Genomic DNA, 57,102 nt, shown 5'->3' on the forward strand with positions numbered 1-57,102 from the left:
CCCCCCGCACTGTTCCGCTCCTCGGGAGGCCCCCGCCCCCCGCGCCGCGCTGTTCCCCCTGAGGGGGCCTCCGCCCCCCGCGAATGACATGTCGCTGTTGCAGCGCTACGTGAACACCCCACCCCGGCGGCGGACTCGCATGTCCTGCCGGTCTTTCGAGGTACGCGGAAACCCGCCGAAACCTTGGGTGCTCCCCACACCCCAGGCCCCCTATCGGGCTCAAGGAATTGATCGCCACCACGTCCGGCGCCGGGGAAGCTACTGCTGGCTGTCCCTAGCGCCGGACCTATAGATCACTATTTTTCGCCTCGTGTCCGCTTGCGGAGCACGGTCAATCTAGAGCATCGGGGCCCGCCTGTAGAGGGGATGTGTGCAACTTGTGTGCAGGCTTTGGGACTTGCTCCATCGAACGGTGATCGGCTGCGGGTCCCTTGACGGCGAACACATACCTGGTGAACTGCGATAACGGCAGTTTTCCGGGCTGCCGGCACCGAGCTCCCGTACGGGGACGAGCACGGCAGCGGCGTCACAGTCGTGACAGGCCCGTGCGCTGTGGGTTGGCGGGCGGCAGGTCTTCCGGGGTGTCGGATGACCTTGTGCCTGATGACCTGTGGGAACGCATCGCTCCGTTACTTCCTCCTCGTCCGCCGCGGCGTCGGCGGTACACGGGCCGGTTGCCTGCGGATGACCGTGCTGGCGGCGGCTGCGGGACTGGACCGAGGCCGGTGTCTGGCCTCGGTCGACCTCCACCTCGGCCCACTCCAACTCGCCTGCACCATCAACTGCTTGAGACGCCTTCGAACCTCATTCTGAAATGATCAGTTAGGCGTTCGGTTCCCCCTGGGCAGGGAGGCCGGCGACCATCGTGGAGGCGGCAGGGGGCTTGATCGCTTCGGCGGGCGACACGACGGGTGGTGTCCTCGGCGTCTTCGAGTTGGCGGTCGACACCGGCTTCGAGGCCGCCGTGGGCATGGGCGGGGACCTCGAAGTCCTCCCAGACAGTGGTTGCTGCTGTGGGCACGGTGTCGGCTCCTGGTGCTCGGTGGCTCCCGGTACCGGGCACTTTCCGCCGAACTCAGGGGTTCGGTGGTGCCGTGGATCCGCTGTAGGATCCGCGGCCGCCTGTGTGGATATTTCAGCTCCCTGCCCGCGGGGAGCTTGCCCGCTCGGTAACGCTGTTCCCTGCGCTCGTCAGAATCGCGCTCGCGACGACGTCAAAGAGATGATCGGCGCGTGGCGCAAGCGAAGGTTGATCGCCGAGCCAAGCGAGCATGGCGATCAGCGCAAACAAATCGTCGCCATCGATATCGTTCCGCGCCATGCCTGCGACCTGGGCACGGGTGAGAAGCCGCGCACCGGCTGCGCGCAGCGTGACGCACGAAGCGTGGAGTGCAGAGTCGGCGTCCTCGATGGCGGCTGCCATCAGCACGGTCACGCCCCGATACTCGGTCGTCCACGCGACGCAATCGCGTACCCACGAAACGAGAGCTACTTCGGGTGAGCTCGTCGAGACGTCGAGCTCATCTGCCTTTGCCGTCAGTTCGTCGAAGCTTGTGCGAAGCAGGGCCTCCAGCAGCGCCTCGCGCGTCGGGAAGTGCCGCAACAGCGTCGCGAGCCCGACATCGGCCCTGCGCGCGATGTCGCGCAGTGACACATCGACGCCTTGCTCGGTGATGGCGGCGCCCGCTACTGCGAGCAGGTGATCGCGGTTCTTCCTGGCGTCGGCCCGCATCTGCCCCTCTTGACTATCCGGATCAGTGGTCCATATATTCGGATCAGTGGTCCACTTATATGGATCGCTGATCCGGATAAGCGTATCCCGCAGCGCGGGCAGGAGAAAAAGATGCCGACACACAAGATGAGGGCGATCCGGCTCCACGAGCACGGCGGCCCTGAGGTTCTGCGGTACGACGAGGTGCCGATTCCTGAGCCGGGACCGGGTGAGGTGCTCGTCCGCGTGCACGCGGTCGGCATCAATCCCCCCGACTGGTACCTGCGCGACGGCATGTCCAACCTGCCTCCGGAGACGAGGCCGACGTTCGACTTGCCCGTGATTCCGGGTACGGACCTGTCGGGCGTCGTCGAGGCCGTCGCCGCGGATGTGGACGGCTTCTCCGTTGGCGATGAAGTCTTCGGTCTGCTCCGCTTCCCCAGCTTCGACGGCAGCACATATGCCGAGTACGTGGCCGCGCCTGCGTCGGACCTCGCACTCAAGCCGGCCGGCATCGATCACGTGCACGCCGCCGGGGCCCCCATGGCCGGGCTCACCGCGTGGCAGTTCCTGATCGAGGTCGGACACGATCACCCGTCGCCCTTCCAGGCTGCGAAGCATCGTCCGGTGCCACTCGACGCCAACGTGACGGTGCTCATCAACGGGGCCGCGGGTGGGGTCGGCCACCTCGCGCTCCAGCTGGCGAAGTGGAAGGGTGCACGTGTCATCGCTGTGGCATCGGGCGCGCATGAATCGTTCCTGAGCAAGCTCGGTGCCGACGAGTTCATCGACTACACCAAGAGTCGCCCTGAGGAACTTGTACGCGACGTCGACCTCGTTCTCGACACCGTCGGCGGCCCCCACAGCAATCGCTTCCTCCGCACGCTCAAGCGCGGCGGCTCCCAGTTCCCCGTATTCTTCGGCGAGTTCGACGAAGAAGAGACCGCCGAACTGGGCGTCACGGTCACGGGCACTCAGGTCCGCTCGAATGGGGCTCAGCTCGCAGAACTTGGACGCCTGCTCGACGCGGGCACGGTGCGCGTCGCGATCGACAGCACGTTCGCGCTCGCGGACGCCCAAGCAGCGCACGAGCGCGCCGCCCGGGGGCACATCCAGGGCAAGATCGTTCTCACGGTCGCTTAGGAACATACCGTTTCACCAACGCGCCCGGCGTTTGTCCTCGGGGTGCCGACGGGCAGCGGGCGTCCCTGCGAGGCCGAGCGGGACAGATGGACGGGGCGCTTGGGGCTCCTGAAGACGTTGCCGCGACCACAACTCTCCCCCTCCTCCAGCCGACCCCACTCGCTGAACATGGCGTATTGGCCGGACTTGATGAAGGTGTTCCCGCTCACCGCATCGTTCCGGCGCGCGCGCCGTTCGTCGCGGAAGGGCGCCGCCACCGGAGCGCCCCAAGCGGTCCAAGTCGCAGACAGGTGGCATTTGTGGCACAACCTGGGCGAAGCCGCCGAGCGGAGCGTCGCCCAGCACCGCGGGTGCCTGCGAGTCCTGGTGCCTGAACCAGCTCCCCGGACTGCCCCCGAACCCACACCGCCCGAGGACGCTGCCGGCTCGCCGTGGCCAACCGGTCACCGGTTCGCCGACCGTATCCGGGCCAGACACGCCACGGTTCACGCACTGCTGGCACAACGCGTCTGCCACTGGCTCGGAAAACGGCGGCGAGGACAGTGCGTCATTGGCATGTGCCTGGGACGGTCAGACCACACGGAACCGGCCATACCGGATAGTACATCGCAGACCGGATTGAAGTGTTCATGTCCGACCCATAGCGTGTGCGAGGCATGCGCGGCCGGGTTGATGACCCCGCCCCACAGCGCACGGCCGCGGCGCCTACTCGCCTGCCCTTTGGACAGGCGGGCCACCACAACGGGAGGACCATCATGAGCCTGCGTACCACCCTCGCCACCCGCGTTGCGAGACCGGCGGCAGCCGCCTGTGTCACTGCCGCGCTGCTGCTGACCGGCACCACGGCCGCACACGCCGTCACACCCAGGCCCAAGGGCCCCGCCATCGCCAACGGCCAGATCTACTACTACGCCCTCAAGAACCAGAGCACCGGCCGCTGCGTGGACGACTCATGGGGAGCCGGCCTGCGCGCCTTCACCTGTAACGGGCTCAACTACCAGAACTTCAACTGGTATCCGCAGTCCGACGGCACCTGGGTCATCCAGAACCAGAACACCGGCCGCTGCATCGACGACAGCACCGACTACGGCCTACGCGCCTTCGGCTGCAACTACTCGGCGTACCAGCGGTGGTCGATCATCTACCAGTCCGACGGCACGAAGACGCTCAAAAACCAGAACACAGGCCGCGTGATGGACGACAGCCTGGACTTCGGCCTGCGCGCCTTCGGGTACAACGGACTGTCCTACCAGCGGTTCACCTTCGTCGGCTAACACATCAGCTGGCCACGGCCGTGCTCGCGGTTGCTGGCGCGCACGGCCGTGTCGCATCGATGCATCGATGAAGGGGGCGTGTCGTGTCGACGAACAACTCGTCTGGACGATGTGGGTGTGGAGATCGAGCAGAGCGAGCGAAGCTGAAACGGTGCGCACGGTGCGGTCATGGCCTCGGCCCACTGAGAAGCCCGACCTCAGCGGGTGCCGCACTTCCCACCGCAGGTGTCTTACATGAAGTGGTGCTGTGCCTCATTGCCAAGCCTCGAACTTGGGAACCCATGGCCGGATAGCGGCGGGGCATCACCGGGCTGTTTCATGCCGGGGGGAACGTCGATTTCGTGGATGCCTCCTCCGAGGGAACCACGTCCCGCCCATGACCAGAATCCTCATGGGCATGATCCTTCCGTGCAGCCAGCGGACTGCGGAAGCGTCCGCGGCTGTGCGGCGTGGGGAAGCCCGTGGGGGGCCACTGCCTGCAACGGTGGTGTTGGAAGAATTACTCAAGGCGCTGCTGGCCGCGTGGTGGGTACAACTGATGGTGCAGGTCGGGCAGGAGTCGAGCTGGCGCTCCATGTCGGCTTCGAGGCCGAAGCCGGGGGACCTGTCCTCCGCGGGGATGTCGAGGTCTTCCCGGGCGCGCTGGCGGCTGCTGTTTCCAGTGTCGGCTCCTGGCGATCGGCGGGTCCGATATCGGGCACTTCTGTTGAAGTCAGGGGCCGGTTGGTGCCGTGGATCCGCTGTACGGATCGTGGTCGCTCTCCTGGATGCTGATCCACATGCGCACTGACTTTGATCCCGCCGTCATGTCCCGCAACGACTTCTACCGGCTGCTGACCGCCACCGTGGTTCCTCGGCCGATCGCCTGGGTGTCCACCACCTCGGCGGACGGAACGCACAATCTCGCCCCTGCGAAGTTCCGAGGAAAGTGGTATCGGTCCGGAGGACGTTAGCGCAGGTCAGAGCGTTCCGGCAACGAACTGGCAGGGAGCCGTGCTCCTCCGTGCGCCACCCACAGGAGGTTCTCCGGCTGCTGTGGTGCAGCCGCCCGGCAGCAGTTAGCGATCAGGCCCTCCCGTAACCGCTCGTACTCCCAATCAGACAGTGACGCCGGACTCTCTACGCCGACCGCGGCTACGAGTCCGACGTCTGTCGCCGGCGCCTGCGGGAGGGGAGCATCGCACCGAAGATCGCTCGCCGGGGACAAGCCCAACGCTCGGGCGCGTGGGCGCGTCCGCCGGGTCGCTGAGTCGGCCCTCGCCCGTCTCCACGGACCACGCCGCCTTTACATCAGACGGCAAGTGCGCGACGGCATGGGCGGCGCTGACTACTCGTCGACGGGGGGCCAGGGCTTCGCCCGGAGTTCGTCGAGCCGCAGGAACGCCAGCGCGCGGCGCATCAGATCGATGAGTTCCTCGGGCTCGTCCTGCCAGGCCCAGTGCTCCATGGTGACGGTGAACGCATCCAGCACCGCGGTGGTCAGCAGACGCACTTCGAGACTGTCGAGAGGGGCGTCCATACGGGATGCCAACGCGGGAGCGAGCCGTTCCTGCATCTCCCGCCCCGCGGCGAGCCAGCGCATCTTCAGGACGGGGACGGTCCCCAGGACCCGGACCAGCCGACGGGCCCGGGCGGTGTCCTCCAAGCGCCGCCCGGCCGTCTCCGTCCCGAAGGATGCTTCGACGGCGGCACTGAGCGGTTCTTCGGTCGGATGTTCCGCGAGGACGTCCACGAGTTGGCCGACGCTGGAGGCGAAGAGGGGGGTGAGGGCGTCCTCCTTCGCCGGGCAGTAGCGGTAGAAGGTGCGCAGGGAGATGCCCGCGGCCGAGGCGATGTCCTCGACCGTCGTCGTGTCATAACCGCGGTCGGCGAACAGGGCCGCCGCGGCCTCCGCGATCTCCAGCCGAGTCTGAAGGCGCCGCTGTTCCGTCAGGGACGGGCGGCCCCGCGCTGCCGTCATTGTGTGCTCCTTGCCGTGCTTCACCTCGGCCCTTATTGTCACAGACGGAATTTGTGGCATGTCGTGCCATAAAAGCGTAGGTTGATCAGAGACTGATCGGGAGCGGGTCGACCAGTGGTCGATCCATCCGCTGTCCCGTGCTGTCGCGCTGCCCCTGCCTGCCTGTGCGCCGGTGGTGCCGCGCGGTGGTCGGCGGTCGGCGGCGTACCGCCAACGGCCGACGCGCGGTGATCAGTGACCGGTGAACGTACAGCGTCAGCGAAGGAGCCGACCATGTCCCGCACTTACCTCATCACCGGAGCCGCCTCCGGCATCGGCAAGGCCACGGCCACCCGGCTCAAGGAGCAGGGGAACACGGTCATCGGCGCCGACCTCATGGACGCCGATATCGTCGCGGACCTCGCTACCCCCGATGGCCGGGCGCAACTGGTCCGGCGCGCAGGCGAGTTGAGCGGTGGACGGCTCGACGCCGTGATCGCGGGTGCCGGCCTCGCAGGTTTTGACCCGCGCGCCGTCAGCGTCAACTACTTCGGCGCGGTCGCCACCTTGGAAGGGCTGCGCCCCCTGCTTGCCGCCGGTACGGACCCGCGCGCTGTCGTCATCGCCTCGGTCGCCTCCGTCCACCCTCACGACACGGCCATCGCCGACGCGGCGCTCGCCGGTGACGAGGAAGCGGCGCTGGCCGCCGCCCAGGCAGCCGTCGATCGGGGCGAGGGCTATGCGATCTACGGCTCGACCAAGGCCGCCATCGCCCGATGGATACGCCGCACCGCCGTGACCGCAGACTGGGCGGGCGCCGGCATCCCTCTCAACGCGATCGCCCCCGGAACGGTCATCACCCCCATGACTGAACCCATGCTGGCCAGCCCCGACGTACGCAAGATCGTCGACGAGACCGTCCCCATGCCGCTCCACGGACACGCCCAGCCGGCACAGATCGCTCCCCTCCTGACCTGGCTCACCTCTCCCGAGAACGAACTGGTCACCGGCCAGGTCGTCTTCATCGACGGCGGCGCCGACGCCGTACTGCGCGGCGACGGCACGTGGTGAACCGTCCAGGGAAGCGGCCGATCAGAGACAACCCGCAGTCATCGCAGTCCGCAGTCATCGGAGGGCCATCCATGCACACGCTCATCCGCACCACCGTCGTCACCGCTGCCCCCGATGACGTCTGGCAGGTCATCGGCAAGTTCGGCGGCCTCGCCGACTGGCACCCCCTGCTGCCGCCGTCGGTGATCGAGGACGGCGCCGATCCCGAGACGTCCGGAGCGATACAGGCGTTCTCCGTCAACGGCCAAGTGGTCATCAGGGAGCGGCTCCTGGAGAAGGACGACTCGCGCCGGATGCTCCGTTACACCATCCATGAATCTGCCGTCCCCGTCTCTGACTACGTCTCCACGCTGTCCGTGCACCCGCACGACGCAGGCGCCGAGATCCGCTGGGCCGCGACATACGAGGCCGCCGACGAACTGGTCTCCGAGATCGAGAAGCACTTCGGCGACAACATCTACGCCGCCGGCCTGGACACCCTCAAAGAACGCTTCGCCCTGCCCGGCTAGGCATTGCGTCGCAACTGGATTCGCAGCAGCACTGGGCGGCGGCGATGCCGCCCGGCGCGCGCTGGGCGAGTACGGCCCGACCACCGGCCGGTCCGACTCCCCCCCGTTAGCAAGGTGCTCGGTACGGCGGAACGTCGGTGGGCCTCAGTGGCGTTTGCGGGACAGGTAGGAGTTCCAGTCGGCGAGACCGCCGGCGCCCAGGACGCTGACGTCGGCTGCCAGCTCGGTGCGGGAACGGGTCCGCAGTTCACGCCGGGTGATCCGGGCGACGAGTGCGGGGAAGAGCGGCCGCAGAGGCTGGCACCAGCGCAGCCACGGCGGTGCGTAGATGTGGTGGGCGCGGTGGGCGATGCCGGTGGCGAGCCAGTCGGCCACCTGGGCGGGGGAGTGGACCCGGCGCGCGAAGCGGGGCTGGTTCCGCCGCAGGGCCTGCAGGACGGGATGGTCGTCGATGCCGGCGACCATGGCAGTACCGGTCCAGTGGAGATAGGCGATGCCGACGGTGATCCCGTCGGGCTCGACCTCGCCGCGTAGTGCCTGGGCGAAGGATTCCGCGCCGGCTTTGGAAGCGCAGTAGGCGCTCATCATGGGTGCGGAGCCGAAGGCGGCCGTGGAGGCGATCTGGAGGAAGTAGCCGCGGGTCTCGTTGAGCTGCGGGAGGAAGGCTCGGGCGGTGTTGGCGGATCCGACGAGGTTGACCTCGACGACCCGCTGCCATAGGTCGGCCGCGGTGCGGATGAACGGGCCGCCGACGGCGATGCCGGCGTTGGCCACGACCACGCTGGCCGGACCCAGTTCGCTGCCCACCTGTCGGGCAGCGTCCTCGAGTGCGGTGCGGTCGGTGACATCGGCCTCGACACAGGCGCTTCGGTTCGGCAAGGAGGCGGCGACCCGGGACAGGGTCTCCTCCTCGCGCCCGAGCAGCGCGACGAGCATTCCCGCGTCGGACAGGCGCCGCGCCAGGGCTTCACCGACGCCGCGGGCGGCGCCGGTCACGACCGCGACCCGCCCCCGCAGGGGTGTACCGGGAGAGGAGCCGGGCCCGCTGGCAGTGCCGATGTCACGCATGTTCGTCCTCGTTCCTCGTCGGCCACCGACGGCGGCACCCCTGTCGGCATACCCGGAAAAAGCCCTTTTGTCCGCCCTGCTGGAGAGTGATGGCGAGGCCATACCGCCTGATTTCCAGGGGTCGACGGCACAGCGCTCAGGGGGTGACGGAAGGCCAGGAACGGGCCACCGGGCTGGGCGGCCGCCGTCTCTGCACAGCAGCGCTGCAGAGTGGGACGGTCATCCGCGAACTCGCGCGGCCCGGAAGCAGTGCGAGACGCAAGCCGGTGGGGCTGCGCCGGGCTCACCGCGCGGGGGCCGAGATACGCAAGGGGCGGGCAGCGAGTGAAGGGCGCCGTGAGCCGGACGTGGCGGACCGGTTCGATGAGCTGGCCAACCCGAACAAACGGGAGGTCACCTCCCTACCCGGCAGCAGGGGCGGGCCCGGTCACCGATGGGCGGGCTGTCCGGGAAGGCCGGGGGACGCGCATGACCGGCGGCTACCCCGTCATCGCGTGGGTGCACGAGGCCGACCTCGACCAGGCCGCCCAACTCCGCCCCGGCCAGACCGTACGCTTCCGGACTTCGCCGAGCCGCCGCGCCACCGGAACCCGCGGGCGCGCCCGTCCGCGACGTCCTGGCCCCGGCCGCGCGCCATCGGTGTGGGGCGCGCGAAGCCGCACCCCCATGCCGTCACCGCGGGCCGGGCGGGGCGGGGGGTACGGCCACGGCGGGCGGCGTCGCGCCGGTCGCGCGCAGTATCTGGCCGGCGGCCAGGCGGCGGTAGACAGGGCTGGTGGTGAGCAGCTCCTCGTGGTACCCGGCGGCAGCGGTACGGCCGTCTTCGAGCACCACGATCCGGTCGGCATGCTGCACCGTGGAGAGCCGGTGCGCGATCACCAGCACCGCGCACTCCTGGGCGACGTCCTTCATCACCCGGGTCAGCGCGGCCTCGTTGAGGGCGTCCAGGTGCGCGGTCGGCTCGTCTAGCAGGAGCAGTGACGGCCGCGCGAGCAGGGCACGGGCCAGGGCGACCCGTTGCCGTTCACCGCCCGACAGGGTGTTGCCGCGTTCACCGAGCACGCCGGACAGCCCTCCGGGCAGCCGTGCCACCACTTCCTCCAACTGGGTGAGTTCGACGACCCGCCGCACCTCGTCGTCGTCGGCACCGGGGACGGCGTAGGTGAGGTTGTCCCGCAGGGTCCCGTGCACGACGTGGGTGTTCTGGTCGACGACGGCGATACGGGCCCGGCACTCGGCGCGGCCGAGGCCCGGGGCGGGCCGGCCGTCGAACAGCAGGGTCCCGGCGTCCGGTTCGTAGAACCTGGCCACCAGCGCGAAGAGCGTGCTCTTGCCTGCCCCCGACCGGCCGACCAGGGCGACCTGCCGGCGGTGCGGGACGTCGAAGGAGACCCCGCGCAGCACCGGGCGGTGCGGGTCGTAGCCGAAGTAGACGTCACGCAGGACGAGCGCGGGCGCCGCGTCGCTCCCGGATCGCTCCGACCGCCGGGAGGCACGCTCATCCACGGCCGTCTCCTCCCGCTCAACGGGTTCCACGGGCAGGGTCAGCACTTGCTCGATCCGCTGGTAGGCCCCCATGCCACGTTGGATCTGGCCGACCGCCCGGAACGCCGAGGACAGCGGCAGGACCAGATAGGACGCGTACAGGAGAAAGGCGACCAGGTCGCCGAGCGAGTTGGCCCGGTCGTTCACCCGCAGACCGCCGATGACCAGGACGAGCAGGAACGAACCCTGGACGGCGAGTTCGACCGCCGGGCTCATCATCGACGCCAGTTTCGCGGTCCGCACGCCCGCGCGGTACGCCGATTCGACCCGCTCCCCGATGCGCCGCGCCTCGCGGTCCTCGGCCCGGTGCACCCGCACCATCGGCAGGGCGCCGAGTGCCCGTTCCAGGTCGGCGCAGATCGCGCCGACGGAGTCCTGCATGCGCTCCGAGGCCGCCCGGATGCCCCTCAACAGCGAGGCCACCACGCCCGACGCGGCGGCGATGGTCACGGCGACCAGGAGCAGCAACAACGGGTCGAGCCACCCCATGAGCACGAGTGCGCCCGTCCCGACGAGGGCACCGGACACCAGGTCCGACAGAGCCTGGGCCACCACCTCCCGCAGCAGGGTGGTGTCGGCGGTGACCCGGGAGATCAGATCACCGCTGCGGTGCCGGTCGTACTCCCTCATCTCCAGCCGCAGCAGCCGTGCCACCAGGCCGTGGCGCAGTCCGCGCACCACGCCCTCCCCGGTGCGTTCCAGCAGGAAGCGTCCCACCGCGCCGGTCGCGGCTTCGGTCCCGAAGAGCGCGGTGAGCAGCAGCAACAGCGGCCAGGGGACGGCCCCTTGGCCGCTGCCGTCCACGATGTGCTTCGCGACGAGCGGCTGGGCCAGCCCGATTCCGGAGCCGACCATGGTGAGTGCGGTCGCGACGGCGATCGAGGACCGGTGGCCCGCGGTGAGCCGGAACAGGGTGACCACCGCGGCCCGCGTGGACCGGCCGCTGCCGGGCGGGGGCGGGGCCGGTACCTCTCCGCTGGTGACCGCCCCGCTGGTTCCGGTCATGCGTCCGTCCGGCTCACCGGCGGGACGGCCATGAGGCGGGTGAAGTAGCCGTCCGGTACCCCTTCGGCCACCGGGCGGCCCTCCGCCTCGATCCAGGCGTGCGCGGTGAACGGGGGCACCACCCGCACTCCGGTGCACCACGTGGGCCAGGTTCCGCGCAGTCGGCAGAGCAGGGCGGCACCCAGCGAGCGCGGCAGACAGCCGCGGGGGCCGGCGCACCGCAGGCTCGCCGCACACATCGCGTCCCGCGCCGCCGCGGCCTGGGCGGTGGAGGCCGGAGCTGCGCCGCGGCGGACGAGGGCGAGGACCGCCCGGAGCCGGCGCGGCGGCAGGAGGGCCAGGGCCAGGGCAGGCAGCAGGACGGTGCGGGCGGCCAGCCGTCGGGTGAAGGGGACGCCGACCGGCCGGTCCAGTGCGCTCGGGGTCGTCACGCGGCCAGCCCGGACGCCCGCAGTTCCTGCACCAGGGTCGCGACGTCCTGAGCCGCCTGTGCCCGGTCGATGTCGAACCGCGCGACGAGTGCGTCGACGGCGTCCCCTGCATCGCCGCCGTCCAGCAGGGTCTTGATCACCAGCGTGCCGGTGGGGTTGAGCTCCCAGTAGTCCCCGCTGCGCTCGTCGAGAAGTACTGTGCCGTAGTCGGTCTCCGCCGTGGAGACATCGGCGCCGAACCGCAGTGCCATGGTGAGATCCTTTCCGTCGTGGCGCGGTGAGAAGGTGTCCTAAGAGGCGGGCGAGACCGCGTCGTTGAGGGCGCGTGGTCCGGTGGTACGGGCGAGACCGCGCAGCCAGACTTCGCAGGCGATGGTCGAGTACAGGATCGCGTCACGCAGTCCGGGCGCGGAGGGGCGCCGGGCCAACTGCCGCAGCGCGTCGCCGTCCACCAGACCGAGCTGTTCCAGTCGGGAGTCCTCCCAGAGCGCCATCAGGTCGCCGCGGTGTTCCCGCAGCCCGTTCGAGGCGTCCATCGATGCCTCGGCCTTGTTGCCGCGGCGCAGGCACACCTCGGGCACGACGCCCTGCATGGCGGCGGCCAGCAGGGGTTTGTAGCGCCAGGGCGTCACGCGCTCGTCGGGGCGGACGGCGAGGCATGCCTCGATCACCCGGTCGTCGAAGAAGGGCGACGCCATGGGAACCCCGGACCGTGCGGCCATCCGGTCCCATTGCCGGATGATGCGGGTGCAGGAACGGATCTGTTCCAGGTCGGTGTGCAGCCCACGGTCCCGGTGCAGGGGCGTGGCCTGCCCGGCCGCCGCGCGCAACGCCTCCCCGGCCATCCGTTCCGCGTCCGGACTCACCCAGTCGAACAGCCGGGGTGCCATGCCCCACCCCAGACTGCTGGCCACGGACGGCGGTTGGGGGGCACGCAGCCGGCTGCCGGCGTCGGCCAGCCACCTGCCGTACGGCCGGGAATCGGCCAGTGCCCGTACCGTGCCGCCGAGCGGCCACTCCCACAGGGCCCGGAACCCGCGCAGCTGGCGCAGGGCGAAGAGCGGACGTGTCCGCAGCAACCGGTGGTAGTAAGCCTCGGAGCACCACGCCACGTGGTCGCCGCCGATACCGGTCAGATGCAGCCGGCTGCCCCGTTCGGCCAGCCCCGGCAGGTGGTGCAGTACCCGGGACCGGTCCATCACGCCGATGGTCGGTTCGTCCAGCAGATCGTCGATGTCGAGCAGGTCGGTGTAGACCAGCGGTGAGTCGTCGGCGTCCCAGACGACGTGTTCGAGGTCGGGGAGGAAGCCGGCGGCCCGTTCCGCCCAGTGCAGGTCGGTGTCTGCGGGGTCGCGTCCGGGCCAGGTACTGGCCACCACCCGGGCCGACGACCGTGCGGCCAGGAAACAGATGGAGGTGGAGTCCAGCCCGCCGGAAAGGTCGCAACTGACCACGCCACCCTGCTGGGTGCGGGCGTCCACGGCCGCGGCCAGCGCTTCCCGCACGACGGGTGCGCCGTCGGCGAGCGAGCGCGTGGGCTCGGGCGGCGTCCACCAGCGGGACCGCCGCACGGTCCGCCCGTCCGCCGCGACGATCAACGCGTCCTGTGGCGATACGGCCGTGACCCCCGGAAACATCGGCGCCTCGAACAACGGATGGGGAACCGGCCACAACAGCCGAACGGCCAGCTGTGCCGCGTCCGGACCGGCGCCGAGCGCGTCCGCGAGGACGTCCGCGCTGGTAGCGGTGACCTGGACGCCGTCGACGGCGGCGTGGAACACCAGCCGGAGACCCGACGCCGTGCCCTGCACCCTGAGCTGCCCGTCGAGCGCGCCGACGAGATGGAAGCTCCCGGGCAGTGTGCGCGCCAGTTGGTCCAGCTGGACAAGGTCCGTCAACTTGCTTGCGTGCCTTCGGAGTTCGGCGGAATCGATCGGACAGCATCCGACGACGGTGAGTGCCGCCCGGCCGGCTCGTGCGGTGACGATCTCGTCGTCATTCCAGTGACCGACCAGCCAGGGCCGGCCCGAGTCATGCGTCAGGATGCGCGTTCCTGGACGGGAGAAGGAGCAGGAGCGGGCCACGGCGGCCGCATCCGCGCGGTCGGGAAAGACCGCGAAATGCGCGTCGCCGGGGCCCGGTCCCTTGCTCTGGTGCGAATCAGCCATGGATTCGATGCAACGATCCGTCAGCCGACCGCGGTCAGTTCTTGCTCAGGATCAGACGGTCGTTTCCGGAGCTGTTGAGGAGTCCGGTCTTCTTCCGGAACGTCCCCAGCCGGACGAGGGTAGGTGCTTCGTAAGCCTTCTTCATGACGTCTCCTCCGCCGTTGGTTGCGACCGCCTCCCTGATGCGACGGTGAACCGGGCACGCCGGCCCACGGCCGTCCCGGTGTCCGGACCCGTCGGGAGCCCGGAACGAGGAGGTGGGGCGTTCGCAGACGAAGCTAGTTGCAGGCCCACGGCCCTCTGCAACCCCCGAAAGGAAAGTGCGATTTTCGGCTTAACTGCAAGATGGTCGATGCATCGAACCGCCCTGTCCATCGCTTCGTAAAAAGTGAATCAAAGCCGGCGAGTAAATTCCGCGGCAACGAAACGTTTTGAACTGTGCTTCCGGAACCCGACCCTCGATCCGGTCGGAGGGAGGGCGCGCGGTAGCCCAAAGTGCGCCGCCGACCGCGCCCTGCCTCGATCGGCACCGCGAAACAGTGGCCGACAGGCACGGGTGCCGTTCTCTCTGGGCCAAGGCGACTCGAGGGCCCAGACGGGGCAGAGATGACCTCAACGCCCGGAAGTTTCGGCCAAGGCCGGCCCCCGCAGCGTGAGTTGAGTCGTTTCCGGAAAGAGCTTGGCTACCTGAAACTCGCCCGCCGCGGCGCCGTACTCCTCTTCCAGGTCCTGACCGAGCGCGAGGAGAAGAACGGCGCCGCCATCGCCTCCAACGAGTCGTTCGGCAAGCGCACACGCTCCGGCGAACCTGTGCCAAGCGGCACCGAAGGTCAACGGGTTCGGCCTTGCCGGGCCCGGCAATCAGTCGTCGGAGAAGGAAAGGCAGACCGCAGACGGATCCAAGGTCACCTGGTTCTGGGTGTAACAGTCCGCTTGCCGGGTGGCGACCTCGGCTCCGTCGAAGGTTCAGGGCATAGGTGCCGCGGGGCATACGGGCCGGACGTGTCCGGACACCCGGGATCTCTGACATCGGGACGGGTAGCGGCACTTTTACCTTGGCGACCGGTCCGGTCAGGGGGGATCGACAGTGGTCACACAAGAAACGCGGCATTCTGCTGATTCTGCATATCGAATACTGTTGCGAACACCGATTTTTTTCGCGCTGGCTACGTATCGGGCAGGCATCCCGGGGCGGCCTGGTCAGCAAGGCAGATGAGGGTGGCCTGCGGGTCCATGCCGAAGGCGGCGGCGATGAGCTTGGGGGCCGTGGTGTTCACCAGGTCGGCGAGGCGGGTGCTGCGGATCATCCGGGGCGGGTATCCGCAGTCGTCAAGGACTTGGGAAAGATGGGCAGTTGAGGCCGGGCTTCGCCCGGCCTTGGTTCCTTTGGTGACCATCACATGCGGGTTGGCCGTCGGCCACTCCGCGCGGTGGTTCAGCAGCGTTCCAGCACGGTCCAGGAGGCGGGATCAAGCGGGACGGCTTGTTCAACGAGACGCCGCGAAAGGGGAGATGGCCCAACGATCCCTTTCTGTCAGCCCCTCTTAGACCAGCCACTTCCCGTCGCGCATCAGGGTCCGTCCGGGCATCTCGGGAACCGTGCCCCATGCCTGCAGCACCTGCGGAGTGACCTGGAAGAAGACGTACGAGGGGTGGTCCTTGCGAGGGTCCCAGCCATCCTTGGCGGCGAAGGCGTCACCCACCTCGGCCGGAAGCTCCTCGCGGGTCAGCATGCGCGCGGTGCCATGGACCAGGATCACGTCCCGGGTATGGCCGAAGCAGAGCCGGACCAGGCCCGACGCACACAGGTTGCGCCCGGTCGGGTTGGTGTCGCGGGTGGACAGCCACACCTCCTTGCCATCCCACCAGAAGGCCAGTGGAACGAGACACGGCTCGCCGGTGGCGTCGGCCGTGGCGACCCAGACGTCGTTGTCCCGCGACAGCCGTTCCAGCGCCTCGCGCTTGCGCTGCTCCGGGCTACGGGGGTTGCTGGGGTGAGCGTCATTTGCCGTCATATTGGGAGGCTACGGCGTGAGCCGCTCGGTCACCTCCGGCGGCGGAACTAGGTCGCAAGGCGGAGGGTTGTCCTCGTACTCGGCGTAGTCAAACAGTCCGACAACGCAGCAGCGGGCGTGCCGGGCGGGACCGTCGATACACGCCCTAACGCCTGCTCGCGGCTACCGCAGCACTTCCACTCAGGACGCCAAGTGCCACGCACCACAGTGAGTACAGGAGGGTTATCTCCTTCGAGCTGACGCGCCATGACGGAGCAGCTGACCGCAGTTGGGCCCTGTTCTCGAGCCAGTTCCTCCACAGTGGGGGTCTCACACACGGCCAGCCATCACATCTGTCCACGACCTGCGCTATTTTCACTAACCGTCAGGACATTGAAGGGTCAGTAGCCCAATCATGCATGAGCAATTCGACACCCTCGGTGGGACAACACCTTCCGACACCGAGCTGGCCCAGCGCATCCGTGCCGCAGCCCGGGCCGGAAGCCGGGCGACGGCTGATCCGTATGGCGCGCCGGCTCCGGACGGCGCAGCGGAGACCGGCGAGGAAGCCCTCGACGAGTTTCACCGCCGGCACTACGCCGCCGTACTGGCCTACGCCCGCTCCTGCTCCAGAACCTCCCAGGCCGCAGCGGATCTGGCGAAGGAAGCCATCGACCGCGTCCTGCACTCCCAAGAGCCGGGGGAGGGGGCTGATGCCGTATCACCAAATGCAGCACAGACTCCACGGATCCCGGGTGCCAGTCCTCCAAGCCCGCTGGGCTGTAGTCAGCTGGAGCGAGTCGCCCGTGCGAAGCGGGCACAGCCATCTGTCGCTGGCGAATGCCGCGGAGGCTCCTTGTCCATCCGTGCGACCAGTGCACTGAAGGCGAACTGAAGAGGCTGGTCGTGCCTACCGGGCACGTGGTCTGTGGCTCGGCGGGCTGATTGATCCCGGCTGCCTCGTATATCCGAGGCAGCCGGGATCGCTGTTTTGCGAGCGACTTTCCCCGAAACGCAGACAGTGCCCGCCGCCTGACCCTGACGACAACCGGCAATGGCCTCCGCCGACCGCACGCCTTGGGCGCCGCCCCTCTTTGTGGGCAGTTGCACCGTCGACCGGGTCGAGCCGCGCGTTCCGCACGAGCGCGGTGAGGCGAGTTACCCGGCTGCTTGGGCGGCTTGCGCCGAGATGCCGGCTGGCGGTCAGCTGCACTGCGGGAGCGCGTATCGGATGGATGACCGATGTGCGGGCGGTGGGGGCGTGGCCATAGTTCTCGGGAGATCGTTCGAGGGTGGCCGCGGTGCACCCGATTTTCGAAAGGAACTTCCGTGGACAGGTATGCGGACCTGGTGTTTCTCGGCGGGCGGGTGGTCACGGTCGATGCGCAGTTCTCCGTCGCCTCGGCCCTGGCGGTGACCGGCGGGGTCATCAGCGCCGTCGGCGGGCGGGACGACGTCACGCCGTTCGTCGGACCCGACACCCGCCTCGTCGACCTGCGGGGAGCGACGCTGCTTCCCGGCATCAACGATTCCCACCTGCACGGATGTGCCTTCGGCATGGCGACGCCGCCGCTCTCCCTCGACCTCGGACATCCCGCCGTGTCCTCCCTCGCGGACGTGGCCGAGGCGGTATGTGAGGCCATCGCTCGGGTACCGGGCGGGCAGTGGATCACGGGGCACGGCTGGGACCCCGGATTCCTCGACGAGTGCGTCACCGATCCTTCGTGGCAGCCCTCCCGGCGCGACCTCGACGCCGTGAACCCGGACCACCCCGTCGTCCTGTATTCCTTTTCCGGGCACGCCACCTGGGTCAACTCCAAGGCACTGGAACTCATCGGGATCGACCGGCACACCGTCGCGCCGCCCGGCGGGGCCATCGTCGTGGACGACGCCGGGGAGCCCACCGGGCTGCTCCACGAGGGGGCCCAGGCCCTCGTCCAGAATGCCCTGCCGCCGCTCAGCCGGCAGGAGCGGACCGACGCCATCCGGTCGACCCTCGCCACCCTCGCCCGGACTCCGGTGAGTCCGGCGACGCCGATCCGCGCCGCCTCGCGATCCACGGAGTCAAGATCTTCGCCGACGGCATCGTCCCCAACAAGACGGCCTGGATGCACGAGCCGTACCTCGGCGGCGGCTGCGGTTCCCTGTGCGTCGGCGGCGGGACCGACGCCGAGCGGATCGCCGAGATCGACGCCATGATCCGGCATGCCCACGCCGCCGGGCACCAGTTGGGCGTCCACGTCACCGGCGACCGGGCCTGCGACGCCGTCGCGGACTCCTTCGCCGCGGCCGTGGACGAGCGCCCGCGTCCCGACGCCCGCCACTACCTCATCCACGGCGACTTCCTCACCCCGCACAGCATGAAGGTGCTGGCCGCGCACGGCTTCGGCGTCAACATGAACCCCACCATCAAGTGGACCGTCGCCGACATGGAGGAGGAGTTCGTCGGCGTCGAACGTGCCGCGTACGCATGGCCCTACCGCGATGCCATCGACGCCGGCGTGCGGGTCGCGAGCGGGTCCGACGCCCCCGTCACGTACCCGGACTGGCGCCAGGGCGTCGCCACCATGGTGCTGCGCGAGTCCAAGGCCGCCGGCCGGGTCAGCGGCCCCGAGCAGCGCATCGGCCTGGCCGAGGCGATCCGTACGTACACGATCGACGCGGCCTGGCAGGACTTCGCCGACGACTGGAAGGGCTCCCTGGAGCCGGGCAAGGTCGCCGACCTCTGTGTGCTCGACGGGGATCTGCTCGCCGCCGACCCCCACGACATCCCGGACCTGCCCGTCGTCCTGACCGTCATGGACGGGCAGGTCGTGCACGACACCCTCCGCGATTGACGTATTCCGGGCGCGTGATCATCCTTGGGGATGGCAGCGCAGCGGAGCACACGGCGGACATCCTGGACGCGGCCGTCCAGGTCCGGGAGGCCGCCAGGAGCGCCACGAGCGGCGCGACCGGCGTCGGCACGGTCCTGGCGGCGCTGTCGGAGGTGATGGAGTACGACCACGCCTCCCTGACCCGGTGGGACCCGCTGCGCCGGCGCCACACCACCCTGGCCGGAAGCTACCCGGACGACGCCACGGCCTACATCGAGACCCACCTCGACCACGACCCGGTCTTCCCCGTGCTCCGCAGCCCGGCCCGAGGTGGTCTCTGGCTCAGTGACGTCCCCCGGCAGCTCCTGGCCAAATCCCCGGGCTTCCAGGAAGTGCTGCGTCCCCTCCGCATCGAGGGCGGCGTGGCGCAGTGCCTGTTCACCACCGACGGCCGGTACGTCGGCATGCTGAACGTAAGCACCCGCCGGCCGCGGCGCACGCCCGATGCGGTGCGCGCCGTGGTCACCCTGCTCACCGAGGCCCTCGCCGCGGCCGTCGATCCCCGCTCGGGCCCCGCCGTCCGAGGAGATCGCCACGGCCGACCCCGCCGTGGACGCGCGGCGGCCCGGCGGGCTCTCGCCGCGGGAGCTCCAGGTGCTGGCTGAACTGACCACCGGACGCACCAACCGGGAGGTCGCCGAGCGGCTGTACATGACGCCGCGCACCGTAGGGACCCACATCGAGCACATCCTCGCCAAGCTCGACCTCCCCAACCGCGCGGCCGCCGCCGCCCGAGCCGCCGCCTGGGGAATCGAACTCGCCCGCTGATGCGAGCCCAACGACGTACAGCGCTCGGACCGCGGGCGTGCCCTGGCGGGACACTCCGTCACACCTGCTGGGGCGACAACAGAGGAATGAGGCAGGGCCAGTGTGTTGCCACGCCTGCGGGCTGGACGCTCTGATGCTGCCGAACGCGCTCCCCGCCGTGCTCAACTCGCGCATTCACATGCTCAGTCACCAATTCCCGACCGTTGACCGCGCCGAGAGCCCGCTGCTCGACGCCGTCCGCATCGCCGACGCGCTGCTGGGCAGCGCGCACATCCTCAGCGTTGCCGCCGCCGAACCGGCGACGACATCTCTCGGTTCACCACCGCAGACGCATCGACAAGCGCCCCGCACTTTCGTCGCCCCGGCCCCACTTCACGAGGAGTGACTCCCATCAGGAGGTTGGCGGGGCGGTCGGTAGACGTCATGACTCCCGGTACCTGCGCCGTTGGGAGCGGCTCCAGACGTCACCGGCGCGCCAGGGCCGCGGCCACCGTGCTCATTTCCGCGCGCGAGCGATTCACCGATACACCTGTGCCTTCCGGCGCCGAGGGAAGGAACGCGCCGCGGCCAGGGAATCCGCTCTGCTCGGAATGTGGTGCTCAGGTAGAGGCGCCCGGTAGGGGTCCTGCGTCCGAATCGCCCGCTTCCGTGGCCCTGTGGCGTGTCTCGGACGGGTGAATTCGGGAACCTGGCCGCTCCCGGTTTCCGACAGGACCGTTGGGCTGGGCGGATAGCCGGATGATCACTCTTCGGGCGTCCCTTGCTCATTCGTGTACACGTGCTTGAGGAGAGGTCCCCTTGGCTACGGCTGATCTTCCCGGTCCTGATTCGCTGCTGCGCCGCACGCTGGGGGAGTGGCGGATCGGGTTGGTGGCGTGGCGGCTGCTGGTTCTGCAGACCGCGGATCCGGCGGTCGCCGCCGGCATGGCCAACTTCTCCACCTACCGCGCGCACCCGTGGCGGCGTATCGAGCACACCATGGACAGCGGGAAGCGGCTGTTCTTCTCCGACCGTGAAGGGCTACGCCGCGAGGTGGCCCGTCTGGAGCGCACGCACCGCCGTCTGGCCGGGACCGACGAGCAGGGCAGGCCGTTCACGGCGTTGGACCCGGCGGTGCGGGTGTGGGTACTGGTCACCTTGTACGAGTGCATGACGGCGATGCGGGAACTGTCCGGACGCCCGCTGGCGCCGCCTGAACTGGATCAGATGTACGGGGAATTCCGTGCGGTGTGTGCCGAGTTCGGCTTCTCCGATGCCCTGCTACCGGCCACGGCCGCGGACGTGCCCGCGTATGTGGACCGCACGATTCGCGAGCGCCTCGAATACAGCGAATCCGTGCGCTACCTGCTCTTCGACATGCTCCGTGAAGCACCCGCACCCCGCCGCTTGGGCCACCTGAAGCCGGTCTGGCCGCTTGTGCGCACGGTGGCCGCCCATGTGATCGGTGCGCTGACCATCGCGGACCTGCCGGAAGCCTTCCGCGAGCGCTTCAACCTGCCCCGCACCCGCCGCGCGGCCCTGCTGTCCTTCATCCTGCACCGTGGCATGCGCGTGCTGATGAATGCGCTGCCCGAGCACCGTCGCTACCGCACCCCACTGGTGGGCAACTCCTCGACCTCACAGCCTTCCACGGCCCCCACCGACCGTTCTGCTCCGCCGGAGGCAAGAGGTGTCCGGCTTCCCGCACCACGCCGTCGTAAGGGTGCCGATTCCCGCCCGGCGCGTCTGCGGACCTTCTTCCGTCAGGTTCTCGACCAGACCGGCGACGGCCGCATCGGCTCGGCCGATCTGCAGGCCATGGCGCACAACGTGTGCTGGCCGCTCGAACTCACCCCTGAGCGCGAAGCCCGCGTCTATGCCGCCTTCGAGACCTGGTGGCAGCACCTGCGGGCCGGCATGGACGCTGACGATGACGGACAGGTGACCTGCGAGGAGTTCGTCACCGCCATGCTCACCGGGATCGACGCCGGGCCGGGCTATCTCGAGCAGGGGTTGCATGTCGCGGTGCGGGCGATCTTCCACGCTGCGGATACCGACGGCAGCGGACGCCTGTGCGCCGATGCGTACCGCACGATCTTCGGCGGCTCCCGGGTCCACCCCGCCGAACTCAACCACGGCTTCCGCCAGCTCGACCACGATGGAGACGGCAGCATCACCGAAGACGAATTCGTCCAGGCATTCACCGACTACTTCACCGCCCGTACCGACAACACGGCCGGCAGCCAACTCCTCGGACGCCCATAGCGGCCGAAGCGGGCGACGTCCCGGGGCAGCCACTGAGAGCCTTGGCAGCGCGGTGGCAATTCCCGCAGGGGCCTGAAGCGTGTGACGGCGGGAAGAGTGCGTCGTTATTTTGATCATTCGGCCGGGGGCGCGGCCGAGCTCGACGACGCCGTACCCGGAGCGAAGAAGGTGGACAGTGTCGCCGCAAGCGGCACACTGTCGCTCAGATCCCGGGCGGAGTACGAGCGGTAGAGACCGCCACCTTGGCCCCACACCACGATCCGCTGCGAGTCGGCTTACGTTCGGCGTGCAACTCGGACAGGACCTGAAGCTGGGGATTGTGAACGGCAGCGGGCAGGCGCATCTGACAGTTACCGCCGCCTGGAAGCCGGGGGCGTGAAGGCCGCTGAACACCCCGCATTCGACTGAATTCGGGGTGTTCAGCGGGATGTCACATCCGACTCCGGGGCCAGAAAGACCAGGGCGATAAGTCGGCACCCTGGAAGTAGCGACGATCTGTTCACGGGGTGGCCATCTTGCCGCTGGAGAACGACTGCAGGCTCTCCAAAGCTGATGACGGCCTGGTGCCGGCCGTGTGCGTGGCCGCTGCGGCGTGTTTGCGCCCCCGGGCTCATGGCGTCGTGTACAGCGGGGTCTCCGCCGGCGGCGAGAAGACGTTGCGAGCCTCCAGGTCTGATAACGACTCAGCCCGGACGGCAGGCGGCGGATGGACCCCCGCCTGTTGCGAACCCTCCCGGGCTGATGACGATGTGGTGCGCCGGCACGCCGAACTCGGCTTCAGCGGCGCGCCGGGTGGGTCCTCAATTGGCGCGCATCCCGTGCAGCTGCGGCGACGCTCAGCCGAGTCCGGGGATCTGGGCGATGAGCAGGTCGATGAGTTTGATGCCGAGGAACGGGGCGATGAGGCCGCCGAGTCCGTAGCGGGTGAGGTTGCGGCGCAGCAGGTCGTGGGCGGAGGCGGGGGTGTAGCGCACGCCGCGCAGGGCGAGCGGGATCAGGGCGATGATGATGAGCGCGTTGAAGATGATCGCGGAGGTGATGGCGGAGGTCGGGCTGTGCAGGCCCATGATGTTCAGGTCCGCCAGGCCCGGATAGACGCCGGCGAACATGGCCGGGATGATCGCGAAGTACTTGGCGACGTCGTTGGTGATCGAGAAGGTGGTCAACGCGCCGCGGGTGATGAGGAGTTGCTTGCCGATCTCGACGATCTCGATGAGTTTGGTGGGATTGGAGTCGAGGTCGACCATGTTGCCGGCCTCTTTGGCGGCCGACGTACCGGTGTTCATCGCCACGCCGACGCCCGCCTGGGCCAGTGCCGGGGCGTCGTTGGTGCCGTCGCCGGTCATCGCGACCAGCTTGCCGCCCTCCTGTTCCCGGGCGATCAGGGCGAGTTTGTCCTCGGGCGTGGCCTCGGCCAGGTAATCGTCGATGCCCGCTTCCTGGGCGATGGCCTTGGCCGTGAGGGGGTTGTCGCCGGTGATCATGACCGTACGGATGCCCATGCGGCGCAGTTCGGCGAAGCGTTCGCGGATGCCGTCCTTGACGATGTCTTTGAGGTGGATGACGCCCAGAACCCGCGGCCCGTAATGGTCGTGCACCGCCACCAGCAGCGGGGTGCCGCCGGACGCGGCGATGGCGTCGGTGAACATGAGGGCCTCGGCGGGTACTTGGCCGCCGTGCCTCACCACCCAATCGATGACCTGGGCAGCCGCGCCCTTGCGGAGCGCGCACCCCGAACCTCCCCCACCGCCTGAAGGGCGTGGGAGGTGCCCCCCTGTCCAGCGCAGGGTGACGCCGCTCATCCGGGTCTGTGCGCTGAAGGCGACGTACTCGGCGTGCTGGAGCTCGCCTTCGGCAGGTGCCCGCAGCCCGTACTTGTTCTTGGCGAGGACGACGATGGAGCGGCCCTCGGGCGTCTCGTCGGCGAGGGAGGAGAGCTGGGCGGCGTCCGCGAGCTGGAGTTCGTCGAGGCCCGGGAGCGGGATGAAGGCGGCCGCCTCGCGATTGCCGAGGGTGATGGTGCCGGTCTTGTCGAGCAGCAAGGTGTTGATGTCGCCGGCCGCCTCGACCGCACGTCCCGACATGGCCAGGACGTTGCGCTGGACGAGGCGGTCCATGCCGGCGATGCCGATCGCGGAGAGCAGCGCGCCGATCGTCGTGGGGATGAGGGTGACGAGAAGGGCGACGAGCACGGCCGTCTGTTGCGCCGCGCCGGCGTAGGCAGCCATCGGCTGCACGGTGACGACGACGAGGATGAAGACGATGGTGAGCGCGGCGAGCAGGATGTGCAGCGCGATCTCGTTGGGTGTCCGCTGCCGGGTCGCGCCCTCGACCAGGGCGATCATGCGGTCCAGGAAGGAGTTGCCGGGGCGGGAGGTGATGCGCACGACGATGCGGTCGGACAGCACGGTGGTGCCGCCGGTGACCCCGGAGCGGTCGCCGCCCGACTCGCGGATGACGGGCGCGGATTCGCCGGTGACCGCCGACTCGTCGACCGCGGCGGCGCCGTCGACGACATCACCGTCGGCCGGGATGGTCTCGCCCGCCTCGACCAGGACGAAGTCGAACGGCTGCAGATCGGCGGCGGCGACGGTCTCGGTCTCGGCTCCCCGGAGGTCGATGCCGACCCGCCAGTTGTTGCGCAGTCGCCGGGCGGTGATGTCCGTACGCGCCTTGCGCAGCGATGCGGCCTGCGCTCTGCCGCGGCCCTCGGCTACCGCCTCTGCGAGGTTGGTGAAGACGACGGTCAGCCAGAGCCAGCCGCTGATCACCCAGGTGAAGACGGACGGGTTGAGGAGTGCGGAGAGGGTGGTGAGGAGCGAACCGCAGGCCACGACGAACAGCACGGGGTTGGTGGCCAGGGCCCGCGGATGCAGCTTGCGCAGCGCTTCGGGAAGGGCTGTCAGCAGTGCCTTGGGGTCGAAGAGTCCGCTCGGCGTCCGTCGCCGCCGTCGGCCTCTTGGCGTGGGGGTGCCCTGGGGGGAGACGGTGATTGAGCCGCTCGGCGAAGTCGTCGGGGCGGGGGAGGGGGCGGGAGCCATACGGGGACCTTCTGGGAGTGCGGCCTCCTGCGTGCGCGGGCGGCCGGGTGGTCTGAGAGACGGTGGCCGAGGTCGGGCCGGCCGGTGGGCGGAGCGCCGTCGCCTCGGCATCCGCCGGCCGTGATCGAACCTATGGCGCCACCGGGCGGCGCACGTCATGGCACGTACGGAATTTGCGGCTCTCTTACGGTCTGACACGATCGGGCCCATCAGGCCATACGCAATCTTGACGGCGAACTGTTGTGCGCACCGGAACCGCTCGCCCCGCCCCGGCAATCTTGTCGACGTGACGTCAACTCTCCATCTGCGTATGCCATTCGGGCAGCGCTCGCAGCACATGGTGATCTGCGGAAACGACGGACTCGCGCACCGTCTGGCGGTGACGCTGGACGCTGTCTGCGGTGAGGCGGTCACCGTGGTGCTGCCCTCGGGGCGCGACGGCCACGCGCCGGAGATCGCCGCCCTGCACCGTGATCCGCAGTCACCGGTCGAACTGCTGGTGGCCACCCACCCGGACGAACAGACGCTGCGCGCCGCCGGGGTGGAGTGGGCCGCCGCGCTCGCCCTGACCTACCGTGACGACCAGGTCAACGTGACCGCCGCACTGCTCGCCCGCACTCTCAACCCGACCATCCGCCTGGTCATCCGCATGTACAACCGAGAGCGCGGCAGCCATCTCGAACGATTGCTGGACCGCGCTGTGTTGGCGCTCGGCCGGACCGACGGCACGTCGCTGGACATGTCCACCACGGTGCTGTCCGACACAGACACCGCGGTCCCGGAGCTGGTGTCCGCCGCGGCGGTCGGTCAGGGACACACCCTCCAGGTCGAGGGCCAGGTCTTCCGCGGCGTCGTACGCCCCGCACGCACCCCGCTCCGGTCGGCCGACCTGGCCACGCTGGCCGTACTGTCCGGCGCCCATCAGGACGACCCGGCCAGCGAGGACAGCCCCGAGACGCCGGGGGAGGAGGGCACCCAGCTGCTGCCCGACACCTTCACCGCCTACCACCGGCAGTTCACCCACGGCCGGCTGATGCTGGAGGAGGTCACCCACCACCACCCGCCCGAGGCCCCGCCACGGGGCCGGCGCAGTTACGGAGCTTGGCTGCGGGACCGGCTGGCGCATCTGCCGTGGAAGGTGTTCCTCTCCCGCGAGCTCATCGCCGTCTTCGGGGTGCTGGCCGCGATCGTGCTGGTGCTGGCCGGTGCCACTGCCCTGGCCGAGTCCGAGCCGCTGTGGAAGTCGCTGTATCTGCCGCTGCTGGACATCTTCACCATGGGCGACCCGGCGACCGACGAGTCCCCGGCCCGCCGGGTGCTCCAGCTCATCGCCGGTTTCGTCGGTCTGGCCGTCCTGCCGCTCGTGGTCGCCGCGACGATGAACGCCACCGACGCATTCCGCAAGGCATCTGTCGGACACCCGCCCGCCGAGGACCTGGCCGATCACATCGTGCTGGTCGGCCTCGGCAAGATCGGTACCCGGGTGCTGGCCCAACTGCGCACCACCGACCACCAAGTGGTCGTCGTAGAACGCGATCCGCACGCCCGCGGTGTCCCTCTCGCTCGCGAGCTGGGTGTGCCGCTGCTGCTGGAGGACGCCAGTGCGCCCGGTGTCCTCGACCGTGCCCGGATCAGACAGAGCAAGTCGCTGCTGGTCCTCACTCGCGACGACGGCGAGAACCTCGACATCGCGATGGCCGCCCGCGAGAGCAACTCCCAGGTGCGGGTGGTGATGCGGCTCTACGACGACGACTTCGCCGCCACCGTCTCCCGTACGATGCGCGCCTCCTACCCCGACGCCACCACCCGCAGCCGCAGCGTCTCGGCGCTCGCCGCACCGTCCTTCGCCGCCGCCATGATGGGCCGTCATGTCCTGGGCGTCATGCCCGTCGAACGCGGCTCCCTCCTCTTCACCACCGTGGACGTCGCCGGGCACCCTGAGCTGGAGGGCCGCTCCCTCCACCAGGCCTTCCGCGAGAACGAATGGCGGGTGCTGGCGATCGGGTCCGCGGCCGCGCCCCCTTCCCCTGCCTCGGGCGACACGCTGGGCGGCCTCCGTCTCGACCGGCCGGGCTTCGACTGGCGGCCCTCTCACGGCAGGGTCCTGCGCGCCGGTGACCGGGTCGTGGTGGCGTCCACCCGCCGCGGCCTGGACTTCCTGATGACCGGTGTGCAGCCGCATCGGGCGGACCCGCGTACGTGAGCGTGCCCGGGGATGCCCGGGGCGATTACGAAGTGACCGCGGCCGGAAGGTCGGGCTTGGCCAGCTGGTGTCCGGCGGCGGTGGGGACGGTGAGGACCATCGTCATACCGCCGCCGGGCGTGTCCTCGGCGGTGAGGGTCCCACCGATGGCCTCCGCGAAGCCGCGGGCGACCGCCAGGCCGAGGCCGACACCCGCGCCGCGCGGCGCGTCGCCGTAGCGCTGGAACGGTTCGAAGATGCGGTCCTTGGCGTCGTCGGGGACGCCGGGGCCGCGGTCGGCGACGCGCAGTTCGACGCGGTCGCCGAGTGCGCTGGCGGATACGAGTACGGGCTCGTCTACTGGTGGCGCAGTGGCTGCGTATCGTCGCGGCCGACTACGTCTCGGCGTTCGACGCGGTCGAGGAACGGTGGCCGGACGACCCCCGGGCGCAGATCAAGGGCGTGGCCGCATTCGTCGCCGACACCCTGTCGACGCTTTCGCACCGCGGCTGTCCCTTCGTCAACTCCCTTGCCGAGCTGCCCGATCGCACCCGTCCCGCGCGCCAGGTGATCGAAGCGCACAAGGCGCGGCAACTTCGCCGTCTCACCGCCATGTGCACCGCCGCCGAACTCATCGATCCCGAAGGGGCCGCAGCAGAGCTCACCTTCGCCCTGGAGGGAGCGCAGGTGAGCGCGCAGAACGGCAGCGTGGACCACATCGCCGAACGGCTCACCACCTTCGTCGAGTCACTGCTGGTCTGGCACGGCGCAAAGGGTTCCCCAGACCCCTCCGGATCGCCGTCGCACCACAGCTGAGCTGCACCCCTCGCCCGCCGCGGCGCGTTCGGTATCGGCGATGCCCGACCCGCCGACCGTGCATTCTTCCGCGCCGTACATGGAGCGAAGGTGCACTGCCGGCAGACGGCCGGGCCGTGCGCGCCGATCGTCGCGGATCGCGGAGCACACGTCCCATTTCTCCGGGCCGGAAGACCTCGGTACCGAACTGACCACGAGCAAAGCGCCGCATCTGTACCAGCTGTCGTGGTGAGCTACGACGGGTCGGGTCACCCGGTCGTCCACGAAGTCTCCACGGTGAGTCTCTGACCTGCGCAGACCCCGCCTCAAGACGCAGTCTGAGGCCACAATCCGAGGGCTCTTCCTTACCCGGGTGTCAGGATCGCGTCACGGAGTGGGTAGCGTGGCCGGGTGAGTGAGAAGACCCTGCAGCACCGGATTGATGGTCCAGACGACGCCCCTGTACTTGTCCTCGGTGCCGCGCTGGGTCCCACCTGGCACAGGTTGTAACCCGTGTCTTGGGGCGTCCAGTCGAAACAGGGAGTGGCCCTCAAGACCATGTCGGAGCCCCTGAGTCCGGGGGCGTCCACACAGTCTGTGAGACGCGTGTGAGAGCGTGAGACGAGAAGCCCCGCCGGAATGGGCGGATTCCAGGGGGCGTTGCAACACGTGGTCGGTTGATCAGGCCGTGAGCAGTTTATGCAGGCGCTCGGCTGGGGTTTCCCAGTCGAGCGTTTTGCGTGGGCGGCTGTTGAGTTCAGCGGCGACGGCGACCAGCTGTTCGGGGCCGTGGGCGGAGAGGTCGGTGCCCTTGGGGAAGTACTGCCGCAGCAGGCCGTTGGTGTTCTCGTTCGAGCCGCGTTGCCAGGGGCTGGCCGGGTCGCAGAAGTAGACCGGGATGTCGGTGGCGACGGTGAAGGCGTGGTGCGCGGCCATCTCCGAGCCCTGGTCCCAGGTCAGTGACTTGGTCAGGTGCCGCGGCAGGGCCTGGACGGTGGTCTGCAGGGCTGTGCTGACGTCATCGGCGCCGCGGCCGCCCGGCAGGTGGACGAGCATGACGTAGCGGGTGGCCCGCTCGACCAGGGTGCCGATGGCGGAGGCGCCGTCCTTGCCGATGATCAGGTCGCCTTCCCAGTGGCCGGGGACTGCGCGGTCGTCCGCTTCGGCGGGCCGGTCGCTGATCATGACCATGGGATGGGAGAAGCGCGGCTGGCGGGATGCTGCCTGGCGGTGCGGCTTGCGCCGGGCCCGACCGGTGCGCAGGGCTCTGGCCAGCTCACGGCGCAGTTCCCCGCGGCCCTGCACGTAGAGGGCTTGGTAGATCGTCTCGTGGACCACGTGCATCTCCGGCCGGCCGGGGAACCGTCTGCGAAGAGCGTGACAGATCTGTTCCGGGCTCCACCGCATCGCCAGGTGGGCCTGGATGAAGTCCCGCAGCTCGTTGTTCTGGCCGATCTTCCGAGGCTTGGGCCGGGGCCGGCGCCGGTCGGCCCCGGCGCTGAGCGGCGTGGGGGCGGTAGACCCATCGGGTGTGGTCACCGCGCAGAGGCATGCCGTTGCGGCGGATGTCCCGGCTGATCGTGGACGGGCTGCGGCCCAGCTCGGCGGCGATCGTGCGGACGGACGCCTTCTCCCGCAGCCGGTCGGCTATGTGGATGCGCTCGTCGTCGCGCAGGTACCTCGTTGCCGATGGCACGGGCTCCTGCTCTGCCAGAGCAGGAGCCCGCCGCCGCTTCGGGTCGGTCCGGCCGTTTCGCCATTCGCGGCCGGGTCCGGTCATGGACGCCGACGCGTCGGCTTGCCTCTTTGTTGGTCAGCCCCATCTGCACGAGCCGGAAGTATTCCTCCCGCTCAGCCCGGAGCTTCCGAGGCCCCGAGCCTTACGGACCTTACGGATCTCGAAGTCCATCGCACCCCTTGAGCTGGGGTGTTGCGACGACCACTAGAACCGAAGATGCCTGGCGGGGCTTCTGCGTGCGGCGAGCTAGGACGGCGCAGTGTGAGGCTCGGGCACTGTTGTACTCCGGCTCCCCATGGGAGTCTCCCTGCGGGAGGAAGAACACGTCCTTGGGCCATACAGGCAGCCGACTTGAATGCTGCGAGCGTGCGTGGTCCATCGGGGCCGCGGGTCGGCTAGGACCTGTCCGGGCGATCAAGCTGGGCTCGATCCTCGGGAATCCATTCCGCCAAGGTGCTCCGGATCCGTCTCCGTGGGATCAGACGTCGATCGGCTTGCGGTAGCGGACGTATTCGTTCTGGCGCCGGAACCCGACGCTCTTGTAGAGGTCGTAGGAGCGGTGCGGATTCGCGGTCCCGGTGTACAACCGGGCAGTCTCCGCGCCGTGCTCACGGAGAGATCGCAATCCGTCCAGCAGCAGGGCCCGCCCCAGTCCCAGACGCCTCGACTCTGCGCGGACGCTCAATTCTTCGACTTCGCCCACGGTGTGGTCATGCCGGTGGATGGAGCACAGGGCGACGCCCGCCATCCGATCCTCATCCCAAGCGGCTCGCCAGCAGGCCGGGTCGGCCGTGGCGAGGAAGCTCTCGAACGTCCACTTCTCGGTGAAGGCAACATTCGCATACGAATCAACGACCGTCTTCCAGGCCGCGTGGTAACTGGTCGGCTCGACGGCACCCACTCTGATGCCGGCCGGCAACTGACCGTTGTGCTCGGGTAGCCGTCGGAGATCGGCCAGTTCCAGCTCTACCAGGCTGAAGACACGCCGGTACCCGATTTCGAGCAGCAGCTCCGTTGAATCCTCTTCGGAGACCATGGCGTTCGCGCCGAACACGGCCGTCCGTGCGGTTCCATGTTGCTGCACGAGCCGACGGATACGGCTCTCGGCCCAGTCGACCATGTCTGAGCCGATGCCCGCGCCGCGGTGCTCGGGCAGCAGGTAGCCACGGTGCAGGTACAGCCATGTCCCGTCCCGCTCCTGCCACCACCTGATCGTCACGTAGCCGACGATGTCACCGTTGTGCTCCACCAAGACCTGGTTCTCGGACGGGTCGTCCAGCTTGGCGGAGGCTTCGCCGATCTCGGCTGCCGTCGGAACTCCCTCCACAATCGAGCGAGCGTCGATCCCATCCCGCCCTGCACAGCCCAGCCGCACAGCGGCCATCGCGCCGTGGTCTTCGTTGCCGCGATACGGCCGGAAGAGATAGCTGGGCAATCGTCCCAGCGATCCATGGCCGTTGCCGCTGTTCACGCCCATACCAAGGCCTCCCGATGTTGGACATGCGGTCAGCGAGCGTAGGCCGTGCCGATCGGACAACCGAACTCGCCGGGCACGGCGGACTGGTCGGCGCAGACGGGCAGCCCGGTGGCAATGGCTACGTCCTGATCATCTGGGACAAGCCCGCTTCCTGACGCAACAGGTTCTCCCGGCCCGCTTTCGTCTGGAAGGCATCCCCGAGGCCGCGTGGCGGGACGCCGCAGCGCGCCGTCATCAGACGGCACTGAAGTTTGGCGAAGTGCCGCCCTTTCGACACCAAGGGCCGACACCCGGTGAACACGCCTTCACGCTGGAGCACGGTTGGTTCGAGGAGGCATGGAAGGAAGCGTCGGGGCTCGGGGGTGCGCTGCTGCGGCGCCTGCTGATCTTCCGCTCGGGCGCCGACTGGCTGGACATGGCTGGCTTCACCAAGCACGTGAGCACCTACGGATTCCGGCTGACTTTCGCGGAATCGCACTGGACGGACCACGACACGCTCATCGAGCATCTCACTCACCCCGTGTGCGGGCTCGCCCTCAAGGAGGACATGCGCACCTGCACCTGCGCGTTCGGGGAGCGGAGCTGCAGGATCTGGTTCGACGGCCCCGAACAGGCCGCCGGACGACTCGACTTGCAGCTGGTCACCGATCAAGAGGACTGCGAGATCGCGGAGTACAACCAGGCTCTCACTTACGCAGGTAGCCCGCATGAGGAGATCATGCGGGCTACCGGGCGCCCCTCAGGGGCTGCGGTGGTGTGTGCCCCCGGATGCCATGGTCGACACGGCAAGGTCGCGTTCCTGCGGCGCATTAGGAAGGACGTCGAAAGGAACACGCGTAGGGAAGGCGGAAGGCCAGATGACTGCGGAAGGGTACGTCCTCAAGGCTTGAGCAGCGCGTTCGACGCGCTATCTGTCGCGGGGCACGCTAGCGAACTCCTCCACGGGAACTGGGGCCGCTTCGCACCTCAACATGGCACATTGTGGCTATGGCTTCTTCCCCTTCTGCTGTCGACCTGCATGCCGAACCGGTCGACGAGGTGCTCGACCGGGTCGAGCGGTCTTTGGACGTTCGTTTGGAGCGGGGGAGCGTGGTGCAAGCGTCGCTCGGTCGGTGCGCGCACGGACCGCGGGACCTGGGTGCGGTTGGAGCGCCGGCCTTTGGCGCGGGTCGACGGCCAGGGGTGGAACGGCACGGAGGCCGCGGCAGCGCTGGAGGTCGTAGCTATGCCGCGGTGGCTGGCCGGCGTCGCGTGGCGGGACGCGTCAGGCGAGGCGATGTGGCGGGCGGATGAGACGACCCTGCTTCCCGGCGCCCCAGTAAAGCCCGGGGGAACCCTCACCATCGATCCGCAGCTCCCCGGCGCCTGGTGGGGGCAGCTGAACAGGTCCCTGGACGCCCTGGCCGGCCAGACCACCACCCGCATCGCGACGCCGGACACCGTCACCATCACTCAGGCCCGGGTCACACGGGAGATCACTTCGACCTTCGGCGACCTCGACACCACTCTCGCGGACTGGAGGCCGGCCCACGCGGACCTGAACTGGGCGAACGTGACGGGCCCTACGTTGGGACGACACCGTCGTCCCGCTCGCCCTCGGCACTGGGGCGGAACTACCCCCGCGAGCGCGGGGAAGCCGACCGCGCCGGTGTGAAGGCGTCTCCCTCACGCGGGTCACCCCCGCCCTCGCGGGGAGCTGTTCGCCGAGCCTACTGAAAGCTCTCGCAGAGAGGTGTCATGTCCACTGACCTCTACGATCTGCTCACGGAGCGGGCCTTCCCCGTGCGGTGGGCGGATTCGGTGCCCGACGGCGACCGGCCGGAGGCCGTGTCGCTGCGCGAATTGTTCCTGCGAGCGCATCAGATCAGTGCGCTTGCGGTGTCGCTGCCGCCGGCGTTGTCGGGGCTGTACCGGGTGCTGTACGCCCTGGCGGCCCGGATCACGGAACTGGACGCCGCCGGCGACTGGCACGAGGAGCGATTCGCCGTCCTCGACAGGGGCGCCTTCGACGCCGAGTGCGTCGATGCCTACTTCGACGCCTTCGCCGATCGCTTCCGGCTCTATGACCCGGTGCGCCCCTTCCTGCAGGATCCTCGGCTGTCGTCGCAGTGCGACAAGACCGCCGGGATCAACAAACTCGTCACGACCCGGCCCTCGGGCTCGAACCACGCGTGGTTCGAGCACACCGCGGATGCCCGCCCGGTGGCCCTCGCCTCGGCGCAGGCGCTGGAGCATCTGCTGGTGTGGCGGTACTACGGGCCGTCCGGCCGCTGCTCGAGTCGGACCGTGGGCAACACGAAGGAAGCGAATTGCGTGGCGGGGCCGCTGCGCACGGCGCTGTCGTACCACCCGCTGGGTGCCACGTTGTTCGAGACGTTGCTGGCCGGCCTGCCGGAGCCCGAACGCGGTCGCCGCTACGTCCGGGAGGCCGACCCTTGTCCGTGGGAGCGCCACGAGCCGACGGATCCCCTGACCCTCAAGGGGGTGGTGACCGGCCCGATGTCGAAGCTGGTGGGCCACAACCAGCACGCGTTGCTGCTGGTCCCCGACGAAGCGGGCGCCCACGCGGTGGATGCGTACATCACCTGGGCCTACCGCGAGCGCATCGCGCGCACCGACGATTTTTTGATCTGGCAGACGAGCCAGGCAGGCAACCGCTATGCCCGCTATGCCGACTGCCGGCGCGGTCTGTGGCGGGACCTGGACGCGCTGCTGCTGAGCGATCTGCCCGGTGTGGACAGCCGCCGGCCGGACGTGTTCCCCACCGCGGTCGACCTGTTTGAAGAGGGCACGTTGCGGATTCAGGCCCTGGGCATCGACCAGGAGGGACAGGCCAAAGACACCCAGGTCGTCTCGTCGACCACGCCCCCTGTGCTGCACCTGATGCAGGAGCGTGATGAGGAGCAGGCCAGGTTGGTGGGGCAGTTGCGGCTGGCGGGGGAGCGGTACGGGCAGCGTTTGGAGCGTGCGGCCAAGCATGCCTGGGCCCAGTTCGCCAATACCAAGGTCCAGGACTGCGCATGGTCGGCGGCCGCGGCGGCCCGGTACTGGCCCGAGGCGGAGACGGAGTTTTGGAAGCGCCTGGACGAAGGACGCTTCGAGGGCGCTGCCCAGGCGTTTCGTGCCCGGGCGGAGCGCATCTACGACCACATCACCGAAGCGGCCGCCGGCACGGCGCGCGGCGCGCGGGCCCGGGAGTCCGCGCGCATCGAGCTGTACGGCGGGCGTCCGAAGAAGAAAGCCGCCGGCGCCCAGCGCCCGTCTGTGGGAGATGACCGATGACCACTGCAACCGCCTCCGGTGAACGGCAGCAGCCTGGACTCGACGAGCAGCGGGCCCCTGCCGGTGCCTCCTCGTGGCTGGTGGAGGCCCGGCAATTCGTCGCCGCGGTCAGCCGCAGCGCGGCCAAGGACTCCGGTGCGCGGGCAGCGCTGCGCAGCGGTGTCGGCAAGGGGCTGGATGACGTGCCGCGGATGCACCGCATCGTGGCTCCGCTCCTGCCCGGCGGTGTGCTGCGGGACCCTGAGGGACAACGCGCCTTCTACACCGTCGCCGCACTGATCGCTGCCTATCACCGGCACGGTGCCCTCGGTCCCGGCGAGCCGTCCGGCCAGGGGGAGGGCGACGCAGCCCGCCTGGTGGCGGCAGCTGCGGGCGCAGAGCCCGATTCCGGGGCCGGGGTTCCCTCGCAGCGGGCAGTGCGGCGGGCGGAGGCCGAGCACAAGCGTCGCGAGCGGTTCGGGGACAGTCTGGGGCTGGCCTACGCGGCCGCGGTGGCCCGCGGCGGCCGGCAAGGCATTCGGGAGAGCGCTGCCGAGACCCGCCTGAACCTGCTGTGCAAACAGAGCACCTCCGGGCTGCACCGGCATCTTCCCTCTGCGGTGCGGCAGTTGTGTGACCGCAACGCGATGCCGGACTGGGCCCGGCTCCTGGTCGACCTGCGCACCTGGCCGCAGCAGCGCCGGCGGGTGGCTCGCTGGTGGTTGCAGGACTACTACCGCGCCCGCGCAGCAGCCGACCTCGCCGCAGCCCTCAACGCCGACGACTCCGCAGCCCCGACCACCGGCCCTGCTGCCTGACCCACCTGGCCTCGCGTTACCGATATCTCGCTAGGAGACAGACATGTCCAACATCGTTTCGCAGCCCGCCCTCGCCGGCCGGTTCATCGACTTCCATGTGCTGCAGAGCGTGCCCTACGCCAACCTCAACCGGGACGACACCAACTCGGTCAAAACGGTCCAGTACGGGGACCGGGAACGTACTCGGGTCAGCAGCCAGTGCTGGAAGCGCGCCGTGCGCCGGTACTTTCAGCGCAGCATCGGCGACAAGGCGCTGCGCACCCGCAGGATCGTTGAAGCGGTCGAGGCCGCGTTGCGTGACGAGCGCGGCTGGCCGGCGGACCTTGCCCGGCGCGCGGGGCAGCACATCGCCACGGGCAGCAGCATCAAGGCCGATCCGCCCTCGGAGGAGGAGCCGGCCTGGAGCACCAACGCCATGGTCTACGTGCCCGCCTCCGCGGTCACGGAACTCGCGGACCTCGCCGAGACCCACCGGGTCGACATCGAGGGGGCGAAGGACATGAAGAAGGGCGTCAAGAGCGTCCTGGCGCAGGACGACATCGACGCGGTGCTGCGCCGCCGCAACGGGATCATCAACCTGTTCGGGCGGATGCTGGCAGAGGTCGATGGCGCAGGCGTCGACGGCGCGGTGCAGCTCGCACACGCCCTGACCACCCACGGCACGGACGTGGAAGTCGACTACTTCGCGGCCGTCGACGACATCACCGACGCCTGGCGCGACACCACCGGCAGCGCCCACATGGGCAGCAGCGAGTTCAGCGCCGGGGTGTTCTACCGCTACGCCACGCTCGACCTGGCGGACCTGATGCGCAACATCGGCGGCGACGTAGAGGCCGCCCGCTCGTTGGCGACATCATTCGGTGAGGCATTCGTGCTGTCGCTGCCGGAGGCGAAGAAGACCTCCACCGCGCCGCACACCATCCCGGACCTGGTGCACATCAGCGTCCGCGCCGACCGTCCCTTGTCCTACGCCGCGGCGTTCGAACGGCCCGTCGGCGCCGACCGCGCCGGCGGATTCGCCCAGCCCTCACGGCGGGCGCTGGCCGACTACGCGCAGGCAGCCGGCCGGCTGCTGGGCCAGCGCGGCCTGGTCCACGCCGGCTGGGCCAGCTTGGAGGACAAGGACCTCACAGGACTCGGGGCCCGGATCGACTCGTTCGACGACCTGATCACCGGCTCCGTCACCGCCGCGCTGAGCGAGGCAACCGCGTGAGCGAGACCGACACCGCGGCGCCCGGCCTCCTGCTGCACCTGGCCGGGCCCCTGCAGTCGTGGGGCACACGCAGCCACTACAACGAACGCGACACCGCCCCACACCCCACCCGCTCCGGCATCATCGGCCTGCTCGGCGCCTGCCTGGGACGTACACGCAACGAAAGCATCGAAGACCTGGCCCGCTTGTCGCTGACCACCCGCACCGACCGGCCCGGCGTCCTGCTGCGCGACCTGCACACCGTCGGCGGCGGACTGCCCGCGAAAGGGACCGTCACCACCGCAGAAGGAAAGAAACGGCCCCCCTCCCAAGGAACCCTGCTCTCCCACCGCTCCTACCTGGCCGACGCCGCCTTCACCGTCTGCCTCACCGGAGACCCCCACACGCTGCGCACCTGCGAACAGGCCCTGCGCACCCCGCACTGGCCGCCCTACCTCGGACGACGCTCCTGCCCGCCGGAAGGCCCCCTGCTGCTCGGGCTGCTGGCCGACCCGCTGCACCACCTCGTGCAGCTGCCTCTGGCCCGGCCACGATCTCGCGGCGACGCCCGCATCGACTACCACTCCGACCATCCACTCGACCAACTGCCCACCCCCTGGCCCGCGGAGGGCACCCGCAAGACCAGCAGCAGGGCGCTGTCGCCGTGAGCGAACTCAACGACGACCCGCACGGTGGCCGCGCCTTCCGTGCGCGTGCCCTCTACCGGCGCACCCTCACCCAGCCCGCCGACCAATGCGCCGGCCAGGGCACCGACTACCTCACGGCGCTGGCCCTCTATCTCGACGCCCTCAGCAGCAAAGGAGCTGCACGATGACGGCTCTGTGGCTCACCCGCATCCAGCCTGATCTCCGCCACCGCGACGCCCGCCGCGACCTGTCCAGTGCCGTCGCCATGCACCACCGCATCATGACGCTCTTCCCCGACGGCCTCGGTGCCCACGCCCGCCTCCAAGCCGGCGCGCTCTTCCGCGCCGAAGACACCGGCCCCAACCCCGTCATCCTCCTGCAAAGCCAACTGCGCCCCGACCTCGACAAGCTCCCCGCGGGCTACGCCAGCGCAGCCACCAAAGACCTGACCCCCATGCTCGACGCCCTGCGCCCCGGCCTGAGCGTGCGGTACCGCATCACCGCCAGCGCTGTGCGCAAACCCGGCCACACCACCCGCGCCACCACCGGCGCACCCGCCGTCATACCGCTGACCGGAGCCGACGCCGACCATTGGTGGCAGCGCCAGGCCGAAGAAAACAGCGGACTGCACCTGAGCAGCGCGCACTCCACACCCCTCGACACCGCCCGAGGCGAACGAGCCCAGGACAAACGGCTCATCACCCACGCCCGCACCAGGTTCGACGGCACCGCACACATCAAAGACGCCGACCTGCTGCGCCAGCGGATTCTCAACGGCATCGGACGCGGCAAGGCATACGGCTGCGGCCTGCTCACCCTCGCACCCGCCCGGCAAGCTCTGTGAACGCCCACAGCACAGCCCGCCGCAAACTCGCCGCCCCCACCGTGGCGATGCTGCCCCGCACCGCCGACTCCCTCTCCTTCCTCTACCTCGACATCGTCCGCGTCCAGCAAGACGACACCGGTGTCTGCGCCGTCGTCACCACCGAACAGCGCGGAACCGAAGTGGTCTACCTACCCACCGCGGCCCTCAGCTGCGTGCTACTCGGCCCCGGCACCAGCATCACTGCCCGCGCGATGGCCACCCTGGCACGCCACGGGACCACCGTCGTCACCACCGGTGCTGGCGGCGTCCGCACCTACAGCGCCACCGTTCCCGGCTCCCTGAACACCCGCTGGCTCGAGAAGCAGGCACGCGCCTGGGCCAATGACGGCGAACGCCTCGGAGTGGCCCGGCGAATGTACGAGTACCGCTTTGGCTCCGGCACCGCGCCCCGCGAAGCCTCGCTGGACAGCCTGCGTGGTCTTGAGGGGCAGCGAATGAAAGCCCTGTACAAGCTCTTAGCCCAGCAACACCGCATCGGCCGGTTCAAACGCGTCTACGACCCTTCGGCCTGGGACCAGCAAGACCCCGTCAACCTGGCCCTGTCCGCCGCCAACACCTGCCTTTACGGCATCGTCCACGCAGCGATCATCTCAATGGGCTGCTCACCAGGTCTCGGGTTCGTACACAGCGGAAAACAGCACTCGTTCATCTACGACATCGCCGACCTCTACAAAGCCGAACTCACCCTCCCGCTCGCCTTCACACTGCACGACACACCCCACCCAGAGCAGGCTGCCCGCCGCCACTTCCGCGAGGGACTGCGCCTGTTCCGGCTGATGCCCCGCATCGTCTCCGACATCCAGCGGCTCCTTGAACCCGACTCCATCGACGAAGAGCAAGAGGACTCGGAGGAAGAAGTGGTGGACCTGTGGGACCCGGTGTCGGGAGCCGTGCCCGGCGGCGTCAACTACGCAGGCAGCGCTCGATGAGCCCAGCGCAGCAGGGCGGTGGCACGTGCCGTCGATGATCACTCTGTCCGTCACAGCCGTTCCCGATCACCTGCGGGGCGCACTGACACGCTGGCTTTTGGAAGTCACACCCGAGCTGTACGTCGGAACCGTATCGGCAAAGGTCAGAGACGAACTCTGGGCAGCCGTAGCCGACTGCACGGGAGACGGGATCTCAGTGATGGTCTATCCGACCGACACCGAACAAGGCTTCAGCTTGCGGATTTCTGGACAACGTCGCCGCCATCTGTGTGACTTCGACGGGCTCACACTGGTCGCGTTCAACTCGCCGCCAGCACCTGGGAAGTCAGATAACGAAATGGCAAACCCATGATGAATGTGCAGGTCGCGAAGGGTGCTCTCCGCGGGAGCGGAGGTGAGCCGCCCAGGGCGAGCCACACGAGCGACTTCATGTCGTGCTCTCCGCGGGAGCGGAGGTGAGCCGCCATGACCGGCCGGGACTCCGACGTCCTGCACATTCGTGCCCCGTCGCCCTGGACGCCAAGACCGGCGCCGACCGCAGCACCTCCCCCGGCGCCGCCCCGGTAGCCGTCAACGAGTACACCGGCATTGCCCTCGACCAGGCCGAGCACCACACGAATGAGTTTGAACCACCAGTGGTGGTGGTCCTGTCTGGCGGCAACATCGATACGCTGCTGCTAAAGGATTTGTTGCAGCATGGCATGCCCGAAGCCGGCCGATTTCTCACGTTCGGGTGCCGTCTGATGGATGAGCCAGGTTCGCTCGCGAAGCTACTGAATGAGGTGGGCGAAATGGGGGCGAATCTGGTTGATATGACGCCCCGGCGCTACGCACCAGGTTCGCTCTTCCATGAAGCGTACGTCCAGTTGCAGCTGGAGACCAAAAGTAAGAAGCACCGCGAGGAAATCAAGAAACACCTGCGGGAAAATGGCTACGACGTTGATTTCTCCTCCAGATAGTCGACGAGGAACGCCATCACTTCACCCGGTCCCGGCCTGGCCGCCCTGGGGTGCGTCGGGCCAGCGCCTCACGGTGACCGGGGGGCCGTCGCCCGTCCGTACGGGCCCAGGGCTCCCAGCTCTGCCCCCAGGGGAAAAGTAACCGGTGGGTAGCTTTCGGATAGTCAGATGACCCGTTCCCTCGCTCTCGTGCGCCTCTTTGGGCCGTCCGAGTGGAGCCCAGGGCAGGCGAGGGAAGGGGCGGGTGTGCGGCAAGAGTGGTCGCCGGAGGAGCTGTTGGCGAGCTGGACGCTGGTGGACGGCGACTGGGACCTGGTAGCGAACAAGAGCGGATCGACACGGCTCGGCTTCTCGCTGATGCTGAAGTTCTTCGAGTCGGAGGGCCGGTTCCCGGATCTGCTGGAAGAGGTTCCGCAGGCCGCAGTGGAGTACGTCGCCGGACTGGTGGAGGTGCCGGCCGCCGACTTCACGAAGTACGACCTGACCAGCCGGTCGGCGAAGAACCACCGCAAGCAGATCCGCGAGGCTCTGAAGTTCCGGCCCGCCACCCGGGCGGACGAGGAGGAGCTGATCGCGTGGCTCGCCGATGAGGTGTGCCCGGTGGAGCTGGTGGAGGACCGGCTCCGCGAGGCCCTGCTGGTGGAGTGCCGGGAGAGGACCATCGAGCCGCCGGGCCGCATCGACCGCATTGTCACCGCGGCCCAGACCCGGGCGGGAAGGCGTTCTGCGCACGGACCATCGAGCGCCTTGGCGGCGGGGGGGGGGGGGCCCGGCTTCTGGCGCTGGTGACAGAGGGCAGCGAGGCCGGCGTCGCTCTGCTGGCCGCGCTCAAGCGCGACCCGGGCGCGGTCGGTCTGGACTCCCTGCTGACGGAGACCATCAAGCTGAACGACGTGCGGAAACTCGGCCTGTCTGACGGGTTGTTCGCGGACTGCTCGGAGAAGCTGCTGGCCACGTGGCGGGCGAGGGCGATCAAGATGTACCCCTCGGACTTCCGGGATACCGCCGAGGACGTACGGATCACGCTACTTGCGGCGCTGTGCTCGTCCCGGCAGGCGGAGATCACCGATGCCCTGGTGGATCTGCTGGTCGCCCTGGTGCAGAAGATCAACGCTCGTGCCGAGCGGCGGGTGGAGAGGCAGTTGACGGCGGAGCTGAAGAAGGTGCGGGGCAAGGAGGGCATCCTCTTCAAGCTTGCCGACGCGGCGATCGGCAAGCCGGACGAGATCGTGCGTACGGCTCTGTACCCGGTGGTCGGGGAGAAGACGCTGCGTGACCTGGTCGCCGAGGCGAAGGCAAACGAGAAGGTCTTCAAGGCCAAGGTCCGCACCACACTCCGGTCGTCGTACAGCTCGTACTACCGGCAGATGCTGCCGCCGCTGCTGAACACGCTGGGCTTCAAGTGCAACAACACCGCCTACCGGCCGGTGATGGACGCGATGAAGCTGCTGGCCAAGTACGCCGACATCGACGGCAAGACCCGCTTCTACGACGCCGCCGACGAGGTGCCGATGGACGGCGTCGTACGCAAGGACTGGCGCGAGGCCGTCGTCGACGACAAGGGCAAGGTCGAACGCATCCCGTACGAGCTGTGCGTCCTGGTCGCGCTGCGGGAGGCGATCCGCCGCCGAGAGATCTACATCGAGGGCGGCCTGCGCTGGCGCAACCCGGAGGACGACCTGCCCGGCGACTTCGAGGCCACCCGCACCGTGCACTACGCCGCGATCCGCCAGCCGATGGACCCGCAGGCGTTCATCACGGACCTGAAGGAGCGCATGACCAGCGGCCTGGACAGGCTGTCGGCCGCGCTCGCGGACGGCTCGGCGGGCGGGGTGAAGGTCACCACCCGGCACGGCGAGCCGTGGATCACCGTGCCGAAGCTGGAGAAGCTGGACGAGCCCACCGGCCTCCAGGCGCTCAAGGACGAGGTCGTACGCCGCTGGGGGGCGTCCTCGACCTCCTGGACGTGCTGAAGAACGCCGACTTCGCCGCCGGCTTCACCGATGAGTTCGCCTCCGTCGCCGCGTACGAGCGTATCGACCGCGCCACCCTCCAGCGCCGCCTCCTGCTCGCGCTCTTCGCCCTGGGCACGAACATGGGCATCCGCGCGATCGTGGCCACCGGCGAGCACGGCGAGACCGAGGCCGCGCTGCGGCACGTCCGCCGGCACTTCATCACCGTCGACAACCTCCGGGCCGCCGTGACCAAGCTGGTGAACGCCACCTTCGCCGCCCGCGACACCGCCTGGTGGGGGCAGGGGACGGCGTGCGCGTCGGACTCGAAGAAGTTCGGGTCCTGGTCCTCGAACTTCATGACCGAGTACCACGCCCGCTACGGCGGCAACGGCGTGATGATCTACTGGCACGTGGAGCGGAAGAACGTCTGCATCTACTCCCAGCTCAAGTCCTGTTCGTCGTCCGAGGTCGCGGCGATGATCGAGGGACTCTTGCGGCACTGCACGGACGCCGAGATCGAGTCCAACTACGTCGACACGCACGGCGCGTCGGTTGTGGGGTTCGCGTTCACCGAGCTGCTCAACTTCCGTCTGCTGCCCCGGCTGAAGAACATCGGCAGTATCCGCCTGTACCGGCCCGACGACGACCCGCCCGGCTGGCCGGCGCTCGGCGGCTCCCTCACCAGGGCGATCCGCTGGGACCTGATCGCCCAGCAGTACGACCAGATGGTCAAAAGATCAGCGACGAGGATCAGGCAGGCTGAGCCACCCCCTCACATGAATGACGGGATGCAAGCGCCCCTCGGGTGTGAGTGTCGGCAAGCGACCGTCTGCCGACACTCACACCCGTGATCACGAACCTGCAGGTGGGCACTGTTGGCAACCCGCGTCGGAAATCAACGTCGGCGAACGGTCGTTGGGGTAGTTTCCGACAATCCTTCTCGGCTACTGCCGCACATCGACGGCCGACCAGAACCCTGATCATCAGGTCGACGCACTTCTCCGCAACGGCGTCGACCGCGACAACACGTTGCCAGCGGCGCGAAGGCGTCCCGCTCGAAACTCGATCTCGTCATGCAGCTGATGCGCGAGGGCGACACGTTGAAGGCGACCCGGCTCGACCGGCTTTCCCGCTCCGTCCTGCACCTGGTCACCCTCGGCGCGGAGCTGCGCGAACGCGGAATCGGCCTGCACGTCATCGAGCAGGGCATCGACACCGCCACCATGGAGGGACGCGCGATGTTCGGCATGCTGTCCGTACTGGCCGAACTCCAGCGGGAGCTGATCGTGGCGAATACGAACGACGGGCTCGCCTCCGCGCGGGCCCGCGGCCGTGTCGGAGGGCGCCGGCCGAAGCTCACCGAGGACCAGGCCGCGCTTGCCCAACGGCTCTACGACGAGCGGGAAAAGACCGTCCAGCAGATCGCCGACATGTTCAGCGTGCCCCGCTCGACGGTGTACGGGCACCTCGACCGCGAGAAGACCGTGCCCCGCCAGCCCAAGAAGACCGCGGTCACGAGGCCCTGAACGCTACTTTGCGGTGTCCGAGCTAGGACTCCGGAGCCGACACCGCCGAAGCATCGCCCTGAACATCGCAGACAGCTACTTTGCCCCTGGGGCAGAGCTGGGAGTCCGGGGCCTCATGCGCTGGTCGAGTGGGTCACCATGCTCATCGTCACCCGTGAGGGTGACCGCCGTTGCAAGCTCCCGCCGCATCAACGCGTGCTCGTCGCTCTGGTGTACCTGCGCAAGCACGACACCCTGGCCCAGCTCGCCGCCGGCTTCGACATCTCGGTCGGCACGGCCCACGCCTACACCACGGCGGTGATCGACCTCCTGGACGCCCGGGCGCCCGGTCTGCTCGAGGTCCTGCGCGAGCACGAACCGGAGTTCGTACTGCTCGATGGGACGCTCGCCGAGTGCGACCGCGTGAGCGACGGCCGGGCCGACTATTCGCACAAGCACCGTCGCCACGGCGTGAACGTGCAGGTCGTGACAGACCCGACCGGACAGGTGCTGTGGATCTCGCCCGCCTTGCCGGGCCGGTGCCACGACCTGACCGCGGCCCGCACCCACCGGATCATCCGGATCTGCGAACGTCAAGGCGTCCCCGTCCTCGCCGACCGCGCCTACCAGGGCGCCGGATCCTGGGTCACCGCCGGGCTCAGACGACCGCCCGGCGGTCAGATGTCCCCGACCCAGCGCACGATCAACCGGGCACTGGCCGCATCCCGGGCACCAGTCGAACGCGGCATGGCACTGCTGAAGTCCTGGCGGATCTTCCGAAGGTCCCGGATCAGCCCCAACCGCATGACGTCAGTCGCCAAAGCCGTCCTCACCCTGGAGAGGCACCGCTGAAAACGCTCAGTGAACCAATTCACGGAAATGCGCTCGACATTACCGCAAAGTGGAAGTTACCGCATAAGCGAGAAGAACTAGACAACTGCGGATAGGCCACTCCGCCTTCTGCTTCTCTGTTCCGGGGGGTGAGGCGTGCCGATTCATCCCAGCATGGTCGAACCCCTCGCCGAGCGCACCCGCGACCTGTACCCCGCGGCCGAAGAACGCCTACTGGGCATCATCGCCCGCCAGCTCGCCGACGGCCTCGACGCCCCAGGGTGGGCCGAGCGCAAGCTCGCCGCCATCCAGCAGCTACGCCGAGCGTCACACGGCGTCGTCGACGAGTTGGGCAAGGCCGTCAGCCTCGACGTGTTCGACGTGGTCGCCGAGGCGTACAACGAAGGGCATCGAGCCGCGGTCGCCGAGATTGGCGCCCTGCCTGATCAGGCGCGCGCCCTGGTCGACGACGTAACACCCAATGCGCAGGCCATCGACCGTCTCGCATAGGAAGCCGTCGACCGCGTCACCTCGACGCACCGCTCGATTCTGCGGGCCGTCCTCGACACTTTCCACGCCATCGTCGCCGAGGTAACCGCCACGCCCCTGCTGGGCACCGGCACCCGGCGGGACGCCACGCAGGACGCCATGCGCAGGTTCGCCGACGAGGATATACGTGCATTCGTCGACACGGCCGGCCGCCGTTGGCAGTTGACCAGCTACGCGGATGAGCGCGCGACTGGTGACCAACGCCGTCCGCAGGAGGGCCGCGAGTGCGCCGCCATGAGTCAGTCCAGTGACGGGCAGGAATGCCTCGGCGGAGAGTCGCAGCCCATCCGATGGCGGTTTCCTGGGCGGGTGGGCCATTCCGTCACCGGCAGGTAACCTGCCTCGCGTCGTTCAAGGCGCCTTTGTTGGCGCCTTCACCAGCACGTTCACCATGGGGGACTTCTCGGCCATGCCCGCTCCGCCGCCGCATCAGAACCAGCCGTACGGATACCAGCAATCTCCTGCGCCGTATGGACACCAACACCCTCAGCAGCCGTACAGTCAGCCACAGCCGACACCCAGGGCCCCTCAGCCACCGCGGCGCAACCCACTGCGGGCGTTGATCAACATCATCGTGCTCTTTGCCGTCATCGGCGGCGTCGTCTGGTGGGTAGTCGACTACAACACCAATCCGAATGGTGGAAAGGCCGCAGAGCAGGCGTCGGCCTCCGCCTCAGCTGAGGCATACAACAAGCGGCACAACCCGCAGGTCGGGGACTGCGTCAAGGTCACCGGTTCCGAGGACGACAACACTCTCCAAATGACCATCGTCGGATGTGACTCGTCTGAGGCCCAGTACAAGACGGCCGAGGTCCTCACGGGTGCCCAAGAATGCAAGCCAGACACGGCCCGGGCTATCTCCCTGAGGGGCCGTCACGCTGTCAGCACACGCTGGTGCTTCACCACGGTCTGATCTTTGTGCTCTACGAATCGGCCGCCGCCTCGGATGATGGGGCGGCGGCCGGTGCTGTGAGGGCTTCAAGGACGTCCTTCACCTCACACCCCTTGGGCTGGGCCCATGGTGTCAGGCGCTCGGGCCAGCCACGGCCGGCCGCCTGTCCTGGAACTCAGGTGATGTTTCCGTTGTCGGTGATGAGGGTGAGGGGCTGACGGGGTGCGCGAGGCAGCCTGAGCCGGGCCCGTTCCCGGTGGACCGCGGTGAGTTGGTCGGCACCGCTGGGGCCCCAGTTGAACAGCTCGAGGACCTGCTCGGGGGTGGCCAGGGCCCGGACATAGGTCTGGCCTGTGGCCGGGTCGAGCCGGGAGGGGCCTTCGTCGTGGTCACGTGCACCTTGGTCGGAGCACATGATCAGACGCAGGCCGCCCCCACGTCCGGCGAAACCCCAGGTGAGCGACCCAGTTCGAGACACCATTCGAAGCCGGAAGAAAAAGAACAAGCTTACCAGGTGAGCGACTTAGAGTCGAGGCGGTGCTCGGGCTCGAGCCCGCAGGCACCGAGCAGGACCCATCCGGTGGTGTGGGAGTTGGGACGGCACTGTGAGCCGTGTTCTTCGCCGCCCGGCAGTAGGGCCTTTGAGTTCACATTCCTCTGAGCAGGAGCTTCACCTCCTGTTCCGCCTCGGCCACGATCTCGGCTTCCGTCATGAGTGCTTCCGACGCCAGCATCGCGGCGTCGTTCCCCGCGACCAGCTCGGCGACTCGCACGGCCAGCTCCTTGGCTTCCGGCTCCCTCTCCAGCGTGAGGAGCTCAGGTGCCACGAAGGCCACGATCGCCGCGACTGCCATGACGCCAATGGCGACCTTCGCCTTCCGGCCGGCCGGCTCGATGCCCTCCTTCCAGGTCAGGTAGCGTCGCTGTGCCAGCAGGAACTCCCGACGGCCCCGGAGCAGGCTCACCATGGCGCGGCGGACGTCCCCGGTCCGCACCGAGGAGTCCACCGCCGCGAGCGAGGCGAAGGCGTTGAGCCAGATGGTCTCGGGCGGGACGGGTCCGTTGAAGAGCCGGTTGGTCCAGTAGCCCGCGAAGCCGGCGTACGACGGCCGGTCGATCAGCTCGGTTTGGACCCGGTGCTCGCCGGAGTAGTGATCGAGCTGCCGTCGCAGCTTCTGCGCGCCCTCGGCCAGCGCTGCCAGGGCCTTGGCCTTCGCGTCCGCCTCACGTGAGGGTTGTGGTGCCTCCTGTTCCCGGTTCTTCCGGGTGCGCCGGTACACCTGGTAGAGGATCAGTCCTTCCCTGCCCACTGGGTGCTCCGTGGCGGCGGTGCAGAGCACGCAGTCGGGGTTGCCCTCCAGCGGGCCCAGGACATGGGGCGGGAACCACGTGGCGTTCACGCGGTTCCACGGGCGTCCTCCGTGCTTGGTCTGGAGCAGTTCTGCGAGCCGGTACTCCTCACCGAGCTGTCTCTGCCCCTCCTCCGCGTAGCCGGCCGTCTTGATCTCGTAGATCGTCCGGGCGGTGAAGTCCATGATGTCGGGTGCCCGTTGGCGCCGGATTCCGCGCAAGTCCGCCAGAAACTCCTGCGCCAACTTCGCGTCCTCCGCTCCCCGCGGGAGGGTGATCCCGTAGTCCGGGTTTCCGCCGTAGAGGAAGTCGGAACCCACCAGGATCTGGTCGCGTGGTCCTGCGTGCGTGGCCCGGTACGTCTTCTCCAGGAGACGGTTCGCCGGGCCGTACACCGTCGCCGGTGCCGCACTCTCCGGCTGCCACTCCGGTGGCTCCGGACACGCCTCGCCGGGGTGGAGCTGTACCGTCCCGGCCTCGGGCGCCTGCCAGGTGTGCGGTAGCGGCCCGGCCGTTACGGCCAGGTCGGCGGCCCGGTCGGCTTCCCGCTCGGTGGCGGCGTCGGGACGGCTCACCGACCTCGGCGGCCTGGTGAGTCCGCGCTGCTGTCGTACGTGGGCCAGCTCGTGGGCAAGGAGTCGGCGTCCCGACGCGGTACTGGGTGCGTACCGGCCCGGCGCGAAGACGATCGAGGTGCCGGTCGTGAGTGCGGCGGCTCCCAGCGCCCGTGTCGAGACGGGATCGCTGTACACCCGTACGTCCCCGAAGTCGTGACCGAAGCGGCTGTTCGCCCAGGCTCGGGTGACCGGGTCCAGCGCGGTGCCGCCCGTTTTGGCGGCGTGCGCCAGGGTTAGGGCGAGGAGGTCGGCGGGCTGCCGGGCGTCGGCCGCCGGGCGCTGCTGTGCGGCGCGGAGAGCAGCCGGCGTGTGGTGCGATCGCACACCCCCATCGTCCCGCCGGCTCGGTGTGGCGGCAACACGGGCGTCAGGGCACTGCCAGGCACGCCAGCATGTCGATCCGCACGCTCTGGTCGCCGTCGTGGCCGACCGACAGCGTGTCCAGGCCGCCCGGCAGGACGGCCCGCACCGAGTCCGCCCCCCACACCAGCAGGACGCCGTCGACGGTCAGCGGCGGCACGGCCTCCGGCGTCCCCTTGGCGCTGAAGGTGACCGTGGCCGGCTGCCCCGCCTCCGTCCGGGCCCGGACGGCCAGCAGAACCGGATCACCCTTGTCCGGCAGCAGCACCACCTGCTCGTGGTCGCCGGACTGACCGGTCGGAGCGAGCGTCACGGACGTGAAGGTGTAGGACTCCGGATCCAGCACCATCGACATCGGCAGCGTGGGTCCCTCGGAGACCGCGACGGACGCGCTCACGGACACCTGCACCATGCGAACCTCCACCTCGGCCATACGGTCCGTACCGGGCGGCGAGCTTCGCACCGCCTCTGTCAGCGCGGCGTCACGCTGCTGTCACGGGGCCTCGCATGTGACGGCGCTGTGACGATGGCTTGACACGGCGCTGGAACGATCCGGCCGAGGTCCTTGCCGAAGGAGTCAGCATGCCCAAGCCCTCACTGGGCGCCCCCGGTGTCTATCTGACGGAGGCCCCCAGCGGAAACCGGACCGTCACCGGAGTCACCACCGCCGTCACGGCTTTCGTCGGCCGTGCCCTGCGCGGACCGGTCGACGAACCCGTGACGCTCACATCGCTGGCCCAGTTCGAGCAGGTCTTCGGCGGCCTGTGGCGAGACAGCGCGCTGGGGTACGCCGTGCGCGACTTCTACCTGAACGGCGGCGGGACGGCACTCGTCGTCCGTCTCGCCGGTGGCGCGACGAGCGCCGAGCTGGACGTGAACGGCCTGCGGTTGATCGCCTCCGGCCCCGGCTCGTGGGCCAACCACCTGACCGCCCGTGTGACCCACCCCGTCGCGCGGGACGCCCACGAGATCGCCCACGCCGAGACCTTCGACGACGAGGACCTCTTCCACCTGGAGATCCGGGACACTCGCCCCGGCAGCAGCGACGCTCCCGAGGTCTTCCTCAACGTCACGCTGGTCGACGGGCCACGCCGGGTGGACCGGGTGCTGGCGGAGTCCCGGCTCGTCCGCGTGGACACCATGCCCGAGGGCCTTGCCCGGCCGGGTGAGGGAACGTACGACACGGCCGCCGGCCAGGGGGACGACGGCCGCGACCTCGTTGTGGAGGACTACCTCGGCGGGGAGGGCACCCAGTTCGAGGCCGACGGCCTGGGCCTGTACGCACTCGGCCGCGCCGACCTCTTCAACCTGCTGTGTCTGCCGCCGTCACGCCCGGACGGTGACCTGCCGCCCAGCCTGTGGCCTGCGGCCCTCGGTCTGTGCGCGGCGCGCCGGGCGTTCCTGCTCGTGGACCCGCCCGTCGGCATGCGCCCCGCCGCCTTCCCCCAGTGGGTCGCGGACCTGGGGTTGTCCGGCGAGCCCTCACGCAACGCGGCCGCCTACCTGCCACGGATCCGGCGCGCCGATCCGCTGCGCGACGGTGCCATCGGCGCGTTCGTGCCCTGCGGGGGGCTCGCCGGGGTCATGGCGCGGACCGACGCGTCACGGGGCGTCTGGAAGGCGCCGGCCGGGCTCGACGCGGGCATCGTCGGCGCCACCGGGCTGGAACATGTCACGGGCGACGGCGAGAGCGCTCTGCTCAATCCACTGGGCATCAACTGCCTGCGCACCTTTCCCCAGGCAGGGGTGGTGGTCTGGGGCGCTCGGACCCTGCGCGGCGCGGACACGCTCGCCGACGACTACAAGTACGTGCCAGTCCGCCGGTTCGCGCTCTACCTGGAGGAGAGCCTGTACCGGGGAACCCAGTGGGTCGTCTTCGAACCCAACGACGAGCCGCTGTGGAGCCAAATCCGTACCTCCCTCGGCTCGTTCATGCAGGACCTCTTCCGCCAGGGCGCCTTCCAGGGGCGGACTCCCCGGGAGGCCTACTTCGTCGCCTGCGACGCCGAGACGACCACGCAGTACGACATCGACCGCGGCGTCGTCAACATCCTGGTCGGGTTCGCGCCGCTGAAGCCCGCCGAGTTCGTCGTCATCAGTGTTCAGCAGAAGACCGCCGGCGCGGTGGGCTGACGCACCGGGCCCGAAGGAGCGAGATGGCCGACTTCACGATCAACGCGACCCGCTTCGACCCGTACAAGAACTTCAAGTTCAGGGTCAAGTGGGACGGCCGGTACGTGGCCGGTGTCAGCAAGGTGGGCGCCCTGCGGCGGACCACCGAGGTGGTCAAGCACCGGCACGGAGGGGATCCGAGCACCAGCCGGAAGTCTCCCGGGCGCACCGAGTACGAGGCGATCACCCTGGAACGCGGCGTCACCCACGACCCGGACTTCGAGCAGTGGGCGAGCAAGGTGTGGAACTGGGGGACGGGGCTCGGCGCCGAGAGCTCGCTCAAGGACTTCCGCAAGGACGTCATCATCGAGGTCTACAACGAGGCCGGGCAACTGGCGCTCGCCTACACGGTCTACCGCTGCTGGGTCTCCGAGTTCCACGCTCTGCCGGACCTCGACGCCAACGCCCACGCGGTCGCCATCCAGTCGATCAAGCTGGAGAACGAGGGCTGGCAGCGCGACCTCGCTGTGACCGAGCCGACCGAGCCCTCGTTCGCCCCGTCGTGAGAGTCGGCTGAGCGTGCAGGCCGGGAAGACCGCGGTACGCAACCTCGCCGATCCCGCGTACCTGTTGACGGCGTGGGAGCAGGCTCTGGCTGTGCCTCCCGTCTCACGCGTGACCGTGCTGCTGCACTTGGCCGGGCTCGTCGACGACCTGGACGAAGCGCTCGACTCCGCGACCGGGCGGTGTTCGGCGCTGGCGGCCGAGGCGCACCGTATCGCCTTCGGGCGGGACGTCGACGGGCTAGTGCGCTGTCCGGCGTGCGGCGAACTGCTCGAGGCACGGGTGCGGTTGCCTTCCTCGGCCGACGTGCCGGTCGCCGAGCCGCCGGCGGATCCCGGCGAGGTGCGGGTCGGCGGGTACGCGGTCCGTGCGCCGACCGTGCGGGACCTCCTGGCCGCCGCGGTCGATCCCGGCGAGGCACGCGCCGTGCTGCTGACCCGCTGTGTGCGCAGGCTTGACGGGCGGCCTTTCGACCCGTCCGCGCTGACCTCGGACGAGGAGGCACGGGTGGACGAGGCCGCCGAACGGCTCGCGGGCGAGGCGGATGTGGTGCTGCGCGCGGAATGCCCCGCCTGCGCGGGCTGTGTGGTGGCGACGCTCGACGTGGGCGCGGTGCTGTGGGACCAGGTCGAGGCGGCGGCCCCCGCCCTGATCGCGGAGGTGGCCGCCCTCGCCCGCGCCTTCGGGTGGAGCGAGCGGGCGGTCCTGGCGCTGTCACCGACCCGGCGACAGCGCTACCTCACGCAGGCGGCCGCGCTGTGACCGGCTACTTCGACCGGATGGTGGCCCGTGCGCTCGGCCGCGAGCCCCGGCTCGTCCTGCGGCGGCGCTCCTCCTACGAACCGGCCGGCAACGGGACCCGACAAGACCTGGCGGACACGGCCGCCGGGACCGAGGAGTTCGCCCCGGCGCCGCCCGGGGACGGCCCTCCTGCACCCGGCCCGCTCACGCTCGAGACCGTGATCGGCGAACAGACAGACGGCGCCCACCGGCCTCCGTCGGTGATCGGCGAGCGGTCGGACAGCGCCCGTCGGCCTCCGTCGGTCGAGGCGACCGGGCAGCCGGCGCACCGAGCCACCGGTGCCGAGCGTCGCGCGCTCCGCGAGCCGGGCTCCTCGACGCCGGGGCGGTACGGGCCTGTCCCGGTGGTGCGGCGCGATGACGGCTCGAACACCGACCCCGTGGCGTCGCAGCCCGAACCGTACGACCGGGAGCGGTCCGGCGCGACGGGCACAGCGAATACTGGAGACGTCTCGGTCGTCTCCCGCCCCTGGCCACTCGGTGAGGAGCCGCCCCCGACGCTTCGCAGCGCGGCTGAGAGCGGCCTCGGAGCGCCCATCGGGCCCCTGATGGGACCGCCTGCCGCTGAGCTCGAACCCGACGCCGCCACGGATGCCCGCCACGGTGTGGCGTCCATGGGTGATGCGCCGTCGGACGATCTGGCGAACACCGCAGGGAACGCGCTCCCACCGGCCGCCGAGCCCACTCCGCAGTTGGGGACCGACGACCACCGCACATCGCGGCGCGCGAGCCCACCCGGGACGGCGGACCGCTCCACGCGGGGCGGTCCGGAGCAGCCCTCGGGTAGCAGTGGCACGTCCCGTCCCGCGGAACCCGGCAGCCCCCCCACCGGGTCGCCCCTGACCGAGGCGCCCCCTCAGCCGCCGCACATCGCCGTCCACCACCCCGTGGCCACCGCCCCGACAGCTCCCACCACCAGCAAGTCACCGCGGCCTGTCAGTGCGCGCCCCAGCACACCGTCAGGCACGGAAGCAACCGCGCCCGCCGCACCTGCCGCTGCCGCAGCCCGGCCGACCACGACCGCCGTCCCGGATCTCCTAGATGTGGTGCACGCGCATGTCGTGCCGGCGCTCGTCGAGCGGGGCCTGATCGCGCCCGGTACACGACCGGCCGTCCACCGGCCGGGCAACGCACCCGCCGGACCGGACGTCCCGCCGGACCGGCCGACGATCACCGTCGGTCCGCTGCGCATCGCCACGGTCCCGGACGGCCCGTCGTCGGCCGGACCAGGGGCGGGGGACGTCCACGTGCACATCGACCGGATCGACGTGCACCCGCCCCCACCACCGGCGACGCAGCCGCCGGTCTCCGCACCGCAGGCACCGCACCGGGATGTGCCCCACGTCGATCTGGCCGCCTATCTGGCCGCGCGCCGAGGTGAGCGCCGGTGAGCAACAGCCTGGCGATCGCAGCGTCGACCTCCACACTGCGGTACGTCCTCGACACGGCCCTCGGCAGCAGCCTCCCCGGCTCGGTCGGCGGCGCCCAGGTGACCACCCTGCGGCCGGACCGCATCGGCGCCGACGACCTCGCGCGCGTGCCCGGCATCAACGTGTTCCTGTACCTCGTGACGCGCAACGCCGCCTGGCACGCCCGCAGCCTGCCGCACCGCGGAACCGACGGCGCACCCTCGCAACGTCCCGTCACGGCCCTCGATCTCCACTACCTGATCACCTGCTACGGCCAGGACAGCGCACTCGAGGCGGAGCGGCTGCTCGGCCGAGCGATCAATGCGCTGGCGGTCAACCCCGTACTGGGCCCCAGCGTCGTGGCCGCGGCCGTGCGCGCCTATGGCGACGCCGACGAGACCGCCTTCCTGAAGCACACGGATCTCGCCGACCAGATCGAGTCGGTGCGGCTCTTCCCCGCCGCGCTCTCCGTCGACGAGCTGTGGAAGATCTGGTCGGTCTTCCCGCAGACGCCCTACCTGCTCTCCATCGGCTACACGGCCGGCGTCGTTCTCCTGACCGGGGAGACCGCCTCCCGGACGCCCCTGCCGGTCGCTCAGCGGGCGATCACCGTCGGCGCGTCGGGCGCGCCGTGCCTGCGCTCCGTCGTCACGGACCCGCCGGACTCGCCCGTGCTGAGCGGCACGATGCTCACCCTGCACGGGGAACGGCTGCTGGGGCCGACGACGCAGGTCCGGATCGGCCCGGCGCGTCCGGCTGTGCGACCAGGGGCGACGTCGACCCGGTTGACGGTGACCGTCGACGCACAGGTCCCGGCGGGCATGCACGCCGTCCAGGTGCTGCACCTGACGCCGTCCGCGGCGCCGGATCCGCCGTCTGCCCGGGTCACGGCTGCCTCGAACTCCCTGCCCGTCGTCGTGCGTCCGGCCGTCGCGGAGGTGACGGCGGGGCCCACCGACATCGTCCTCGCCCTGGACCCGCCCCTGTTCCCGGGCCAGCACGCGACGGTCTCACTGCTCCGCCTGGACGAGGACACCCACGACGCCCGTGGTGAACTCTGCTTCGTCCTGCCGCCGATCGGACCCGACGCTCCGGCGCAGCCGTCCGTCACCATCCCGCGCGCCGCCGTCACGGACGGCAGGTGGCTGGTCCGCATCCAGGTCGACGGCGTCGACAGTCTTCCCCACCGGGTCGACGGCGTGTACCAGGCCCCCGCGATCACCCTCCCGGTACCATGACCAGGGGCCAGAGCGGGCTCGTCGACTGGGAGCAGGCCAATCGTGACCACCTGATGGCCGAACTCGCCTTGCTGCGCCTCCTGTTGACGGAGTCCGGACGGAACGACGGGGCGGAGCACCGGCGCACCGAGGCCGAGCAGGCCGAGATCGCGGCCCGGCGCCGGCTCCCCGCCGACAGCGCGCTCGACCGGCTGGCGCACGGGTTCGGGCTGACCGGCTTCGAGCGCTCCCTGCTCCTGCTGACCGCCGGCCCCGAACTGGCCGCGGCATTCGCCGATGAACTGCGGACCGCGTGCGGCTCCCCCCTGCCCAGCTTCGGCATCGCGCTCGCCCTGCTGCCTGGAGCGCACTGGAGCGCGACCACCCCGGACGCCCCGCTGCGACGATGGAGCCTGCTGCGCCTGCTCGACACCTCGTCACCGATCAACAGTCCGCTGACCGTGGACGAGCGGGTGCTCCACCACCTGACCGGCGCCGGCTACCTCGACAGCGAACTGGCCACGATCGCCCGCCCCCTCCCGGTGCGCACACAGGTGCCCGCCCCGCTGCACCGCGCGGCCGAATCGGCGGCACACGCCTGGAGTCATCACCGGGCCGTGCTCCTGTCCGGCCCGCAGGCGGCGAACCTGCAGCTGGTCGCCGCGGCGGCGGGAGCCGCCCATGGACGTCAGGTCCTGCTCGTCTCGGTCGACGACCTGCCCACCGACGCGACGGCACGCCGGCGAACGGCCCGTCTCATAGAGCGGGAGACGGTCCTGTCCGGGCACGCCTGGGCACTCTCCCTCGACGGTGCGGATCCGGCCGAGCGCTCAGCCGTGCCCCGGGCGATCGCGGACCTGGACGTCCCGCTGGCCGTCCTCTGCGACGAGGACACGGCCGTGTCCTCCGACGCGTTCGTCCGTGTGCCGGTGGACCGCCTGTCCGCCGCCGACCGCGTGGCGCTGCTCCAGTCCGCGCTGCGGCGGGCCGGAGCACCGGAGCAGCACGCCGAGGAGGCGGCCGGAACGTTCGACCTCACGGCGGCCGACGCCGAGGAAGCGGCCCGGGACACCGCCCTCGGCACCCCGCTCTGGCAGGCCTGCCGGGAGCGGGCGAGGCCCTCCCTGTCGGGGCTCGCCCAAGTGCTGCGACCTGCGGCCCGGTGGAGCGACCTGGTGGTCCCCGAGGCCCAGGCCGCCCAGCTCCGTGCCCTGGTGGCGTCCGTGCGTCACCGCACCACGGTGCTGGACGACTGGGGATTCGCGGACCGTACGGCCGCGGAACCGGGTGCCACGGCACTGTTCGTCGGGCCGAGCGGGACGGGCAAGTCCTTCGCCGCCCAGGTGGTCGCCGGCGAGCTCGGGCTGGACCTGGTGCAGGTGGACCTCAGCCAGGTCACAAGCAAGTACATCGGCGAGACCGAGAAGAACCTCCGCCGGGTGTTCGCCGCGGCCGAGGACAGTGCGGCGGTCCTGCTGTTCGACGAGGCCGACGCGCTCTTCGGCCGGCGCTCGGAGGTCCACGACAGCCACGACCGGTACGCGAACCTGGAGACTGCCTATCTGCTCCAGCGCCTGGAGAGGTTCCGGGGACTGGCGGTCCTCACGACGAACGCCCGCTCCGCCCTGGACCGGGCCTTCACCCGTCGGCTCCGCACGGTGGTCAACTTCCCGCACCCCGACCCGGCGATGCGCGAGGCGCTGTGGCGACGGGCCTTTCCACCCGGCACCCCCGTCGATGGCCTGGACCCGGCCGAGTTGGCCCACCTGGACCTGGCCGGCGGTGAGATCGCCTCGGTCGCGCTCGCCGCGGCGTACCTCGCTGCGGCCGACCGCGGTCCGGTCGCCCACCACCACGTGGTGACCGCGGCGCGGTGGGAACTGGCGAAGTCCGGCAGGTCGGCTGTGGCCAAGCGGACCGGGAACTGACGGAGCGTCGTGGTCAGGCGGGAAGGGTCTTGTCGAGGAAGAACGTCAGAGCGAAACGGCCGCCGACGACGGCGTCGTCGGTGGGGAGCTGAATGCGGGTCAAGCCGTTTGCGTCGAGGACGAACGGGGCGTGGCAGTTAAGGCACAGGGTCGGGTCCGCACCGATAATGGCCGATCCCTCGATGACGAAGCGTCCGACAATCGGTTTGACCGACGCCGGAAGCGCGCCCAGTTGGGAAGGGAGCTGATTGTCGAGCCACCGGATTGTGTCGTCCTGCGCGAACCACTGCACGAACCGGGGACCGTTGTCGAAGGACTTGGAAGGCAGTCTGATCGTGCGAACCCCGATGAGGGGCCCAGCCCAGGGTGAGGACTCACCCGTGAGCGGCCACGGCAGATCGAGCTCGACGTAACACACTCCTTTGCCCTTCACACTTCGCTGGTCGATGTCCTGATCGACCCGGGCGAAGATGCCGCGGCGCAGGATGGCCGGCGTGAGCGCGTCACTGTTGACCAGTTTCAGGTCAGGCTCCCCGTTGACCTTTACCCCGGTGATGTGGATCCCCTGTCTCGGGGCCTGGGCGGTAACGGTCAGCGGGGCACCCGGCGTGTTCTGGAGGACGAGCCGGAGAGTGTCGCTGGGCGCTCCGGGCGCGGGCTGCCACCAGAAGGCGACGGACCCGTCCGCAGCCGTCGGGGCCGTCGCCGATGCCTGCCCGCCCGCTGTCGACAGATCCGCCGGGGGCTGTGCATCCGTCGCCTTCAGCACTAGGCCACCCGTCGTCGCCGTCGCCACCACCTGCTTGTTGGCGACGAGGCCGCAGATGCTGTCCGCCACGACCCGCACCGGCTGCGGAAGCACCTTGCCCTGAGCCTGGAGGTGCTGCCCGTCACCGCCGAGCAGTCGCAGCTCAGCGCGGTCCACGATTTTGCGCAGGGCGGTCTCAACGCTCTCCGAGGCGCCGAAGACCCCACAGTTCGCCGGTGGAGCGAAGGAGACCTCGGCGGCCGTGACGCGTTCCTTCGGTAGCGCCTGCGCGGTGACGGCCAGTGGGGCGCCTTGGGCGTTCTGCAGCGCCAGCCGGAGCACATCGGTCGCGGCTGCGTCCGCGGGCTGCCACCACAGCGCCGCCGACCCGTCCGCGCTCGTGGTCACCGTCGCCGTGCCCTGCCCGCCCGCCGTCGAGAGGTCCGCAGGAGGCTGAGCGCCCGTCGCCTTCAGCACCAGGCCGCCCGTTCCCGCCGTGGCCACCACCTGGGCACCGCTCACCGGCCCGCAGGCGCTGTCCACGACCAGTCGCACCGGCTGAGGAAGGACCTTGTCCTGGGGCCGGAGGTGTT

49 protein-coding genes and 12 pseudogenes (1 of these 61 only partly in view) are annotated in these 57,102 nt (G+C 69.6%); 42 read left to right on the top strand and 19 right to left on the bottom strand.

Annotated elements, in window-relative coordinates:
• Window positions 1–581: 581 nt before the first annotated feature.
• Window positions 582–739 (top strand): annotated as a pseudogene (locus OO62_RS38420) (IS5/IS1182 family transposase); the annotation flags it as partial.
• Window positions 740–1,135: 396 nt separating this feature from the next.
• Here OO62_RS38420 and OO62_RS30575 read toward each other — a convergent pair.
• Window positions 1,136–1,732 carry a TetR/AcrR family transcriptional regulator gene (locus tag OO62_RS30575; RefSeq protein ID WP_033270906.1) on the bottom strand — a complete coding sequence of 199 codons (597 nt, stop codon included), beginning with the start codon at window positions 1,730–1,732 and terminating at the stop codon, window positions 1,136–1,138.
• Between the two features lie 111 nt (window positions 1,733–1,843).
• Here OO62_RS30575 and OO62_RS30580 point away from each other — a divergent pair, with 111 nt between their 5' ends.
• The 4 genes and pseudogenes from OO62_RS30580 to OO62_RS40965 all read left to right on the top strand — a co-directional run.
• The gene (locus OO62_RS30580) at window positions 1,844–2,854 is read left to right on the top strand and encodes an NADP-dependent oxidoreductase (protein ID WP_206738452.1); all 1,011 of its coding nucleotides are present in this window, start codon (window positions 1,844–1,846) and stop codon (window positions 2,852–2,854) included.
• Between the two features lie 755 nt (window positions 2,855–3,609).
• Window positions 3,610–4,128: an RICIN domain-containing protein gene (locus OO62_RS30585; RefSeq protein ID WP_033270907.1), complete on the top strand. Its 519-nt coding sequence runs from the start codon at window positions 3,610–3,612 to the stop codon at window positions 4,126–4,128.
• 779 nt (window positions 4,129–4,907) lie between these two features.
• Window positions 4,908–5,048 (top strand): annotated as a pseudogene (locus OO62_RS38430) (flavin reductase family protein); the annotation flags it as partial.
• A gap of 191 nt (window positions 5,049–5,239) precedes the next feature.
• Window positions 5,240–5,453, top strand: a pseudogene (locus OO62_RS40965) (IS5/IS1182 family transposase); the annotation flags it as partial.
• A 2-nt stretch (window positions 5,454–5,455) separates the two neighbouring features.
• On the opposite strand, the gene OO62_RS30595 reads toward OO62_RS40965, so the two are convergent.
• A complete protein-coding gene (locus OO62_RS30595) occupies window positions 5,456–6,088 on the bottom strand; it encodes a TetR/AcrR family transcriptional regulator (protein ID WP_051733739.1) in 633 nt (210 codons plus the stop codon).
• A gap of 273 nt (window positions 6,089–6,361) precedes the next feature.
• Between OO62_RS30595 and OO62_RS30600 the strand changes: the two genes are divergently transcribed.
• On the top strand, window positions 6,362–7,138 hold the full coding sequence (locus OO62_RS30600; RefSeq protein WP_033270909.1) for an SDR family oxidoreductase: 777 nt from the start codon (window positions 6,362–6,364) through the stop codon (window positions 7,136–7,138).
• 71 nt (window positions 7,139–7,209) lie between these two features.
• Complete coding sequence (locus OO62_RS30605) at window positions 7,210–7,647, top strand: SRPBCC family protein (RefSeq protein WP_033270910.1); 438 nt, start codon at window positions 7,210–7,212, stop codon at window positions 7,645–7,647.
• A gap of 144 nt (window positions 7,648–7,791) precedes the next feature.
• Here OO62_RS30605 and OO62_RS30610 read toward each other — a convergent pair whose 3' ends face one another.
• Window positions 7,792–8,715, bottom strand: a complete 924-nt coding sequence (locus OO62_RS30610) for an SDR family oxidoreductase (protein WP_033270911.1) — start codon at window positions 8,713–8,715, stop codon at window positions 7,792–7,794.
• A 363-nt stretch (window positions 8,716–9,078) separates the two neighbouring features.
• On the opposite strand from OO62_RS30610, the pseudogene OO62_RS41420 reads away from it, so the two are divergent.
• Window positions 9,079–9,264: pseudogene (locus tag OO62_RS41420) on the top strand (allophanate hydrolase subunit 2 family protein); the annotation flags it as partial.
• Window positions 9,265–9,387: 123 nt separating this feature from the next.
• Here the strand turns inward: OO62_RS41420 and OO62_RS30615 are convergent.
• Genes OO62_RS30615 through OO62_RS39185 form a run of 5 tightly spaced genes read right to left on the bottom strand, consistent with a single transcriptional unit; the run spans window position 9,388 to window position 14,009 of the window.
• Window positions 9,388–11,265: an ABC transporter ATP-binding protein gene (locus OO62_RS30615; RefSeq protein ID WP_078617438.1), complete on the bottom strand. Its 1,878-nt coding sequence runs from the start codon at window positions 11,263–11,265 to the stop codon at window positions 9,388–9,390.
• A complete protein-coding gene (locus OO62_RS30620) occupies window positions 11,262–11,696 on the bottom strand; it encodes a lasso peptide biosynthesis B2 protein (RefSeq protein ID WP_033270912.1) in 435 nt (144 codons plus the stop codon). The genes OO62_RS30615 and OO62_RS30620 overlap by 4 nt, the downstream gene beginning before the upstream one ends.
• Window positions 11,693–11,947 (bottom strand): lasso peptide biosynthesis PqqD family chaperone, encoded by a 255-nt coding sequence (locus tag OO62_RS30625; protein ID WP_033270913.1) that lies wholly within the window; start codon window positions 11,945–11,947, stop codon window positions 11,693–11,695. The genes OO62_RS30620 and OO62_RS30625 overlap by 4 nt, the downstream gene beginning before the upstream one ends.
• A 39-nt stretch (window positions 11,948–11,986) precedes the next feature.
• Complete coding sequence (locus OO62_RS30630) at window positions 11,987–13,864, bottom strand: lasso peptide isopeptide bond-forming cyclase (RefSeq protein ID WP_033270914.1); 1,878 nt, start codon at window positions 13,862–13,864, stop codon at window positions 11,987–11,989.
• A 34-nt stretch (window positions 13,865–13,898) separates the two neighbouring features.
• Window positions 13,899–14,009, bottom strand: a complete 111-nt coding sequence (locus tag OO62_RS39185; RefSeq protein WP_106974916.1) for a keywimysin-related RiPP — start codon at window positions 14,007–14,009, stop codon at window positions 13,899–13,901.
• Between the two features lie 530 nt (window positions 14,010–14,539).
• Here OO62_RS39185 and OO62_RS41425 point away from each other — a divergent pair.
• A pseudogene (locus tag OO62_RS41425) lies at window positions 14,540–14,722 on the top strand (IS21-like element helper ATPase IstB); the annotation flags it as partial.
• A gap of 308 nt (window positions 14,723–15,030) precedes the next feature.
• Here OO62_RS41425 and OO62_RS40975 read toward each other — a convergent pair.
• Window positions 15,031–15,171 (bottom strand): hypothetical protein, encoded by a 141-nt coding sequence (locus tag OO62_RS40975; RefSeq protein WP_228332353.1) that lies wholly within the window; start codon window positions 15,169–15,171, stop codon window positions 15,031–15,033.
• Between the two features lie 237 nt (window positions 15,172–15,408).
• A complete protein-coding gene (locus OO62_RS30640) occupies window positions 15,409–15,879 on the bottom strand; it encodes a pyridoxamine 5'-phosphate oxidase family protein (protein WP_033270915.1) in 471 nt (156 codons plus the stop codon).
• A 1,308-nt stretch (window positions 15,880–17,187) separates the two neighbouring features.
• Here OO62_RS30640 and OO62_RS41795 point away from each other — a divergent pair.
• The 7 genes and pseudogenes from OO62_RS41795 to OO62_RS40985 all read left to right on the top strand — a co-directional run.
• On the top strand, window positions 17,188–18,057 hold the full coding sequence (locus OO62_RS41795; RefSeq protein ID WP_428835912.1) for an amidohydrolase: 870 nt from the start codon (window positions 17,188–17,190) through the stop codon (window positions 18,055–18,057).
• Window positions 17,943–18,695: an amidohydrolase gene (locus OO62_RS41800; protein WP_428835913.1), complete on the top strand. Its 753-nt coding sequence runs from the start codon at window positions 17,943–17,945 to the stop codon at window positions 18,693–18,695. The genes OO62_RS41795 and OO62_RS41800 overlap by 115 nt, the downstream gene beginning before the upstream one ends.
• Before the next feature lie 14 nt (window positions 18,696–18,709).
• Window positions 18,710–19,339 (top strand): LuxR family transcriptional regulator, encoded by a 630-nt coding sequence (locus OO62_RS36660; protein ID WP_228332352.1) that lies wholly within the window; start codon window positions 18,710–18,712, stop codon window positions 19,337–19,339.
• On the top strand, window positions 19,329–19,502 hold the full coding sequence (locus OO62_RS40980; RefSeq protein WP_241691861.1) for a LuxR C-terminal-related transcriptional regulator: 174 nt from the start codon (window positions 19,329–19,331) through the stop codon (window positions 19,500–19,502). The genes OO62_RS36660 and OO62_RS40980 overlap by 11 nt, the downstream gene beginning before the upstream one ends.
• 133 nt (window positions 19,503–19,635) lie before the next feature.
• Entirely contained in the window at window positions 19,636–19,887 is a 252-nt protein-coding gene (locus OO62_RS30655; RefSeq protein ID WP_129322919.1) for a hypothetical protein, read from the top strand.
• 413 nt (window positions 19,888–20,300) lie between these two features.
• Window positions 20,301–21,746: an oxygenase MpaB family protein gene (locus OO62_RS30660; RefSeq protein WP_033270917.1), complete on the top strand. Its 1,446-nt coding sequence runs from the start codon at window positions 20,301–20,303 to the stop codon at window positions 21,744–21,746.
• A 277-nt stretch (window positions 21,747–22,023) separates the two neighbouring features.
• Window positions 22,024–22,125: pseudogene (locus OO62_RS40985) on the top strand (CU044_2847 family protein); the annotation flags it as partial.
• A gap of 457 nt (window positions 22,126–22,582) precedes the next feature.
• Here the strand turns inward: OO62_RS40985 and kdpB are convergent.
• Window positions 22,583–24,787 carry a potassium-transporting ATPase subunit KdpB gene (gene kdpB / locus OO62_RS30665; protein WP_033270918.1) on the bottom strand — a complete coding sequence of 735 codons (2,205 nt, stop codon included), beginning with the start codon at window positions 24,785–24,787 and terminating at the stop codon, window positions 22,583–22,585.
• 310 nt (window positions 24,788–25,097) lie between these two features.
• Here kdpB and OO62_RS30670 point away from each other — a divergent pair, with 310 nt between their 5' ends.
• On the top strand, window positions 25,098–26,990 hold the full coding sequence (locus tag OO62_RS30670) for an NAD-binding protein (protein WP_033270919.1): 1,893 nt from the start codon (window positions 25,098–25,100) through the stop codon (window positions 26,988–26,990).
• Window positions 26,991–27,015: 25 nt separating this feature from the next.
• On the opposite strand, the pseudogene OO62_RS38455 reads toward OO62_RS30670, so the two are convergent.
• Window positions 27,016–27,333 (bottom strand): annotated as a pseudogene (locus OO62_RS38455) (sensor histidine kinase); the annotation flags it as partial.
• Here OO62_RS38455 and OO62_RS30675 point away from each other — a divergent pair.
• Both OO62_RS30675 and OO62_RS40990 read left to right on the top strand, forming a co-directional pair.
• Window positions 27,330–27,785 (top strand): annotated as a pseudogene (locus OO62_RS30675) (TetR family transcriptional regulator C-terminal domain-containing protein); the annotation flags it as partial. The pseudogenes OO62_RS38455 and OO62_RS30675 overlap by 4 nt on opposite strands.
• A 390-nt stretch (window positions 27,786–28,175) precedes the next feature.
• A pseudogene (locus OO62_RS40990) lies at window positions 28,176–28,265 on the top strand (3-oxoadipate enol-lactone hydrolase); the annotation flags it as partial.
• A 180-nt stretch (window positions 28,266–28,445) separates the two neighbouring features.
• Here the strand turns inward: OO62_RS40990 and OO62_RS36665 are convergent.
• The 3 genes and pseudogenes from OO62_RS36665 to OO62_RS40995 form a co-directional block, all read right to left on the bottom strand.
• Window positions 28,446–29,673, bottom strand: a pseudogene (locus tag OO62_RS36665) (IS30 family transposase).
• Between the two features lie 307 nt (window positions 29,674–29,980).
• Window positions 29,981–30,979 carry a GNAT family N-acetyltransferase gene (locus OO62_RS30685; RefSeq protein WP_033270920.1) on the bottom strand — a complete coding sequence of 333 codons (999 nt, stop codon included), beginning with the start codon at window positions 30,977–30,979 and terminating at the stop codon, window positions 29,981–29,983.
• 118 nt (window positions 30,980–31,097) lie between these two features.
• On the bottom strand, window positions 31,098–31,487 hold the full coding sequence (locus OO62_RS40995) for a hypothetical protein (RefSeq protein WP_241691859.1): 390 nt from the start codon (window positions 31,485–31,487) through the stop codon (window positions 31,098–31,100).
• Between the two features lie 470 nt (window positions 31,488–31,957).
• On the opposite strand from OO62_RS40995, the pseudogene OO62_RS41000 reads away from it, so the two are divergent.
• The 17 genes and pseudogenes from OO62_RS41000 to OO62_RS37170 form a co-directional block, all read left to right on the top strand.
• Window positions 31,958–32,546: pseudogene (locus OO62_RS41000) on the top strand (hypothetical protein); the annotation flags it as partial.
• A 170-nt stretch (window positions 32,547–32,716) separates the two neighbouring features.
• Complete coding sequence (gene casA / locus OO62_RS30695; protein ID WP_051733741.1) at window positions 32,717–34,261, top strand: type I-E CRISPR-associated protein Cse1/CasA; 1,545 nt, start codon at window positions 32,717–32,719, stop codon at window positions 34,259–34,261.
• Complete coding sequence (gene casB / locus OO62_RS30700; RefSeq protein WP_078617440.1) at window positions 34,258–35,058, top strand: type I-E CRISPR-associated protein Cse2/CasB; 801 nt, start codon at window positions 34,258–34,260, stop codon at window positions 35,056–35,058. The genes casA and casB overlap by 4 nt, the downstream gene beginning before the upstream one ends.
• A 43-nt stretch (window positions 35,059–35,101) precedes the next feature.
• Complete coding sequence (cas7e, locus tag OO62_RS30705) at window positions 35,102–36,271, top strand: type I-E CRISPR-associated protein Cas7/Cse4/CasC (RefSeq protein ID WP_033270921.1); 1,170 nt, start codon at window positions 35,102–35,104, stop codon at window positions 36,269–36,271.
• A complete protein-coding gene (gene cas5e / locus OO62_RS30710) occupies window positions 36,268–36,918 on the top strand; it encodes a type I-E CRISPR-associated protein Cas5/CasD (RefSeq protein ID WP_106974917.1) in 651 nt (216 codons plus the stop codon). The genes cas7e and cas5e overlap by 4 nt, the downstream gene beginning before the upstream one ends.
• Entirely contained in the window at window positions 36,915–37,085 is a 171-nt protein-coding gene (locus OO62_RS39740) for a hypothetical protein (protein ID WP_157850175.1), read from the top strand. Before cas5e ends, OO62_RS39740 begins: the two co-directional genes overlap by 4 nt.
• A complete protein-coding gene (gene cas6e / locus OO62_RS30715) occupies window positions 37,082–37,741 on the top strand; it encodes a type I-E CRISPR-associated protein Cas6/Cse3/CasE (protein WP_033270922.1) in 660 nt (219 codons plus the stop codon). Before OO62_RS39740 ends, cas6e begins: the two co-directional genes overlap by 4 nt.
• A 47-nt stretch (window positions 37,742–37,788) precedes the next feature.
• Window positions 37,789–38,712 (top strand): type I-E CRISPR-associated endonuclease Cas1e, encoded by a 924-nt coding sequence (gene cas1e / locus OO62_RS30720; protein ID WP_051733756.1) that lies wholly within the window; start codon window positions 37,789–37,791, stop codon window positions 38,710–38,712.
• 25 nt (window positions 38,713–38,737) lie between these two features.
• Window positions 38,738–39,064, top strand: coding sequence for a type I-E CRISPR-associated endoribonuclease Cas2e (gene cas2e, locus OO62_RS38465; protein WP_078617441.1), 327 nt, complete (start codon window positions 38,738–38,740; stop codon window positions 39,062–39,064).
• Window positions 39,065–39,167: 103 nt separating this feature from the next.
• The gene (locus OO62_RS39745; protein ID WP_129322918.1) at window positions 39,168–39,671 is read left to right on the top strand and encodes a hypothetical protein; all 504 of its coding nucleotides are present in this window, start codon (window positions 39,168–39,170) and stop codon (window positions 39,669–39,671) included.
• A gap of 246 nt (window positions 39,672–39,917) precedes the next feature.
• On the top strand, window positions 39,918–40,460 hold the full coding sequence (locus OO62_RS40260; protein ID WP_211267957.1) for a DUF4158 domain-containing protein: 543 nt from the start codon (window positions 39,918–39,920) through the stop codon (window positions 40,458–40,460).
• Window positions 40,457–41,644 (top strand): hypothetical protein, encoded by a 1,188-nt coding sequence (locus tag OO62_RS40265; RefSeq protein WP_211267958.1) that lies wholly within the window; start codon window positions 40,457–40,459, stop codon window positions 41,642–41,644. Before OO62_RS40260 ends, OO62_RS40265 begins: the two co-directional genes overlap by 4 nt.
• Window positions 41,638–42,477 (top strand): Tn3 family transposase, encoded by an 840-nt coding sequence (locus OO62_RS40270; RefSeq protein ID WP_164993243.1) that lies wholly within the window; start codon window positions 41,638–41,640, stop codon window positions 42,475–42,477. The genes OO62_RS40265 and OO62_RS40270 overlap by 7 nt, the downstream gene beginning before the upstream one ends.
• 222 nt (window positions 42,478–42,699) lie before the next feature.
• Window positions 42,700–43,152: a recombinase family protein gene (locus OO62_RS36680; protein WP_228332348.1), complete on the top strand. Its 453-nt coding sequence runs from the start codon at window positions 42,700–42,702 to the stop codon at window positions 43,150–43,152.
• 138 nt (window positions 43,153–43,290) lie between these two features.
• Window positions 43,291–43,983 carry an IS5/IS1182 family transposase gene (locus OO62_RS30740; protein ID WP_033270925.1) on the top strand — a complete coding sequence of 231 codons (693 nt, stop codon included), beginning with the start codon at window positions 43,291–43,293 and terminating at the stop codon, window positions 43,981–43,983.
• Window positions 43,984–44,136: 153 nt separating this feature from the next.
• Window positions 44,137–44,847, top strand: a pseudogene (locus tag OO62_RS36685) (phage minor capsid protein).
• A gap of 223 nt (window positions 44,848–45,070) precedes the next feature.
• Window positions 45,071–45,424, top strand: a complete 354-nt coding sequence (locus OO62_RS37170) for an LppU/SCO3897 family protein (protein WP_051733744.1) — start codon at window positions 45,071–45,073, stop codon at window positions 45,422–45,424.
• Window positions 45,425–45,578: 154 nt separating this feature from the next.
• On the opposite strand, the gene OO62_RS30755 is transcribed toward OO62_RS37170, so the two are convergent.
• The 3 genes from OO62_RS30755 to OO62_RS30765 all read right to left on the bottom strand — a co-directional run bounded on the left by OO62_RS30755 (window position 45,579) and on the right by OO62_RS30765 (window position 48,142).
• Window positions 45,579–45,818, bottom strand: a complete 240-nt coding sequence (locus OO62_RS30755) for a hypothetical protein (RefSeq protein ID WP_033270926.1) — start codon at window positions 45,816–45,818, stop codon at window positions 45,579–45,581.
• 232 nt (window positions 45,819–46,050) lie between these two features.
• A complete protein-coding gene (locus OO62_RS37175) occupies window positions 46,051–47,694 on the bottom strand; it encodes an eCIS core domain-containing protein (protein WP_051733745.1) in 1,644 nt (547 codons plus the stop codon).
• A gap of 43 nt (window positions 47,695–47,737) precedes the next feature.
• A complete protein-coding gene (locus tag OO62_RS30765; RefSeq protein ID WP_129322916.1) occupies window positions 47,738–48,142 on the bottom strand; it encodes a hypothetical protein in 405 nt (134 codons plus the stop codon).
• Between the two features lie 170 nt (window positions 48,143–48,312).
• On the opposite strand from OO62_RS30765, the gene OO62_RS30770 reads away from it, so the two are divergent.
• From OO62_RS30770 to OO62_RS30795, 6 genes are all read left to right on the top strand, one after another.
• Complete coding sequence (locus OO62_RS30770; RefSeq protein WP_033270928.1) at window positions 48,313–49,863, top strand: phage tail sheath family protein; 1,551 nt, start codon at window positions 48,313–48,315, stop codon at window positions 49,861–49,863.
• Between the two features lie 23 nt (window positions 49,864–49,886).
• Window positions 49,887–50,408 (top strand): phage tail protein, encoded by a 522-nt coding sequence (locus tag OO62_RS30775; RefSeq protein ID WP_033270929.1) that lies wholly within the window; start codon window positions 49,887–49,889, stop codon window positions 50,406–50,408.
• Between the two features lie 109 nt (window positions 50,409–50,517).
• Window positions 50,518–51,168, top strand: coding sequence for a hypothetical protein (locus tag OO62_RS37180; protein WP_129322915.1), 651 nt, complete (start codon window positions 50,518–50,520; stop codon window positions 51,166–51,168).
• 1,085 nt (window positions 51,169–52,253) lie between these two features.
• Window positions 52,254–52,598, top strand: a complete 345-nt coding sequence (locus tag OO62_RS30785) for a hypothetical protein (protein ID WP_129322914.1) — start codon at window positions 52,254–52,256, stop codon at window positions 52,596–52,598.
• A complete protein-coding gene (locus tag OO62_RS30790; RefSeq protein WP_033270931.1) occupies window positions 52,595–53,854 on the top strand; it encodes a Pvc16 family protein in 1,260 nt (419 codons plus the stop codon). Before OO62_RS30785 ends, OO62_RS30790 begins: the two co-directional genes overlap by 4 nt.
• Window positions 53,851–55,761 carry an ATP-binding protein gene (locus OO62_RS30795; RefSeq protein ID WP_033270932.1) on the top strand — a complete coding sequence of 637 codons (1,911 nt, stop codon included), beginning with the start codon at window positions 53,851–53,853 and terminating at the stop codon, window positions 55,759–55,761. The genes OO62_RS30790 and OO62_RS30795 overlap by 4 nt, the downstream gene beginning before the upstream one ends.
• A 13-nt stretch (window positions 55,762–55,774) precedes the next feature.
• Here the strand turns inward: OO62_RS30795 and OO62_RS37185 are convergent, their stop codons facing one another.
• Window positions 55,775–57,102, bottom strand: partial view of a DUF6519 domain-containing protein gene (locus tag OO62_RS37185; protein ID WP_051733747.1) — the 3' end only. The gene runs 1,783 nt beyond the window's last position; the window shows 1,328 of its 3,111 coding nt (coding positions 1,784–3,111); its start codon lies beyond the right edge, outside the window — the gene reads right to left on this strand; its stop codon occupies window positions 55,775–55,777.

The sequence above is a fragment of the Streptomyces lydicus genome (assembly GCF_000717345.1).
GTDB classification, from domain to species: domain Bacteria; phylum Actinomycetota; class Actinomycetes; order Streptomycetales; family Streptomycetaceae; genus Streptomyces; species Streptomyces lydicus.

Coding starts and splice junctions, on each gene's coding strand:
- OO62_RS30580 (WP_206738452.1), top strand. CDS start 1,844: ATGCCGACACACAAGATGAGGGCGATCCGGCTCCACGAGCACGGCGGC.
- OO62_RS30640 (WP_033270915.1), bottom strand. CDS start 15,879: ATGACGGCAAATGACGCTCACCCCAGCAACCCCCGTAGCCCGGAGCAG.
- OO62_RS30685 (WP_033270920.1), bottom strand. CDS start 30,979: ATGGGCGTGAACAGCGGCAACGGCCATGGATCGCTGGGACGATTGCCC.
- cas1e (WP_051733756.1), top strand. CDS start 37,789: ATGCTGCCCCGCACCGCCGACTCCCTCTCCTTCCTCTACCTCGACATC.
- OO62_RS30605 (WP_033270910.1), top strand. CDS start 7,210: ATGCACACGCTCATCCGCACCACCGTCGTCACCGCTGCCCCCGATGAC.
- OO62_RS36680 (WP_228332348.1), top strand. CDS start 42,700: ATGCAGCTGATGCGCGAGGGCGACACGTTGAAGGCGACCCGGCTCGAC.
- OO62_RS30625 (WP_033270913.1), bottom strand. CDS start 11,947: ATGGCACTGCGGTTCGGCGCCGATGTCTCCACGGCGGAGACCGACTAC.
- OO62_RS30610 (WP_033270911.1), bottom strand. CDS start 8,715: ATGCGTGACATCGGCACTGCCAGCGGGCCCGGCTCCTCTCCCGGTACA.
- OO62_RS30585 (WP_033270907.1), top strand. CDS start 3,610: ATGAGCCTGCGTACCACCCTCGCCACCCGCGTTGCGAGACCGGCGGCA.
- OO62_RS30655 (WP_129322919.1), top strand. CDS start 19,636: ATGCTGCCGAACGCGCTCCCCGCCGTGCTCAACTCGCGCATTCACATG.
- OO62_RS30770 (WP_033270928.1), top strand. CDS start 48,313: ATGCCCAAGCCCTCACTGGGCGCCCCCGGTGTCTATCTGACGGAGGCC.
- OO62_RS30575 (WP_033270906.1), bottom strand. CDS start 1,732: ATGCGGGCCGACGCCAGGAAGAACCGCGATCACCTGCTCGCAGTAGCG.
- OO62_RS30775 (WP_033270929.1), top strand. CDS start 49,887: ATGGCCGACTTCACGATCAACGCGACCCGCTTCGACCCGTACAAGAAC.
- OO62_RS30755 (WP_033270926.1), bottom strand. CDS start 45,818: ATGTGCTCCGACCAAGGTGCACGTGACCACGACGAAGGCCCCTCCCGG.
- OO62_RS30595 (WP_051733739.1), bottom strand. CDS start 6,088: ATGACGGCAGCGCGGGGCCGCCCGTCCCTGACGGAACAGCGGCGCCTT.
- OO62_RS30600 (WP_033270909.1), top strand. CDS start 6,362: ATGTCCCGCACTTACCTCATCACCGGAGCCGCCTCCGGCATCGGCAAG.
- OO62_RS40975 (WP_228332353.1), bottom strand. CDS start 15,171: ATGATCCGCAGCACCCGCCTCGCCGACCTGGTGAACACCACGGCCCCC.
- OO62_RS39185 (WP_106974916.1), bottom strand. CDS start 14,009: ATGAAGAAGGCTTACGAAGCACCTACCCTCGTCCGGCTGGGGACGTTC.
- OO62_RS30630 (WP_033270914.1), bottom strand. CDS start 13,864: ATGGCTGATTCGCACCAGAGCAAGGGACCGGGCCCCGGCGACGCGCAT.
- OO62_RS30740 (WP_033270925.1), top strand. CDS start 43,291: ATGCTCATCGTCACCCGTGAGGGTGACCGCCGTTGCAAGCTCCCGCCG.
- OO62_RS40995 (WP_241691859.1), bottom strand. CDS start 31,487: ATGCTCGATGAGCGTGTCGTGGTCCGTCCAGTGCGATTCCGCGAAAGT.
- OO62_RS30670 (WP_033270919.1), top strand. CDS start 25,098: ATGCCATTCGGGCAGCGCTCGCAGCACATGGTGATCTGCGGAAACGAC.
- casA (WP_051733741.1), top strand. CDS start 32,717: ATGTCCACTGACCTCTACGATCTGCTCACGGAGCGGGCCTTCCCCGTG.
- OO62_RS30765 (WP_129322916.1), bottom strand. CDS start 48,142: ATGGTGCAGGTGTCCGTGAGCGCGTCCGTCGCGGTCTCCGAGGGACCC.
- OO62_RS30615 (WP_078617438.1), bottom strand. CDS start 11,265: ATGACCGGAACCAGCGGGGCGGTCACCAGCGGAGAGGTACCGGCCCCG.
- casB (WP_078617440.1), top strand. CDS start 34,258: ATGACCACTGCAACCGCCTCCGGTGAACGGCAGCAGCCTGGACTCGAC.
- cas7e (WP_033270921.1), top strand. CDS start 35,102: ATGTCCAACATCGTTTCGCAGCCCGCCCTCGCCGGCCGGTTCATCGAC.
- OO62_RS30795 (WP_033270932.1), top strand. CDS start 53,851: ATGACCAGGGGCCAGAGCGGGCTCGTCGACTGGGAGCAGGCCAATCGT.
- cas6e (WP_033270922.1), top strand. CDS start 37,082: ATGACGGCTCTGTGGCTCACCCGCATCCAGCCTGATCTCCGCCACCGC.
- kdpB (WP_033270918.1), bottom strand. CDS start 24,787: ATGGCTCCCGCCCCCTCCCCCGCCCCGACGACTTCGCCGAGCGGCTCA.